The sequence below is a fragment of the Pseudomonas sp. MDT1-17 genome (assembly GCF_054898105.1).
This window is the reverse complement of the sequence record NZ_JBUBVM010000001.1, coordinates 4,915,196-4,971,041: the sequence shown is the minus strand read 5'-3', so window position 1 is coordinate 4,971,041 and position 55,846 is coordinate 4,915,196. Positions and strand designations below refer to the sequence as shown.

General features: G+C 59.2%; 56 protein-coding genes and 4 tRNA genes (1 of these 60 only partly in view). 49 read left to right on the top strand and 11 right to left on the bottom strand.

The window, feature by feature from the left end; genetic code table 11:
• Positions 1–292: 292 nt before the first annotated feature.
• The 4 genes from ACYZTX_RS23025 (at position 293) to ACYZTX_RS23010 (ending at position 706) form a co-directional block, all read left to right on the top strand.
• A tRNA-Glu gene (locus tag ACYZTX_RS23025) sits at positions 293–368 on the top strand.
• 2 nt (positions 369–370) lie between these two features.
• Positions 371–446: transfer RNA gene (locus ACYZTX_RS23020), tRNA-Gly, on the top strand.
• Between the two features lie 105 nt (positions 447–551).
• Positions 552–627: transfer RNA gene (locus ACYZTX_RS23015), tRNA-Glu, on the top strand.
• A 3-nt stretch (positions 628–630) separates the two neighbouring features.
• Positions 631–706 (top strand) — tRNA-Gly (locus ACYZTX_RS23010).
• Between the two features lie 145 nt (positions 707–851).
• On the opposite strand, the gene ACYZTX_RS23005 is transcribed toward ACYZTX_RS23010, so the two are convergent.
• The 4 genes from ACYZTX_RS23005 to ACYZTX_RS22990 all read right to left on the bottom strand — a co-directional run bounded on the left by ACYZTX_RS23005 (position 852) and on the right by ACYZTX_RS22990 (position 4,921).
• Positions 852–2,591 carry a dipeptidase gene (locus ACYZTX_RS23005; RefSeq protein ID WP_462035987.1) on the bottom strand — a complete coding sequence of 580 codons (1,740 nt, stop codon included), beginning with the start codon at positions 2,589–2,591 and terminating at the stop codon, positions 852–854.
• Positions 2,592–2,791: 200 nt separating this feature from the next.
• Entirely contained in the window at positions 2,792–3,430 is a 639-nt protein-coding gene (locus tag ACYZTX_RS23000) for a LysE family translocator (RefSeq protein WP_462035986.1), read from the bottom strand.
• Between the two features lies 1 nt (position 3,431).
• Positions 3,432–4,202, bottom strand: a complete 771-nt coding sequence (locus ACYZTX_RS22995) for a 2OG-Fe(II) oxygenase (RefSeq protein WP_462035985.1) — start codon at positions 4,200–4,202, stop codon at positions 3,432–3,434.
• 92 nt (positions 4,203–4,294) lie between these two features.
• Positions 4,295–4,921, bottom strand: a complete 627-nt coding sequence (locus ACYZTX_RS22990; RefSeq protein ID WP_462035984.1) for an alanyl-tRNA editing protein — start codon at positions 4,919–4,921, stop codon at positions 4,295–4,297.
• Between the two features lie 90 nt (positions 4,922–5,011).
• On the opposite strand from ACYZTX_RS22990, the gene ACYZTX_RS22985 reads away from it, so the two are divergent.
• Positions 5,012–6,010 (top strand): LysR family transcriptional regulator, encoded by a 999-nt coding sequence (locus ACYZTX_RS22985; protein ID WP_462035983.1) that lies wholly within the window; start codon positions 5,012–5,014, stop codon positions 6,008–6,010.
• A 66-nt stretch (positions 6,011–6,076) separates the two neighbouring features.
• On the opposite strand, the gene ACYZTX_RS22980 is transcribed toward ACYZTX_RS22985, so the two are convergent.
• Positions 6,077–6,484, bottom strand: a complete 408-nt coding sequence (locus ACYZTX_RS22980) for a PA2817 family protein (protein ID WP_007905217.1) — start codon at positions 6,482–6,484, stop codon at positions 6,077–6,079.
• Positions 6,485–6,571: 87 nt separating this feature from the next.
• On the bottom strand, positions 6,572–9,019 hold the full coding sequence (locus ACYZTX_RS22975; protein WP_462035982.1) for an acyl-CoA dehydrogenase: 2,448 nt from the start codon (positions 9,017–9,019) through the stop codon (positions 6,572–6,574).
• A 249-nt stretch (positions 9,020–9,268) separates the two neighbouring features.
• Between ACYZTX_RS22975 and ACYZTX_RS22970 the strand changes: the two genes are divergently transcribed.
• The 4 genes from ACYZTX_RS22970 to ACYZTX_RS22955 all read left to right on the top strand — a co-directional run bounded on the left by ACYZTX_RS22970 (position 9,269) and on the right by ACYZTX_RS22955 (position 12,437).
• Positions 9,269–9,928 carry a transglutaminase-like domain-containing protein gene (locus ACYZTX_RS22970; protein WP_462035981.1) on the top strand — a complete coding sequence of 220 codons (660 nt, stop codon included), beginning with the start codon at positions 9,269–9,271 and terminating at the stop codon, positions 9,926–9,928.
• A 43-nt stretch (positions 9,929–9,971) separates the two neighbouring features.
• Positions 9,972–10,595, top strand: a complete 624-nt coding sequence (locus ACYZTX_RS22965; RefSeq protein WP_462035980.1) for a glutathione S-transferase family protein — start codon at positions 9,972–9,974, stop codon at positions 10,593–10,595.
• 133 nt (positions 10,596–10,728) lie between these two features.
• Entirely contained in the window at positions 10,729–11,661 is a 933-nt protein-coding gene (locus tag ACYZTX_RS22960) for an ABC transporter ATP-binding protein (RefSeq protein ID WP_462035979.1), read from the top strand.
• Entirely contained in the window at positions 11,658–12,437 is a 780-nt protein-coding gene (locus ACYZTX_RS22955) for an ABC transporter permease (RefSeq protein WP_462035978.1), read from the top strand. Before ACYZTX_RS22960 ends, ACYZTX_RS22955 begins: the two co-directional genes overlap by 4 nt.
• Positions 12,438–12,573: 136 nt before the next feature.
• Here the strand turns inward: ACYZTX_RS22955 and ACYZTX_RS22950 are convergent, their stop codons facing one another.
• Positions 12,574–13,095, bottom strand: a complete 522-nt coding sequence (locus ACYZTX_RS22950; RefSeq protein WP_462035977.1) for a DUF2062 domain-containing protein — start codon at positions 13,093–13,095, stop codon at positions 12,574–12,576.
• A gap of 135 nt (positions 13,096–13,230) precedes the next feature.
• On the opposite strand from ACYZTX_RS22950, the gene ACYZTX_RS22945 reads away from it, so the two are divergent.
• From ACYZTX_RS22945 to ACYZTX_RS22890, 12 genes are all read left to right on the top strand, one after another.
• Entirely contained in the window at positions 13,231–15,453 is a 2,223-nt protein-coding gene (locus ACYZTX_RS22945; RefSeq protein ID WP_462035976.1) for a DNA internalization-related competence protein ComEC/Rec2, read from the top strand.
• Between the two features lie 98 nt (positions 15,454–15,551).
• Positions 15,552–16,187: a MotA/TolQ/ExbB proton channel family protein gene (locus tag ACYZTX_RS22940; RefSeq protein ID WP_046054381.1), complete on the top strand. Its 636-nt coding sequence runs from the start codon at positions 15,552–15,554 to the stop codon at positions 16,185–16,187.
• Positions 16,184–16,615, top strand: coding sequence for an ExbD/TolR family protein (locus ACYZTX_RS22935; protein WP_008152382.1), 432 nt, complete (start codon positions 16,184–16,186; stop codon positions 16,613–16,615). Before ACYZTX_RS22940 ends, ACYZTX_RS22935 begins: the two co-directional genes overlap by 4 nt.
• Positions 16,615–17,625 carry a tetraacyldisaccharide 4'-kinase gene (gene lpxK, locus ACYZTX_RS22930; RefSeq protein WP_462035975.1) on the top strand — a complete coding sequence of 337 codons (1,011 nt, stop codon included), beginning with the start codon at positions 16,615–16,617 and terminating at the stop codon, positions 17,623–17,625. The genes ACYZTX_RS22935 and lpxK overlap by 1 nt, the downstream gene beginning before the upstream one ends.
• A 24-nt stretch (positions 17,626–17,649) precedes the next feature.
• Complete coding sequence (locus ACYZTX_RS22925; RefSeq protein ID WP_007945752.1) at positions 17,650–17,835, top strand: Trm112 family protein; 186 nt, start codon at positions 17,650–17,652, stop codon at positions 17,833–17,835.
• Positions 17,832–18,596 (top strand): 3-deoxy-manno-octulosonate cytidylyltransferase, encoded by a 765-nt coding sequence (kdsB, locus tag ACYZTX_RS22920; RefSeq protein ID WP_462035974.1) that lies wholly within the window; start codon positions 17,832–17,834, stop codon positions 18,594–18,596. Before ACYZTX_RS22925 ends, kdsB begins: the two co-directional genes overlap by 4 nt.
• Entirely contained in the window at positions 18,596–19,060 is a 465-nt protein-coding gene (locus tag ACYZTX_RS22915) for a low molecular weight protein-tyrosine-phosphatase (RefSeq protein ID WP_462035973.1), read from the top strand. The genes kdsB and ACYZTX_RS22915 overlap by 1 nt, the downstream gene beginning before the upstream one ends.
• The gene (gene murB, locus ACYZTX_RS22910) at positions 19,057–20,076 is read left to right on the top strand and encodes a UDP-N-acetylmuramate dehydrogenase (RefSeq protein WP_462035972.1); all 1,020 of its coding nucleotides are present in this window, start codon (positions 19,057–19,059) and stop codon (positions 20,074–20,076) included. The genes ACYZTX_RS22915 and murB overlap by 4 nt, the downstream gene beginning before the upstream one ends.
• A gap of 244 nt (positions 20,077–20,320) precedes the next feature.
• Positions 20,321–20,791 (top strand): (2Fe-2S)-binding protein, encoded by a 471-nt coding sequence (locus ACYZTX_RS22905; RefSeq protein WP_462035971.1) that lies wholly within the window; start codon positions 20,321–20,323, stop codon positions 20,789–20,791.
• Positions 20,788–23,109 carry a xanthine dehydrogenase family protein molybdopterin-binding subunit gene (locus tag ACYZTX_RS22900; RefSeq protein ID WP_462035970.1) on the top strand — a complete coding sequence of 774 codons (2,322 nt, stop codon included), beginning with the start codon at positions 20,788–20,790 and terminating at the stop codon, positions 23,107–23,109. Before ACYZTX_RS22905 ends, ACYZTX_RS22900 begins: the two co-directional genes overlap by 4 nt.
• Positions 23,109–24,092 (top strand): XdhC family protein, encoded by a 984-nt coding sequence (locus ACYZTX_RS22895; protein ID WP_462035969.1) that lies wholly within the window; start codon positions 23,109–23,111, stop codon positions 24,090–24,092. Before ACYZTX_RS22900 ends, ACYZTX_RS22895 begins: the two co-directional genes overlap by 1 nt.
• Positions 24,089–24,679, top strand: coding sequence for a nucleotidyltransferase family protein (locus ACYZTX_RS22890; RefSeq protein WP_462035967.1), 591 nt, complete (start codon positions 24,089–24,091; stop codon positions 24,677–24,679). Before ACYZTX_RS22895 ends, ACYZTX_RS22890 begins: the two co-directional genes overlap by 4 nt.
• A 183-nt stretch (positions 24,680–24,862) precedes the next feature.
• On the opposite strand, the gene rne is transcribed toward ACYZTX_RS22890, so the two are convergent.
• Positions 24,863–28,057, bottom strand: a complete 3,195-nt coding sequence (gene rne / locus ACYZTX_RS22885) for a ribonuclease E (RefSeq protein WP_462035966.1) — start codon at positions 28,055–28,057, stop codon at positions 24,863–24,865.
• Positions 28,058–28,757: 700 nt separating this feature from the next.
• Between rne and rluC the strand changes: the two genes are divergently transcribed.
• Genes rluC through ACYZTX_RS22870 form a run of 3 tightly spaced genes read left to right on the top strand, consistent with a single transcriptional unit; the run spans position 28,758 to position 31,383 of the window.
• On the top strand, positions 28,758–29,720 hold the full coding sequence (rluC, locus tag ACYZTX_RS22880; RefSeq protein WP_462035965.1) for a 23S rRNA pseudouridine(955/2504/2580) synthase RluC: 963 nt from the start codon (positions 28,758–28,760) through the stop codon (positions 29,718–29,720).
• Entirely contained in the window at positions 29,707–30,369 is a 663-nt protein-coding gene (locus ACYZTX_RS22875; RefSeq protein WP_462035964.1) for an HAD-IA family hydrolase, read from the top strand. The genes rluC and ACYZTX_RS22875 overlap by 14 nt, the downstream gene beginning before the upstream one ends.
• 24 nt (positions 30,370–30,393) lie before the next feature.
• Complete coding sequence (locus tag ACYZTX_RS22870; protein WP_462035963.1) at positions 30,394–31,383, top strand: S49 family peptidase; 990 nt, start codon at positions 30,394–30,396, stop codon at positions 31,381–31,383.
• 127 nt (positions 31,384–31,510) lie between these two features.
• On the opposite strand, the gene ACYZTX_RS22865 is transcribed toward ACYZTX_RS22870, so the two are convergent.
• Both ACYZTX_RS22865 and ACYZTX_RS22860 read right to left on the bottom strand, forming a co-directional pair.
• On the bottom strand, positions 31,511–32,344 hold the full coding sequence (locus tag ACYZTX_RS22865; protein ID WP_462035962.1) for a transposase: 834 nt from the start codon (positions 32,342–32,344) through the stop codon (positions 31,511–31,513).
• A gap of 196 nt (positions 32,345–32,540) precedes the next feature.
• Positions 32,541–33,119 carry a Maf family protein gene (locus ACYZTX_RS22860; RefSeq protein ID WP_462035961.1) on the bottom strand — a complete coding sequence of 193 codons (579 nt, stop codon included), beginning with the start codon at positions 33,117–33,119 and terminating at the stop codon, positions 32,541–32,543.
• A gap of 106 nt (positions 33,120–33,225) precedes the next feature.
• On the opposite strand from ACYZTX_RS22860, the gene ACYZTX_RS22855 reads away from it, so the two are divergent.
• The 17 genes from ACYZTX_RS22855 to ACYZTX_RS22775 all read left to right on the top strand — a co-directional run bounded on the left by ACYZTX_RS22855 (position 33,226) and on the right by ACYZTX_RS22775 (position 46,861).
• Positions 33,226–33,753 (top strand): YceD family protein, encoded by a 528-nt coding sequence (locus ACYZTX_RS22855; RefSeq protein ID WP_004371317.1) that lies wholly within the window; start codon positions 33,226–33,228, stop codon positions 33,751–33,753.
• A gap of 13 nt (positions 33,754–33,766) precedes the next feature.
• Positions 33,767–33,949 (top strand): 50S ribosomal protein L32, encoded by a 183-nt coding sequence (rpmF, locus tag ACYZTX_RS22850; RefSeq protein ID WP_008152339.1) that lies wholly within the window; start codon positions 33,767–33,769, stop codon positions 33,947–33,949.
• Between the two features lie 4 nt (positions 33,950–33,953).
• The gene (gene plsX, locus ACYZTX_RS22845; RefSeq protein WP_462035960.1) at positions 33,954–34,964 is read left to right on the top strand and encodes a phosphate acyltransferase PlsX; all 1,011 of its coding nucleotides are present in this window, start codon (positions 33,954–33,956) and stop codon (positions 34,962–34,964) included.
• A 126-nt stretch (positions 34,965–35,090) separates the two neighbouring features.
• Positions 35,091–36,029, top strand: coding sequence for an ACP S-malonyltransferase (fabD, locus tag ACYZTX_RS22840; RefSeq protein WP_462035959.1), 939 nt, complete (start codon positions 35,091–35,093; stop codon positions 36,027–36,029).
• A 16-nt stretch (positions 36,030–36,045) separates the two neighbouring features.
• A complete protein-coding gene (gene fabG, locus ACYZTX_RS22835; RefSeq protein WP_282375706.1) occupies positions 36,046–36,789 on the top strand; it encodes a 3-oxoacyl-ACP reductase FabG in 744 nt (247 codons plus the stop codon).
• A gap of 191 nt (positions 36,790–36,980) precedes the next feature.
• A complete protein-coding gene (gene acpP / locus ACYZTX_RS22830; protein WP_003442511.1) occupies positions 36,981–37,217 on the top strand; it encodes an acyl carrier protein in 237 nt (78 codons plus the stop codon).
• 108 nt (positions 37,218–37,325) lie between these two features.
• Positions 37,326–38,570 (top strand): beta-ketoacyl-ACP synthase II, encoded by a 1,245-nt coding sequence (gene fabF, locus ACYZTX_RS22825; protein WP_282375707.1) that lies wholly within the window; start codon positions 37,326–37,328, stop codon positions 38,568–38,570.
• A complete protein-coding gene (pabC, locus tag ACYZTX_RS22820) occupies positions 38,570–39,385 on the top strand; it encodes an aminodeoxychorismate lyase (RefSeq protein ID WP_462035958.1) in 816 nt (271 codons plus the stop codon). Before fabF ends, pabC begins: the two co-directional genes overlap by 1 nt.
• 3 nt (positions 39,386–39,388) lie before the next feature.
• Positions 39,389–40,654, top strand: coding sequence for an endolytic transglycosylase MltG (mltG, locus tag ACYZTX_RS22815; protein WP_462035957.1), 1,266 nt, complete (start codon positions 39,389–39,391; stop codon positions 40,652–40,654).
• 19 nt (positions 40,655–40,673) lie between these two features.
• Entirely contained in the window at positions 40,674–41,306 is a 633-nt protein-coding gene (gene tmk / locus ACYZTX_RS22810) for a dTMP kinase (RefSeq protein ID WP_462035956.1), read from the top strand.
• Positions 41,299–42,285: a DNA polymerase III subunit delta' gene (locus ACYZTX_RS22805; protein ID WP_462035955.1), complete on the top strand. Its 987-nt coding sequence runs from the start codon at positions 41,299–41,301 to the stop codon at positions 42,283–42,285. The genes tmk and ACYZTX_RS22805 overlap by 8 nt, the downstream gene beginning before the upstream one ends.
• 42 nt (positions 42,286–42,327) lie before the next feature.
• A complete protein-coding gene (locus ACYZTX_RS22800) occupies positions 42,328–42,684 on the top strand; it encodes a PilZ domain-containing protein (protein ID WP_090186752.1) in 357 nt (118 codons plus the stop codon).
• 14 nt (positions 42,685–42,698) lie between these two features.
• Positions 42,699–43,484, top strand: a complete 786-nt coding sequence (locus tag ACYZTX_RS22795; RefSeq protein ID WP_462035954.1) for a TatD family hydrolase — start codon at positions 42,699–42,701, stop codon at positions 43,482–43,484.
• Positions 43,485–43,827: 343 nt separating this feature from the next.
• Positions 43,828–44,466: a TetR/AcrR family transcriptional regulator gene (locus ACYZTX_RS22790; protein ID WP_462035953.1), complete on the top strand. Its 639-nt coding sequence runs from the start codon at positions 43,828–43,830 to the stop codon at positions 44,464–44,466.
• A 140-nt stretch (positions 44,467–44,606) separates the two neighbouring features.
• A complete protein-coding gene (locus tag ACYZTX_RS22785) occupies positions 44,607–45,575 on the top strand; it encodes a GTP 3',8-cyclase MoaA (RefSeq protein WP_462035952.1) in 969 nt (322 codons plus the stop codon).
• Positions 45,576–45,674: 99 nt separating this feature from the next.
• Positions 45,675–46,283 carry a DUF4823 domain-containing protein gene (locus ACYZTX_RS22780; RefSeq protein ID WP_462035951.1) on the top strand — a complete coding sequence of 203 codons (609 nt, stop codon included), beginning with the start codon at positions 45,675–45,677 and terminating at the stop codon, positions 46,281–46,283.
• 17 nt (positions 46,284–46,300) lie between these two features.
• Positions 46,301–46,861: a DUF1285 domain-containing protein gene (locus ACYZTX_RS22775; RefSeq protein ID WP_462035950.1), complete on the top strand. Its 561-nt coding sequence runs from the start codon at positions 46,301–46,303 to the stop codon at positions 46,859–46,861.
• Between the two features lie 61 nt (positions 46,862–46,922).
• On the opposite strand, the gene ACYZTX_RS22770 is transcribed toward ACYZTX_RS22775, so the two are convergent.
• Entirely contained in the window at positions 46,923–47,795 is an 873-nt protein-coding gene (locus ACYZTX_RS22770; protein WP_462035949.1) for an esterase/lipase family protein, read from the bottom strand.
• Between the two features lie 211 nt (positions 47,796–48,006).
• Here ACYZTX_RS22770 and ACYZTX_RS22765 point away from each other — a divergent pair, with 211 nt between their 5' ends.
• The 8 genes from ACYZTX_RS22765 to ACYZTX_RS22730 form a co-directional block, all read left to right on the top strand.
• On the top strand, positions 48,007–48,723 hold the full coding sequence (locus tag ACYZTX_RS22765) for a FadR/GntR family transcriptional regulator (RefSeq protein WP_462035948.1): 717 nt from the start codon (positions 48,007–48,009) through the stop codon (positions 48,721–48,723).
• Positions 48,724–48,747: 24 nt separating this feature from the next.
• Entirely contained in the window at positions 48,748–49,623 is an 876-nt protein-coding gene (locus tag ACYZTX_RS22760; RefSeq protein WP_462035947.1) for an SMP-30/gluconolactonase/LRE family protein, read from the top strand.
• Positions 49,624–49,819: 196 nt separating this feature from the next.
• On the top strand, positions 49,820–50,638 hold the full coding sequence (locus ACYZTX_RS22755) for an SDR family oxidoreductase (protein ID WP_462035946.1): 819 nt from the start codon (positions 49,820–49,822) through the stop codon (positions 50,636–50,638).
• 114 nt (positions 50,639–50,752) lie between these two features.
• Complete coding sequence (locus tag ACYZTX_RS22750) at positions 50,753–51,757, top strand: substrate-binding domain-containing protein (RefSeq protein ID WP_076028215.1); 1,005 nt, start codon at positions 50,753–50,755, stop codon at positions 51,755–51,757.
• A 65-nt stretch (positions 51,758–51,822) separates the two neighbouring features.
• Complete coding sequence (gene araG / locus ACYZTX_RS22745; protein ID WP_462035945.1) at positions 51,823–53,364, top strand: L-arabinose ABC transporter ATP-binding protein AraG; 1,542 nt, start codon at positions 51,823–51,825, stop codon at positions 53,362–53,364.
• Positions 53,365–53,373: 9 nt separating this feature from the next.
• Complete coding sequence (gene araH, locus ACYZTX_RS22740) at positions 53,374–54,342, top strand: L-arabinose ABC transporter permease AraH (protein ID WP_462035944.1); 969 nt, start codon at positions 53,374–53,376, stop codon at positions 54,340–54,342.
• A 186-nt stretch (positions 54,343–54,528) separates the two neighbouring features.
• Complete coding sequence (locus tag ACYZTX_RS22735) at positions 54,529–55,242, top strand: GntR family transcriptional regulator (RefSeq protein ID WP_462035943.1); 714 nt, start codon at positions 54,529–54,531, stop codon at positions 55,240–55,242.
• On the top strand, positions 55,239–55,846 hold the 5' portion of the coding sequence (locus ACYZTX_RS22730) for an ADP-ribosylglycohydrolase family protein (protein ID WP_462035942.1). 391 nt of this gene lie beyond the right edge of the window; 608 of the gene's 999 nt are visible here — the first part of the coding sequence; it begins with the start codon at positions 55,239–55,241; its stop codon lies beyond the right edge, outside the window. Before ACYZTX_RS22735 ends, ACYZTX_RS22730 begins: the two co-directional genes overlap by 4 nt.

The following is a 55,846-nucleotide window of genomic DNA, read 5'->3' as shown; positions in this document are numbered from 1 at the left end:
GTACTGCCTGTATCGGCCGCGTTCCTGCTTATATAAGTAATAGCGTGCGAGGTGCACATTGCCATCATCTTTGGCGTGGGTGGACTATAACGTCTTGGCGGATGTCAGAATATAGGCGTCAAACGCCGGGCGGCGGAAAAGCCGGATTAGTGTCTCAAAGCAGGGCGAAGTCATTGATTTAAATAAATTTATATCTGGGGGTTGACGACCCCTCAATCCATCCATAGAATGCGCGCCACTTACAGCGTAAAGCACACAGCGAAACGCGGTAGGAAGTGAATGTTGTACGTGTGTCCCCTTCGTCTAGTGGCCTAGGACACCGCCCTTTCACGGCGGTAACAGGGGTTCGAGTCCCCTAGGGGACGCCAATGCGGGAATAGCTCAGTTGGTAGAGCACGACCTTGCCAAGGTCGGGGTCGCGAGTTCGAGTCTCGTTTCCCGCTCCAATTTTAAACAGCGTTGCTTTCGGGCAGGGCTGAGTGAAACCAGAACCGGTATCTTCGGATGCGGATTTGGGCACTGAAATACACACCATGTGTTTCAGTTAGCGTGTCCCCTTCGTCTAGTGGCCTAGGACACCGCCCTTTCACGGCGGTAACAGGGGTTCGAGTCCCCTAGGGGACGCCATTTGCGGGAATAGCTCAGTTGGTAGAGCACGACCTTGCCAAGGTCGGGGTCGCGAGTTCGAGTCTCGTTTCCCGCTCCATATTTAACGAAAACGCCGCTCAGCAATGAGCGGCGTTTTTGTGTGTGCGTCATCCATAAAAAAGGACCTTAAGGTCCTTTTTTTGTTTGTATTGGAAAGACCATCATAGCGTCGAACCCGCCTGAACAGCGGGTCCGAAAGAGCATCAGAGCTTCGGCAACTGCCCAATGCGCCCCATCATCTCAGTCACGATCTGCAGATCCAGCAGGAACTGGTCGACCGTCTTGAACTCGTTGTCGGTGTGGCCGGTGTACTTGACCTCGGGACGCGCCAGGCCGAATTGCACGCCGTTGGGCAGTTCATGCATCGAGGTAGCGCCGGCGGAGGTGCCGAACTCTTGTTTCATACCGAGGTTTTCGCTGGCCACGGCCAGCAGCGCCTTGACCCATTCACCCTCAGGGTTGCGGTACATCGGCTCGGCGATCGAGTAGTCAAAGGTCGCGACAACATGGCTTTTCTTGCTCCAGGCCGCAATTTTCTCGGCGATTTCTGCCTTGAGCGCTTCCGGCGACTTGCCCTTCGGCACGCGCAGGTTGACCGCGAGTTTGAAGGCTTTTTCATCCATCCCGACGTAGGTCAGGGACGTGGTCAGCGGGCCCATGAAGGCATCGGAGAACCCAACGCCCAACTTGCCACCCTTGTAGTCCAGGCCCCAGTTGTCGGCGGCGTAACGGGCCGCGTCAGTGATGTGGTTGTGCTTGAGCGCAACCTTGCCGTCCAGACCGTGGATGAAGTCCAGCATCCGAGCCACCGGGTTGACGCCTGATTCAGGTTCGGACGAGTGGGCGGAAACGCCGGTGACGGTCAGTTTGACGTCTTTGCCGTCGACCTTGGCGCTCACTTCGAAGTCGCCGCCATTGCGCTTGGCATATTCAGTGCCGGCTTTTTGCAGGCTGGCGGCCAGTTCGGCGGGCTTGTCGGTCAACAATATGACGACTGAGGCTGACGGAATCTGGTTGGTGGCCAGGCCGCCGGTCATCGAAATGATTTCCGCGCCCTTGCCCTCGGCTTTGCGTTTGGGGAAGTTCGCCATCACCGTGCCGTAGCCTTTCTCGGCAATCACCACCGGGTAGCCGCCATCCAGGGCCATGTTGTAGTTGGGGGTCGGGTTTTGTTCGAAGTAGTAAGGAATGGCGTCGCCAGTGGTTTCTTCGGTGGTATCCACCAGCAGCTTGAAATTGCGCGCCAGCGGCAGCTTCTCTTCCTTGATCACCTTCATCGCGTACAGCGCCACCACGATGCCGTTTTTGTCATCTTCGGTGCCCCGGCCATACATGCGGTCGCCGATCAGGGTGACTTTGAACGGATCGAGGTGGGTGCCGTCTTTCAATACCCAGTTCTCCGGCGTCACCGGCACCACATCAGCGTGAGCATGGATGCCCACCACTTCATCGCCGCTGCCTTCGAGGGATATTTCATAGACGCGGTTGTCGATGTTGCGGAAGTTCAGATTGAACGATTTCGCCAGGTCTTTGATCTTGTCGGCGATCTTCAGGAATTCCGGATTGTCGTGCTGAGCGACACCTTCCTTGCGGAAGGTCGGGATTTCCACCAGTTCGCGAAGCGTTTCGAGGGCCTGCTTGCCGTACTTCACACGCGTGTACAGGCCAAGCAGGCGATGGATCTCGTTCTGCTGTTCTGGAGAAAGGGTCTTGTTGTCGAGGAAGGTACTGATGGCCGGGCCGAGATCGTCGGTTTTGGCGAGGTCGCTCTTGGCCAGGCTTCCCAGGAACTGTTTGAAATCGGTGACGGATGCATCACTGAAGGTATTGAGGATGATCGCGCTCTGCTGCGGTGTGATGTTGGCTTGCGCTGGCAGGGTGACGGACGAAAGGCTGGCCAGAATCAGGGTCGACGCGGCCAGGTGTTTGAGTGAAAAATCCATTGCGAGGGGCATTCCTTTGCAGGCAGTGAGTAGGAAATGTCTGATCGATAAGTCAGACAGCTTCGCAAACTAACACCACGAGCGAACGAATGGGGAGCCCCTGAAGTGGGATGCGTCGCACAGAAATGCAAAAGCGGCGCACAAACGCAAAAGACCGGATGAGTCGTCGACTGATCCGGCCTTTTGTCTGGGCGTGTTTTTTACATCGACAGTACCAAGCGTCCTGCGAACAGGATCAGAATCACGCCCATGCTGCGCTCAAACCAGTGCCCCAAGCGCATGAACAGCAGGCGGACCTTGCTGCTCGAGAAAAACAGCGCGACGACCACAAACCACAACGCATTCACGCCGCACATCCACAACCCGTACAGGGCCTGAATTTCCAGCGGTGTACTGGCGCTGATTATCGTGGTGAAAATCGCCAGGAAAAACAGCGTCGCCTTGGGGTTGGTCGCGTTGGTGAGAAACCCCGTGGTGAACGCCTTCAGCAGCGTTTGCTCGACGACCGGGTCATCGGCGACTTTGTCACCCTCAAGCGCGGACTTGGGTTTACTGCGCAGCAGACTGACACCCAAGTACAAAATGTAAGCACCGCCCACAACCTTGGCCACCGTCAGCAACCAGGGCGTGGTGTGCATCAGCGCGCCGACGCCGAGCAGGGTGTAAAGCACATGCACCGAAATGCCTGCGCCGATGCCCAGCGCCGTGCAAATCCCGACCAATCGACCGAAGCGTACGCTCTGACGGATGGTCACTGCGAAGTCCGGTCCGGGTGCGACCACGGCCAGAAAGTGGATAGTTGCCAGCGCCAGAAACTCGCCCAGGTAATTCGAAAGCATCTCAACTCCAAAAAGTAAGGGGTGAAGCATTGCCGCGATAGCCGACAAAGAACGAAAGGCTCAAGCGCGGATCGGCCACACCCGGTGTCACTGAGTGCATGTAGCGCGAATTGAACATGATGAAATCACCGGGTTCGGGAAGAATCTCCAGGGTCGGAGTGCCGAGCAGCGCCGGATCGATGCCGTAACTGTCGCCACGCATTTCGTCGAACTGATCCGCAGATATGTCGTGGTCCCACATCTGCAGAGCCCCCCCCTCGGTGGGCATGTTCAGGTAAACATTGCAGGCGAACTGCGCTTCCAGGCTTCTGGCCTGGTAACTGTCTGGCGCGTCCTTGGCGAAAATATCGTGGTGGGCCAGAAAACAGATCCCGGGTTTCACCACCCGGGAAAGCCCGACGTACATCTTGCGACCGTAGAGGTTTTCCAGGTGCGCCCCCGCCGGCCAGGACTCATCGAGCATGCAGCGCAGGGTGTCGACGGGGGACGAATAAGGCGCACACCGGTTGCGCAATTCCGCAATGTTGCGGGTGGCGCGTTCGAAATAATCTTCGATCAGCAGCGGCTGGTTTTCCGCTTCATAAAACGCCATGCCGATGCGGCCGATGCTCGGCGCATTGATATAGCCTTCGAAGCCAGGGGCGAGGATCTTGTCGCCAATCTGAGTCGCCAGCGGTTTGGGCAACAAGCCTTTGACGCGGACGGCGAGGACTTCTTCGTTGGCCAGTTTCTTTATGCACGTCTCATCGAGACGCTCGACGTCAAGCATCATGTTTTAGGTCCATCTATCAGATAGTCAACAGAACCCGCGACCGCAGGTTCCCGCGGCGTCAGGCGATGACGAGAACGGCATCGCCCAAATGCTTAATCCACGCTGTAGTGGACGGACAGCGTGCCTTTCTTCTGTGAAAGGGACGCGATCGTGACCGTGCCCAAATCCTTCAGGCTTCGGACATGGGTGCCACCGCAACCGTAGGCGGGCAGTTCACCGAAACCGATTTCCCGGGCGCCTTCGCGAAGTGACGTCAGACGCGGCAGGTCATGGGCGATCCACTGCTCAATGCCGTGCTGAAGGGTCTGGGCGTCAACGATCTGTGCTGAATCCGTCGGTTTGAACTGCACACGTCCTTCGCCCGGCCAGTGATGAGCCTTGATCGGCATCCAGCCCATGGCCTGGACGAAGTGACCGATCAGATGGCCGGCAGAATGCAGGCGGGTGTTTAACTGGCGGCGTTGTTCGTCGACCCGAATTTGAGTCATGCCGAGTTTTACCGGGTGGTCGACGAAGTGAATGATCCGGTCCGGATCCTGAGCCACGCGCAGCACCCGGCTTTCGCCGATCCAGCCGGTGTCAAACGGCTGTCCACCGCCTTGAGGGTGAAACAACGTGGCGCGCAGCACCACGGCAAATTCGTTCTCGTGGGGCGTGCAATCCAGGACTTCCACACTGGCCTTGAGGTCATCACTATGGAAAAAGAGGCGAAGCGTCATATTCCATGCCCTATTAAGAATTCTATTTTTTATTATATGAAGCGTGGAATTGCGTGATAATCCGTTCAAACATCAAAGGACTGTTGCGTCGTGAGCATAAATCTTCCACTGCCGCTGCTCGGTGAAATGGCGATTTTCGTCAAGGTTGTCGAGACCGGCAGCTTCTCCGAGGCCGCTCGCCAGTTGGGTGCTTCACCCTCGGCGGTCAGTCGCAGCATTTCGCGTCTGGAGAAAGCGCTCGCCACTCGTTTGTTGCAGCGAACCACGCGCAAGTTACGCTTGAGCGACGGTGGCGAAGAGGTGTTCAAGCGTTGCCAGGAGATGGTCAGCGCGGCCAAGTCGGTAATGGAAATCAGCGGTCAGTTCACCCAGGAGGCCGAAGGGCTGGTGCGAGTCAGCGTTCCCAAAGCCGTGGGGCGATTCGTGATTCACCCGCATATGCCGGAATTTCTACGGCGTTATCCCAAAGTGGATGTGGAGTTGTTGCTTGAAGACCGCCAGGTGGATTTGATCGACGACAACGTTGATCTGGCGATTCGTATTACTGATCGGCCCCCCGCTGGACTGGTAGGGCGGCAATTGCTGACCATCGATCATTTACTCTGCGCAACGCCGCAATACCTGGCCGAACACGGCACACCGACTCATCCTCACGACTTGCTCAACCACAGCTGCATCTACCTCGGCGAAACCCCGAGCGATGCGCGCTGGAAATTCAAGAAAGGCACCAAGGCTGTCACCGTTGGTGTACGCGGACGTTATGCGGCCAATCACACCGGCGTGCGATTAGGGGCGGTGTTGCAGCACATCGGGATTGGCAGCCTGCCGTACTTCACCGCGCGTTATGCGCTGGAGCAGGGGCTGATCGTGCAGGTGCTGCCGGACTGGACCTTTCTGGCGTCTTACCACGGCGGTGCCTGGCTGCTGCATTCGCCAACCCGTTATCTGCCACCGAAGTTACGGGTGCTGATCGACTATCTGGTGGAGTGCCTGGAAAAGGAACCGACCCTGAGCAAGCCGGGCAAGTTAAGTGATTCGGGTAAGGTCGCGGCGGCGTATGAGTTGCCGGAGAGTGATGGGTTGCTCTAAAGCGAAGATCAAAAAAAGGCCTGCATGTTCAACCATGCGGGCCTTTTGCATTTTTCTGACCGTGGATCAGTGCTTGCTGTCCTGGTTCGACATCGCCAGCAGCTGTTTTTCCTGGTTCCAGTCGAACGGTTCGTCGTTTTGTTCGGCTTCGAAGCGACGTTCTTCCAGCGCCTGGTACAAGTCGATTTCATCGTCGGGCATGTAATGCAGGCAGTCACCGGCGAAGTACCACAGCAGGTCTCGCGGCACCAGGTGGGCGATTTGCGGATAGCGGGTGATCACCTGGCACAGAATGTCCTGGCCCAGGTATTGGCTTTCGATCGGGTCGACCGGCAGCAACGCACGCAGTTCGTCGAAGCGCTCCAGGAACAAGGCATGGCTTTCTTCGGGAACCTGTTCGGCCTCACCTACGGCGACCAGGATGCTGCGCAGGTGGTCGAGCAATACAAGATGATCGGCAACGACGTTGGACACGAGATAAGTCCTCAAGAGCAAAACGGGCGCAGGAGTATAAAGCCCCTGCGCCCCTTTTTACAGGTAGAAGGCACATGACTTGCTGGATCAGCGGACCTTTCCGTCTGCCAGCGCCAGCTCCTCTTTGTCGAAATCATCGACATCGATCACCTTGCGCCGCGCCGCTTCGGCGTCACGCAGGGTTTGCGCTTCCACTGGCTGCAACACGCCAGCCTCAAGCGCTGCATCGATGGCGTGTTCCCCGGCGACCGGTTTGACCTGACCGCTTTTGAGCGCGACATGCAGCTTTTTCTGCAACGGCTGCGCTGCGTTCAACAGGTTGCAGGCGTGTTGAAGAGCACCGACGGCGTCATCAGCCGATTGCGGACGGTAGCAACCACCGAGCAATTCTTCGAGCGTCGGATCGCCCTTGGCACGGCCAATCACCGCAGCCACTTCGGCGCCCAGTTTGTCCGACGGCCCTTTGTGACGACGGCCGAACGGGAACACGATCACCCGCAGCAGGCAACCCAACACTTTGTTCGGGAAGTTGGTCAGCAGTTCATCCAGCGCACGCTCCGACTGACCAAGGCTTTCTTCCATGGCCCAGGTAAACAGCGGTGCCATGTGTTCCGGTGAATCGAGGTCGTGGTAACGCTTGAGCGCTGCGGAGGCGAGGTACAGGTTGCTGAGCACATCCCCCAAGCGAGCCGACAGACGTTCGCGTCGTTTCAGTTCACCGCCCAGCAGCATCATGCTCAGGTCAGCCAGCATAGCGAACGCGGCAGCCTGCCGATTGAGGGCACGGAAGTAACCCTGGCTGAGCCTGTTGCCTGGCATGTGTTCGAAATGGCCGAAACCTAGGTTCAGCACCAGGGTGCTGGCGGCGTTGCTCACGGCAAAACCGATGTGCTGGAGCAGCAGACCATCAAATTCGGTGAGGGCCTGATCCTTGTCCTCACGACCGGCGAGGGCCATTTCCTTGAGCACGAATGGATGGCAGCGAATCGCACCCTGACCGAAGATCATCAAGTTACGCGAGAGAATGTTCGCGCCTTCTACGGTGATGAAAATCGGCGCGCCATTCCAGTTACGACCGAGGTAGTTGTTCGGTCCCATGATGATTGCCTTGCCGCCATGCACATCCATGGCGTGACTGATGCACTCGCGGCCGCGTTCAGTGAGGTGATACTTGAGAATCGCCGACAGCACCGACGGTTTTTCACCGAGGTCCACCGCGCTGGCGGTGAGCATCCGCGCGGCGTCCATCATCCAGGCGTTGCCGCCGATACGCGCCATCGCTTCCTGAATCCCTTCAAATGCCGACAGAGGAACATTGAATTGCTCACGGATCTGAGCGTACTGGCCGGTCACCAGGCTGGTGAACTTGGCAGCGCCGGTACCGACCGCAGGCAGCGAAATCGAACGCCCGACCGACAGGCAGTTCATCAGCATCATCCAGCCTTTGCCGAGCATTTCCTGGCCGCCAATGAGGAACTCCAGCGGTACGAATACATCTTTGCCGGAGTTCGGGCCATTCATGAAAGCCGCGCCCAACGGCAAGTGACGGCGACCGATTTCAACACCGGCGGTATCGGTCGGGATCAACGCCAGACTGATCCCCAGGTCTTCCTCTTCACCCAGCAGGTGATCCGGGTCGTAGGCCTTGAAGGCCAGGCCGAGGAGGGTGGCGACCGGGCCCAGCGTGATGTAACGCTTTTCCCAGTTCAGGCGCAGGCCCAAGGTTTCCTTGCCTTCCCATTCACCTTTGCAGATCACGCCGGAGTCGGGCATGGAGCCGGCATCTGAACCGGCCAGTGGACCGGTCAGTGCGAAGCACGGGATGTCGTCACCGCGCGCCAGTCGGGGCAGGTAATGGTTGCGCTGTTCGTCGGTGCCGTAATGCAGCAGCAATTCGGCGGGGCCGAGGGAGTTGGGGACCATCACGGTGGACGCGAGGTCGCCGCTGCGGGTCGCCAGTTTCATCGCCACCTGCGAGTGGGCATAGGCGGAGAAACCCTTGCCGCCGAACTCCTTGGGAATGATCAGGGCGAAGAAGCCGTTCTCCTTGATGAAGGTCCAGGCCTCGGGAGGCAGGTCCATGGTTTGACCGATCTGCCAGTCACTGACCATGGCGCAGAGTTCTTCGGTCGGGCCGTCGATAAAGGCCTGTTCCTCTTCACTCATCTGCGCTTTTGGATAGGACAGCAGTGTGTTCCAGTCCGGGCGACCGCTGAACAGTTCGCCGTCCCACCACACGGTGCCGGCATCGATCGCATCGCGTTCGGTTTTCGACATCGGCGGCAGGGTTTTCTGGAACCAGTTGAACAGCGGCGCACTGAAATATTTACGGCGCAGGTCGGGGAGCAACAAGGGCGCTGCGACAGCCGCGATCAACACCCAGAGAACCAGCAGCAACCCGCCTGGCGCGCGGCTGAAAGCGCCCATCGCCACCACGTAAACGGCAACGACGCACAGGGCGGGCAGTGGGGCGATACGACGGTGGGCTAAATACGCAATCCCGACAACCAGAACCAGTATCCACAACAGCAGCATATTTAATCCTCCGTGAAACCAGGGTAAAACCAACCTTCAGAGCTTAGACGGCATCCGCAAAACAGGGTGGTCAGAGCGATGTGATTGAAATCGTGGGAAACCTTCGATGTGTTTTGTAGGACCGGTTGGCACCGGGCCGCGCAAATCGTTCGTTGGGCGGGCGGCAAAGCGTCCATGTTTGGCCGAAACGTCGTTATCTCTGTGCTGAACCTGTCGCTAGACTCGTGGCTTCCCCAGGAGATTGCCCTCATGCACGAGTATCTGAGTCCCGGCCGCTTCATCGATAGTGACCACCCGTCGGTGGTGGAGTTCGCCGAAAAACATCGTGGCAGCCGTCGTGACCCGCTCGAGCAGGCGATCAATCTCTATTACGCCGTGCGCGAAGCCGTACGTTACAACCCTTACACCTTCAGCCGTGACCCGGATACCTTGCGCGGCAGTTATGCGTTGGCAGCGGGGGAGAGTTATTGCGTACCCAAAGCCACGCTCCTGGCCGGATGCGCCCGGCATTGCGCGATCCCTGCGCGTATCGGTCTGGCGGACGTGCGCAATCATTTGTCGACGCCGCGGTTGCTCGAGTTACTCAAGAGCGACGTGTTCGCCATGCACGGCTATACGGAGCTGTACCTGAACGGTCGCTGGGTCAAAGCCACGCCAGCCTTCAACCAAGGCTTGTGCGAACTGTTCAATGTCGCACCACTGGAATTCGACGGCATCAACGACAGCGTATTCCATCCTTTCAATCGCGACGGCGAGCACTTGATGGAGTACCTGGTCGACCACGGCCAGTTCACCGACGTGCCTGAAGCGTTCTTTTTCGAGCACTTGGAAAAGTGCTATCCGCATCTGTTCAGCGACACACTGCCAGTGTTGCTGGGTGACATGCAGAGCGATTTGAGTCGCGCCTGATCCGGCGTATGCTGCCTGCGCATTCATCCATAAAGAGGCGGTCATGCTGAAGATCTGGGGTCGGAAAAACTCGTCGAATGTCAGGAAACCCTTATGGGCCGCCGAGGAGCTGGGCATGGCCTATGAAGCCATCGATGCCGGCGGCGCCTTTGGTGTAGTCGATACGCCGGAGTACCGCGCAATGAACCCCAATGGCCGTGTGCCGGTGATTGAAGACGATGGCTTCGTGCTGTGGGAATCGAACGCCATTGTGCGTTACCTGATGGCTCGTCACGCCAACGGCACAGCCTGGTATCCAGAGGATCAACAGGTTCGGGCCTCTGGCGACAAGTGGATGGACTGGACCACTTCAAGTTTTGCCGGCCCGTTTCGCACGGTGTTCTGGGGCGTGTTGCGCACCCCGGAAGACAAGCAGGACTGGCCGGCCATCAACGCCGCGATCAAAGAATGCAATGACTTGCTGTCGATGGCCGACCAGGCGCTGGCGACCCAACCGTACCTGTCCGGCGATGAAATCGGCATGGGCGACATTCCCCTGGGCAGTTTCATTTATGCCTGGTTCGAGATGCCGATCGAGCGTGCGCCGCAGCCCAATCTTGAAGCCTGGTACGCACGCCTGAAACAGCGTCCGGCGTATCAGAAAGCGGTTATGACCGCGTTGACTTAATACTCACTATCGACACACTTGACTGTACTTGTGTGGCGGCGACAAGCACCATTGCGCTCGTGCGCCGCGGTTGTATCAGTCGCCGCCCGCCCTTATTTTTCCCTTTCTTCCCTTCTTGGTGCGTAAATCCGATATGAGTTCCGCTCTGTCCATCCGGCAGCTAACCAAAACCTACGGCAACGGTTTCCAGGCCCTGAGTGGTATCGATCTGGACGTCGCCGAAGGTGACTTTTTCGCCTTGCTTGGCCCTAACGGCGCCGGCAAATCCACAACCATCGGCATTCTCTCGACCCTGGTGAACAAGACCAGCGGGACGGTGAATATCTTCGGTCACGACCTGGACAAGAATCCTGCGCAGCTCAAGCGCTCCATCGGCGTGGTGCCCCAGGAATTCAACTTCAACCAGTTCGAGAAGACCTTCGATATCGTCGTGACCCAGGCCGGTTACTACGGCATCCCGCCGAAAATCGCCAAGGAACGCGCCGAGCAATACCTGACTCAGTTGGGTCTGTGGGACAAGCGCGATACGCCGTCGCGTTCACTGTCCGGCGGCATGAAACGTCGACTGATGATCGCCCGTGCGCTGGTTCACGAACCGCGCCTGCTGATCCTCGACGAACCGACGGCGGGTGTGGACATCGAACTGCGTCGTTCGATGTGGACCTTCCTCACCGAGCTGAACAAGAAAGGCATCACCATCATCCTCACCACCCACTATCTGGAGGAGGCTGAGCAGCTGTGCCGCAACATCGGCATCATCGACCACGGCACCATCGTCGAGAACACCAGCATGAAACAGTTGCTCGGCCAACTGCATGTGGAAACGTTCCTGCTCGACATCAAAAACACGCTGCAAACCGCGCCGCAGTTGCTCGACTATCCGACCAGGCTGCTCGACAGCCACACCCTGGAAGTTCAGGTCGACAAGGCCATGGGCATCACCGCGCTGTTCACCCAGTTGGCGCAACAGAACATCGAAGTGCTGAGCCTGCGTAACAAAACCAATCGCCTCGAGGAGTTGTTCGTGTCCCTGGTGGAGAAAAATCTGTCGAAGGTGGCGGTATGAGTTCCGAGCTGCAACCCAACCTCGTTGCCCTCAATACCATCGTTTACCGAGAGGTCAAACGCTTTACCCGGATCTGGCCGCAGACGCTGCTGCCGCCGGCCATCACCATGGTTCTGTACTTCGTGATCTTCGGCAACCTGATCGGTCGGCAGATCGGTGACATGGGTGGCTTCACTTATATGGAGTACATCGTGCCGGGGCTGATCATGATGTCGGTGATCACCAACTCTTACGGCAACGTGGTCTCGAGTTTTTTCGGCAGCAAGTTTCAGCGTTCCATCGAAGAATTGATGGTGTCGCCGGTATCGCCGCATACGATTCTGATCGGCTACACTCTGGGCGGCGTGCTGCGCGGCTTGATGGTCGGAGTCATCGTGACGCTGCTGTCGCTGTTCTTCACCGACTTGCAGGTGCATCACCTGGGCGTGACCATTCTGGTGGTGGTGCTGACGGCGACGATTTTCTCGCTGCTGGGCTTTATCAACGCCGTGTTTGCGCGCAACTTCGATGACATCTCGATCATCCCGACGTTTGTGCTGACACCGCTGACGTACCTGGGCGGGGTGTTTTACTCGATCTCCTTGCTGCCGCCGTTCTGGCAGACCGTGTCCCTGGCCAACCCGGTGCTGCATATGGTCAACGCTTTCCGTTACGGCATTCTTGGTGTTTCGGACATCAGGATCAGTGTGGCGATCACCTTCATGCTGGTGGCGACTGTCGTGTTGTATGTCGGTTGCGCACGGCTGCTGGTCAGCGGTCGCGGGATGCGTACGTAGGAGCTGCCGCAGGCTGCGATCTTTTGATCTTGATCTTGAATTGCGCTGCTTGAGCTGACGCTCAAAGATCGCAGGCTTCGCCAGCTCCTACAAAAGTATTCCAAGCCAGAAACGGCGCCTTTCCAGGCGCCGTTTTTCATTCTTGCATCCGGCTGCGCTTGCGCCGCTTCCACTGCCGACTCACCCACCATCGCCAGTACATCATGGTCAGGCAATAAGCGAGGGCACCCAATACCAGCCCCATCACCACTGAACCGAGCAAAAACGGCTGCCACAGGGAGGAGAGTTCGCCGCTGATCCATTCCCAGGTCAGTTCATCCGGCAGATGGCGTGCAGGGACGTCCATCAACCAGGCACCGGTCTGGTAGGTGCAGAAGAACACAGCCGGCATGGTGATCGGGTTGGTCAGCCAGACCAGACTGACGGCAATCGGCATGTTGCCACGCACCATGATTGCCAGTATGGCGGCGACCAGCATCTGCAACGGAATCGGCAGGAATGCCGCGAACAGACCCACAGCCATGGCCCGTGCGACGGAATGGCGGTTGAGGTGCCAGAGGTTCGGGTCATGCAGCAGATTGCCGAGAAAGCGTAAGGATTTGTGTTCCCTGATGCTGGTCGGGTCTGGCATGTAACGTTTGAATAAGCGCCGGGGCATAAGGCATCTCGGTCGGTTAAGGCGGCAAGTATGTCTGGATTCTATGAACCGCCCATTCAGACTTTGTGACAATTAATAACGATGCCCGTGCGATTGGCCGTCTATGCCTAGTAGGGAACTCTCAAGGACGGGCTTATGCGCACAGGGATGATGGCGCTGGCGTTGGGTCTGTTGATCCTGCGTTTTTTACCGATATTACCGCCGGTCTGGTTTTGGATGTTGCTGCCGGTCATAGGTTTGATGGCGCTGCCGTTTCGCAGCTATCCACTGGCATTTTTGTTGTTCGGCTTCAGTTGGGCGTGCGCGCAGGCGCAGTGGGCACTGGATGATCGACTGCTGATGAGCCTCGATGGCGAAACCCGTTGGGTTGAAGGGCAGGTTGTGGGATTGCCCCAGAACAATGAGGCAGTCGTGCGTTTCGAACTGGCGGATGCGCGGTCTCGACACGGTAAGTTGCCGCAACGAATTCGCCTGGCCTGGTATGACGGGCCGCCGGTGCAGAGCGGCGAACGATGGCGACTGGCAATCAAGTTGAAGCGTCCTGCCGGGCTGCTCAATCCCCATGCCTTCGATTATGACGCCTGGCTGCTGGCGCAACGCATCGGTGCGACCGGGACGGTCAAGGATGGCGAGCGGTTGATGGAAACCCGGTGGGCCTGGCGCGACGGCATTCGCCAGCGTTTGCAGTCCGTGGATGCCCAAGGGCGAACGGGTGCGCTGACGGCGTTGGTGCTGGGGGATGGCGCCGGATTGAGTCGCGAAGACTGGCAGGTGCTGCAAGACACCGGCACCGTCCATCTGTTGGTGATTTCCGGACAACACATTGGGTTGTTGGCAGGGCTGGTGTATCTGCTGATCGCCGGGATGGCCCGTTATGGCCTGTGGCCCAGACGCTTGCCTTGGCTGCCGTGGGCCTGTGGACTGGCGTTCGCGGCGGCTCTGGGTTATGGGCTGCTGGCCGGTTTCGAGGTGCCGGTGCGGCGGGCCTGCGTGATGATCGGACTGGTGCTGTTGTGGCGGCTGCGATTTCGCCACCTCGGTGCCTGGTGGCCATTGTTGCTGGCGCTCGACGGCGTTTTGCTGCTCGACCCGCTGGCGAGCCTGCAACCGGGTTTCTGGTTGTCATTCGCGGCGGTGGCGGTGTTGATCTTCACCTTCGGTGGTCGGTTGGGCCCATGGCGTTGGTGGCAAACGTGGACCCGCGCCCAATGGCTGATCGCGATCGGGCTGTGCCCATTGCTGCTGGTGCTCGGGTTGCCGATCAGCCTCAGCGGGCCGGTGGCCAATTTGCTGGCGGTGCCGTGGATCAGTCTGGTCGTGCTGCCTGCGGCGTTGCTGGGTACGTTGTTTTTACCCCTTCCTTATATAGGCGAAGGGCTGCTGTGGTTGGCAGGCGGTTTGATCGACCTTTTGTTCGAGGGCCTGGCACTGATGGCCGGGTACTTGCCCGCGTGGGTGCCGGTGGCGATCCCGTTGTGGGTATGGGCACTCGGCACATTGGGTGCCTTTCTACTATTAATGCCGCGAGGTGTGCCGTTTCGCTCGTTGGGCTGGCCGATGCTGCTGTTGCTGGTTTTTCCGCCCCGGCAAATCTTGCCTGACGGCATTGCCGAAGTCTGGCAGCTGGATGTCGGCCAGGGTCTGGCAATCCTGGTGCGCACCCGTCATCACACGCTGTTGTATGACACCGGGCCACGTTTCGGCGATTTCGACCTGGGCGAACGGGTGGTCCTGCCTTCGTTGCGCAAACTGGGTGTGAACGGAATCGATCTGATGCTGATCAGTCATGCCGACGCCGATCATGCGGGCGGCGCCCGGGCCGTTGCCAATGGCTTGCCGGTGAAGCGAGTCGTCAGTGGTGATCCCCTCGCGCTGCCTGACGAGTTGCAGGCAGAAGGCTGCGAGAGCGGCAAGCAATGGGTCTGGGACGATGTGCGGTTCCAGCTCTGGCAATGGTCTTCAGCCAATGACAGCAATCAAAAATCCTGTGTCCTGCAGATTGAAGCCAGCGGTGAGCGTCTGTTGCTGACCGGTGATATAGACGCCGCCGCCGAGCGAGCCCTGCTCGATAGTCCTCTGGCGGTACCTACAGACTGGCTGCAGGCGCCGCATCACGGCAGCCGCAGTTCATCGTCAATGAAGCTGCTCAACGGGCTGCAACCCAAAGCGGTGTTGATCTCCCGCGGCCAGGGCAATTCATTCGGCCATCCCCATCCAACGGTCATCGCGCGCTATCAAAAGCGCGGCATGTCGATCTATGACAGCGCCGAACAGGGCGCCATCCGTCTGCAACTGGGACGCTTCAAGCCGCCGTGGACGATGCGTCAAGAACAGCGTTTCTGGCGCTCTTCGCAATAACCCAGAGTTATTAAAGCCCGACCGGATGCGACATCACGGTCTTCGGTGCGCTCACCCCCTATGTTAGAGTGGCGCACTTTTTCGAGGGGACTGTCACTGTGTGGGAATTGGTCAAATCCGGCGGCTGGATGATGCTGCCGATCATTCTGAGTTCCATCGCGGCCATGGCAATCGTCGCCGAGCGTCTCTGGACCCTGCGAGCCAGCCGTGTGACACCGGAGCATTTGCTCGGGCAAGTCTGGGTATGGATCAAGGACAAACAACTCAATAAAGAAAAACTCAAGGAGCTGCGCGCCAACTCGCCGTTGGGCGAGATCCTGGCGGCTGGCCTGGCCAACTCAAAACATGGTCGCGAGATCATGAAAGAGTGCATTGAAGAAGCTGCTGCGCGGGTCATCCACGAGCTCGAACGCTACATCAACGCGTTGGGCACCATCGCCGCCATGGCCCCGTTGCTGGGTCTGTTGGGTACGGTGCTCGGCATGATCGATATTTTCAGCGCGTTCATGGGCACGGGCATGGGCACCAATGCTGCGGTGCTGGCTGGCGGTATTTCCAAAGCGCTGATCACCACGGCCGCGGGCCTGATGGTCGGTATCCCGGCAGTGTTCTTCCACCGATTCCTGCAACGCCGGATCGATGAGCTGGTGGTGGGCATGGAGCAGGAAGCGATCAAACTGGTTGAGGTGGTACAGGGTGATCGTGATGTTGACCTGAATGGGGGCAAAGCGTGAAATTCCGCCGCAAACCGCGGGAAACGGTAGACATCAACCTCGCGTCGCTGATCGACGTGGTGTTTATCCTGCTGCTGTTTTTCGTCGTGACCACCACGTTTACCCGTGAAACCCAGTTGCGCGTTGATCTGCCGGAAGCGGTCAGCGGTTCGCCTGCCGAAGACCAGCAGGTCAAACACCTGGACGTTGCCATCAGTGCCGAAGGCGCGTTCTCGGTGAATAATCAGGTATTGCCCAAGAACGACCTGGCGACCCTGATGGACGCGTTGCAGAAAGAATCCAGTGGCGACACCAACCTGCCGCTGTCCATCAGCGCTGATGGCAAGACTCAGCATCAGTCCGTCATCACCGCCATGGACGCCGCCGGCAAGCTTGGTTTCAGCCACTTGCGCATGACCACTGTCGAGGCGGCGCCGCCCGCGCCCTGATGGCCATGTCCGATCGCTTGCTCGCAGCGTGGTACGAAGGTCATCCGGGCCTGAAGTTGTTACAGCCGCTGGAGTGGCTGTATCGGCGCGTGGTCATGAATAAGCGCAAGCGTTTTCTGGCGGGTGAGGGCGAGATCTATCAGCCACCGGTGCCGCTGATCGTAGTGGGTAACATCACCGTTGGCGGCACCGGCAAGACGCCGCTGATTCTGTGGATGATCCAGCACTGCCAGCGCAGCGGTTTGCGGGTCGGCGTGGTCAGCCGGGGGTACGGCGCCAAACCGCCGCAACTGCCGTGGCGGGTTGAGGCTGATCAAAGCGCCGAAATCGCGGGAGACGAGCCGCTGTTGATCGTTCAGCGCACCGGCGTCCCGCTGATGATCGACCCGGACCGCAGCCGTGCCGTCAAAGCGCTGCTGGCGAGTGAACCGCTGGACCTGATCCTCTCCGACGACGGTATGCAGCATTACCGGCTGGCCCGCGACCTGGAACTGGTACTGATCGACGCCGCCCGCGGCCTGGGCAACCAGCGTTGCCTGCCCGCCGGGCCATTGCGCGAACCGGTCGAGCGCCTGCAAAGCGTCGACGCGGTGCTCTACAACGGCGCAACTGGCGATCGCGACGGCGGTTTTGCTTTCCAGCTTCGGCCCACCGAACTGGTCAATCTGAAAACCGGCGAACGGCGGTCCCTCGAGCACTTTCCCGCTGGCCAGGCGCTGCACGCCGTGGCCGGGATCGGCAATCCGCAGCGTTTCTTCAAGACCCTCGAAACGCTACACTGGCAGCCAGTCCCGCATGCGTTTGCCGACCACGCCGAATACAGCGTGCAGGCCTTGAATTTCACACCGTCATTGCCGTTGGTGATGACCGAAAAGGACGCGGTGAAGTGCCGTACCTTCGCCGCCGCCGATTGGTGGTACCTGGCGGTCGATGCTGCGCCATCGCCGGCCTTCGTGGCCTGGTTCGATACGCAGCTGATGCGCCTGTTGCCGGCTCGTCTTTTGCCTTAATCCGTTTTTATCCAGGGAATGCTCATGGACACCAAATTGCTCGATATCCTCGCTTGCCCGGTCTGCAAAGGCCCGCTCAAGCTCAGTGCCGACAAAACCGAGCTGATCAGCAAGGGCGCAGGTCTCGCTTACCCGATTCGCGACGGCATCCCGGTGATGCTCGAAACCGAAGCCCGTACCCTGACCACCGACGAGCGTCTGGATAAATGACCACAGCCTTTACCGTTGTCATTCCGTCGCGTTACGCCTCCACCCGCTTGCCGGGCAAGCCGCTGCTGCTGATCGCCGGCAAGCCGATGATCCAGCATGTCTGGGAACAGGCGAGCAAAAGCAGTGCCGAGCGCGTGGTGGTCGCCACTGACGATGCGCGTATCGTTGAGGCCTGCAAAGGGTTTGGCGCCGAAGTGGTGCTGACCCGCGAAGATCACAATTCCGGTACCGATCGCCTGGCCGAAGTCGCCACGAAACTGGGCCTGGCGCCGGACGCCATTGTGGTCAACGTTCAGGGCGACGAACCGTTGATCCCGCCGAGCGTGATCGATCAGGTGGCTGCCAACCTGGCCGCCCACACCGAAGCGCGCATGGCCACGTTGGCCGAGCCGATCGAAGACGTGGAAACCCTGTTCAACCCCAATGTGGTCAAGGTCGTCAGCGACCTCAATGGCCTGGCACTGACGTTCAGTCGTGCCACATTGCCGTGGGCCCGGGACGCGTTTGCCAAAAGCCGCGAGCAATTGCCGGAAGGCGTGCCGTATCGTCGGCACATCGGCATTTATGCCTACCGCGCCGGTTTCCTGAATGACTTCGTCAGCTGGGGCCCGTGCTGGCTGGAAAACACCGAATCGCTGGAACAGCTGCGCGCCCTGTGGCACGGCGTGCGAATTCATGTCGCCGACGCGCTGATCGCACCGCCCACCGGCGTCGACACCGTTGAAGACCTCGAGCGCGTTCGTCGCCTGCTGGAGGCCTGATGCGGGTTTTGTTCGTCTGCCTGGGCAACATCTGCCGTTCGCCCACGGCCGAAGGTGTGTTGCGGCACAAACTGCGCGAAGCGGGGCTGGCCGATCGAATCGAAGTCGCCTCCGCCGGCACCGGTGACTGGCACGTCGGCAAGGCCCCGGACACGCGCAGCCAGGCTGCGGCGAAACTGCGCGGTTACGACCTGTCCGCTCAGCGCGCCCAGCAAGTGTCCCGTGCAGATTTCGCCGCCTACGACCTGATTCTGGCGATGGACAACAGCAATCTGCGCAACCTCAAGGCCCTGCAACCGGCCAAGGGCAAGGCCGAGCTGGATCTGTTCCTGCGCCGCTACCAGTCGCAAATCGATGAAGTGCCGGATCCGTATTACGACGGCGACCAAGGCTTTGAGCAGGTGCTGGACCTGATCGAGCGCGCCAGTGATTTGCTGGTGATCGAATTGAAGGGACGGTTATGAGTTTGCAGGTACAAGCCCGGATTTCGCTCAAACCGTTCAACAGTTTCGGTGTCGACGTTCAGGCCCGGTTATTTGCCCAAGCCCATAGCGATACCGACGTGCGTGAAGCCTTGGCCTATGCAGTGGAACATGATGTGCCGCTGCTGGTGATTGGCGGGGGCAGCAACCTGCTGCTGACGGACGATATCCAGTCGCTGGTGCTGCGCATGGCCACGCGCGGAATTCGCATCCTGAGTGATGACGGCAGCAAGGTCGTTATAGAAGCCGAGGCGGGCGAGCCTTGGCATCCGTTCGTGCAACACACGCTGGTGCAGGGTTTGTCCGGACTGGAAAACCTCAGTCTGATCCCCGGCACCGTCGGCGCAGCACCGATGCAGAACATCGGCGCCTATGGTGTGGAGATCAAGGACGTTTTCGCCGGGCTGACCGCTTTGGATCGCAAGAGCGGCAAACTGCGGGACTTCACCCTGGAAGAATGCAACTTCGCCTACCGCGACAGCCTGTTCAAACAGGAACCGGGGCGCTGGTTGATCCTGCGGGTACGATTCATCCTGGACCGCGCCGCGCACCTGCATCTGGAGTACGGCCCGGTTCGTCAGCGCCTGACCGAGCAAGGCATCGATCACCCCACCGCCACCGATGTCAGCCAGGCGATTTGCAGTATCCGCAATGAAAAGCTCCCGGATCCGGCGGTGCTGGGCAATGCCGGCAGCTTCTTCAAAAATCCGTTGGTGCCCGCCGCGCTAGTCGCACAACTCAAGGCGCACTACCCGGACCTGGTAGCCTATGCGCAACCTGACGGACAAATGAAACTGGCAGCGGGCTGGCTGATCGAGCGGGCCGGCTGGAAAGGTTTCCGTGACGCCGATGCCGGCGTGCATAAACTGCAGGCATTGGTGCTGGTCAACTACGGCAACGCGACCGGTCTGCAATTGCTGAACCTGGCGCAACGCATCCAGAAAGACATTTCAGAACGGTTTCATGTCGACCTGGAAATGGAGCCCAATCGGTATTGAGGCTATGCTTTCAAGACTGATTTCAAAGCCCTGCACACCTTCAACTGTGCGGGGCTTTTTTGTTAATGCTGAGTTAACTTAGCCACCTAACGATGCAAACGTTTGCTCCACCAAAGGCCCGATGCAGACGCTATCGTCCGCATAAGAGAGCCTCATTAGCCTGAGCCGATCTGCGCAATACCCACCGCTAACCCCTGGCGGCAGATTGCTCGACCCCATAACCAATAACTATGCGGGCGTGCCCATGATTACCCTGAAGCTCAATGGTCAAGACCATCAACTCGATGTCACCGAGGACATGCCGCTGCTCTGGGCGATCCGCGACGAGGCCGGTTACAACGGCACCAAATTTGGCTGCGGCATGGGCCTGTGCGGCGCCTGCACCATTCATATCGAAGGCGCTCCGGCGCGCAGTTGCATCACGCCGATTGGTTCGGTAGTGGGCCAGAACGTCACCACTATCGATAACCTGCACGCCGACCCGGTCGGGCAAGTCGTTCAACAAGCCTGGCTCGACACTGCCGTGGCCCAGTGCGGTTTCTGCCAGGGTGGGCAGATCATGTCCGCCACGGCGCTACTCAAGACCAACCCCAACCCCAGCGACGAACAGATCGAAGAGGCGATGGTCGGCAATATTTGCCGCTGCGGCACTTACAACCGCATCAAGACCGCCATCCGCCAGGCATCCACTCACCTGAAGGAGGCCAAGGCATGAACCAGTTACCGAATGATTTCGTGCTGAACAACCTCAGTCGCCGTGGCTTCCTCAAAGGCGTCGGTGCGACCAGTGCATTGGTTCTGGTTGCGAGCTGGGGCTGGCAAGACGCGTTTGCCGAAGAGAAAGAGAAGAAGTTCGGCGCCGACGGCATGCCCCATGGCTGGATCGATGATCCGAAGGTTTACGTCAGCATTGCCGCTGACGGCATAGTGACCGTGGTCTGCAACCGTTCGGAAATGGGCCAGGGTGTGCGCACCAGCCTGACGATGGTGGTGGCCGATGAGCTGGACGCGGACTGGGCGATGATGAAGGTGCAGCAGGCGCCGGGCGACGAAGTGCGCTTCGGTAACCAGGACACCGACGGTTCGCGCAGCATGCGCCACTGGTACGAGCCGATGCGTCGCTGTGGTGCTGCCGCGCGGACCATGCTCGAACAAGCGGCTGCCGAACAGTGGAAAGTGCCGGTCAGCGAATGCCATGCACAGCTGCATAAAGTCATCCATAAACCGACCGGTCGTGAGCTGGGTTACGGTGCCCTGGCCGCCGCGGCCGGTGCGCTTGCAGTGCCGGCGCGTGACAGCCTGCGGCTCAAGCAGCCGTCGGAATTTCGCTACATCGGCAAGGAAGGGACCAAGGCAATCGACGGTGCCGACATCGTCAATGGCCGCGCCATTTACGGTGCAGACGTACATTTCGACGGCATGCTCTACGCCACCATTGCGCGCCCAGCGGTGTACGGCGGCAAGGTCAAGTCCGTCGACTCCAGCGCCGCGATGAAAGTCCCGGGCGTGATCAAAGTCATCCAGATCGAAGATCGTCCGCTGCCGTTGGAGTTTCAACCGCTCGGCGGCGTGGCCGTGGTGGCCAGCAACACCTGGGCCGCGATCAAAGGCCGCGAGGCGCTGAAAATCGAGTGGGATGACGGCCCTCATGCCAGTTACGACTCGATTGCCTACCGCAAGGAACTGGAAGCCGCGTCCCTGAAACCCGGCAAAGTGGTGCGCAATACCGGCAGCATCGACGAGGCCATGGGCAGCGCCGACAGCACGCTCGAAGCGTCCTATTACCTGCCGCACCTGACGCAGGCGCCAATGGAGCCGATGGTCGCCATCGCGCGCTTCAAGGACGGTGTGTGCGAGGCCTGGGCCCCAAGCCAGGCACCCCAAGTCACCCGCGAACGCATTGGCGAACGCCTCGGCATTCCGTTCGATAACGTCAGTTTTAACGTCACCCTGCTGGGTGGCGGCTTCGGTCGTAAATCCAAACCGGACTTCATCATCGAAGCCGCGATCCTTGCCAAGGAATTCCCCGGCAAGGCGGTGCGGGTGCAATGGACGCGTGAAGACGACATCCACTGTTCCTATTTCCACACGGTGTCGGCCGAGTATCTGAAAGCCAGTCTGAACAAGGACGGTCTGCCGTCCGGCTGGTTGCACCGCACCGTGGCGCCGAGCATCACCGCGCTGTTTGCGCCGGGCATGAACCACGAGGCGGCCTTCGAGCTGGGCATGGGCTTTACCAACATGGCTTACGCGATCCCCAACGTGCGCCTGGAAAACCCGGAAGCGGCTATTCACACGCGGGTTGGCTGGTATCGCTCGGTGTCGAACATTCCTCACGGTTTTGCGATTCAGAGCTTTGTCGATGAACTGGCGCACAAGGCCGGCCAGGATCCGCTCAAGTACCAGATCAAATTGCTCGGCCCCGACCGGCAGATCGATCCGCGCACCTTGAGTGAAGAGTGGAACTACGGCGAATCGCCCGAGCGGTATCCGATCGACACCGGACGGATGCGCACGGTGCTGGAAACCGCCGCCAAAGCCGCAGGCTGGGGGCGTGAAATGCCCAAGGGCCGAGGCCTGGGCCTGGCGGTGCATTACAGTTTCGTCACCTATGTGGCGGCGGTGCTCGAGGTTGAAGTCAAAGACGACGGCACGCTGATCGTGCACAAGGCCGATATCGCCGTGGATTGCGGTCCGCAGATCAACCCCGAGCGCATTCGTGCGCAGTTCGAAGGCGCCTGCGTCATGGGCCTGGGCAACGCGGTGCTGGGGGAAATCAGTTTCAAGGACGGCAAGGTTCAGCAGGACAACTTCCACATGTACGAAGTGGCGCGCATGTCCCTGGCACCGAAGGAAGTCGCGATTCATCTGGTCACCCCACCGGGTGTAGTGCCATTGGGCGGTGTCGGTGAACCGGGCGTGCCACCGATTGCGCCCGCGCTGTGCAACGCAATCTTTGCCGCCACCGGCAAGCGCATCCGCGACCTGCCTGTTCGTTATCAGCTGCAAGGTTGGCAGAAGGCGCAGGCCTGATGGACAGCGTCGATCTGAATGTTCTGCGCAGCGTGCTGGAATGGCGCCGCGCCGGTCAGCGAGTAGTGTTGTACAGCGTGGTCCAGACCTGGGGCACCGCGCCTCGGGCGCCTGGTGCCATGCTGGCCTTGCGTGAAGATGGCGTGGTGATTGGCTCGGTGTCCGGCGGATGTGTCGAAGACGATTTGATTGCCCGGCTGCACGACGGTCGAATTCCAGCCGATGACCCGCCGGTGCAGTTGATCGCTTACGGCGTTACCCGTGAGGAGGCGGCACGCTTCGGTTTGCCGTGTGGCGGCACCTTGCGCCTGACCGAGGAGCGGGTCGGCGACCCGGCTTGGGTTGCCGAGTTGCTGGCGCGCTGCGAGGCGCATGAAATCGTTGCGCGGGCGCTGAATATCGAGAGCGGTGAAGTGGTTTTGCAAGCGGCCAACAAGACGGATGTGCTGACGTTTGACGGGCAGACCTTGCGCGCCATTTACGGCCCGCGTTGGCGCTTGTTGCTGATCGGCGCCGGGCAGCTGTCACGTTATGTCGCCGAGATGGCGCGGCTGCTGGATTTTGAAGTGCTGATCTGCGACCCACGCACCGAGTTCGTTTACGGCTGGGAAGAGCAACACGGGCGGTTTGTCGCGGGCATGCCCGATGAAGCGGTGCTCACCATTCAAACCGACGAGCGTACGGCCATCGTCGCACTGACCCACGATCCTCGACTGGATGACATGGCATTGCTCACGGCCCTGGACTCCAAGGCGTTTTATGTCGGTGCGCTGGGCTCGCGGGTCAACAGCTTGAAGCGCCGGGAGAACCTGGCTCAGCTAGGCTTGTCTCAGCAGGCCATCGAGCGGCTGCATGGCCCGATCGGTTTGCACATTGGCAGCCACACACCGGCGGAAATAGCCTTGTCGCTACTGGCCGAAATCGTCGCGATCAAGAACGGCGTCGAACTGAAGCAGAAGAAGCTGTTGCAGGAGGTCGTATGAGTGAACCTATCGGCGTCATCGTGTTGGCGGCGGGGCAGGGCAGTCGGTTTCGACAGGCGGCGGGTGCCGAGAAGGACAAGCTGCTGGCGGATTGTACGGGGCGCGATGGGACTGTTCGTTCGGTGATCGAGCAAGTGCTGGTGAATCTGCCGGCCTCCCTTGAGACGCGCGTCCTGGTCACCACTGAGGATCGCCCGCAAGTGATCCGCATGGCCAAGGCCTATGGCTGCGAGATTGTGCTGATCGAATCGACCGGCATGGGTGACAGCATCGCGGCCGGGGTGGCAGCGTGTCCACAGCTCAGTGGCTGGCTGATTGTGCTGGGGGATATGCCGTTCATCCTTGCGTCGAGTATTGAGCGTGTGGTGGCGGGGATTGCTGATGACGCCATCAGTGTGCCGGTGCATCAAGGCGAGTATGGGCATCCGGTGGGGTTCGGCCGAACGTTTGGTCCGGGGCTGATGGCGTTATCGGGTGATCATGGCGCCAAGGCGTTGTTTGCATCGGCGAGGGTAGTTGAAGTGGCGGTGGAGGATGCCGGGGTGTTGTGGGATGTGGATACACCTGAGAAGTTGGTTTTCGCCTGAGTTACCGTCATCGCGAGCAGGCTCGCTCCCACATCGTATCTGCGGTGTGATCACTGTTATGTAATCACCGCCGAACCCTGTGGGAGCGAGCCTGCTCGCGAATGCAGGCGACTCGGTCTTTCAGACGAAATAAAAAAAGCCCCGCCTGGATCACCAGGCGGGGCTTTTTAGTGGCCGATGGAATCAGACGAGAGGTTTAGGCTCGTGTTCTTTTTCCAGGGCTTGTTCGTGTTGCTCTACCGCTTCCTGAACGGAGCGCGGTGCTTCGTCGATTACCGATGCAGCCGGTTCAGCCGGAGCAGGAACTGCCTCGACTTCTTCAGCGACAACCGGTGCAGGCTCAGCAGCCACGAACGCTTCAACCGGAGCAGCAGCGGCAGCCAGTTCGGCTTCCTTCTGCAGACGCTCTTCTTCACGCTTGCGGCGACGCACTTCACGTGGGTCGTTCGGCGCACGGCCATTTTCGGTCAAGGCGCTGACTGGGGCCGCTTCAACCACCGATGCAGCTACTTCGGCAACAACCGGAACCGGCGCTTCAACGACTGGAGCCGGCTCGGCAGCCACAACCACTGGCTCGGAAACGATGGCTTCAGCAACCGGTGCAGGAGCTTCAACAGCTACCGGCTCGGCTACCCAGTTGAACGCGGTTTGCTCTTCGCGAACTTCACGGACAGCTTCGGTCACTGTTTCGGTTGCTGTTTCAACAATCGGCTCTGCGGCAACCACTGGCTCAGCGGCAGCTTCAAATACAGGCTGTGCTTCACGAACCGGGGCCACTTCGATTTCCGGAGCTGCGGTGGCTTCGACCGGAGTCGTTGCTTCAACCACTGGCGCTTCCACTGGAGCAGTTTCCAGAGTGGCAGCAGTAGCGCGTTCGGCTTGCTCGTTAGCCTGTGCTTCGGCTGGAGCACTGATCACGGTGCTGGCAACGGCTGCGGTAACAGCCAGGCCGGCGGCCAGATCGGCAGCGCTTGGCGCTTCGCTGGTTTCAGCAGCTTCGCCTTCGGCGGACTCGGACTCTTCAGAACCTTCGATCACGTTGCCGTTGGCATCGCGCTGACGCTCACGACGGTTGCTGCGACGACGCTGGCCACGGGAGCGGCGGCGTGGACGATCGCCTTCGGCGCCTTCCTGACCGTCTTCCTGCAGTTGCTCTTCGTTAGTGATCAGCTCTTCTTCAGCGACTGCAGCAGCGGCTTGTTCGGCACGTGGCTGACGTTCTTCACGCGGTGGGCGTGGAGCGCGTTCTTCACGTGGCTGGCGAGCTGGACGCTCTTCAGCGGTAACAGCTGCGGCCGGAGCGCCATCCAGAGGCTCACGCAGTTCACGAACCGGACGCTCTTCACGATCGCCACGTGGCTTGCGATCTTCGCGAGGAGCGCGCGGTGCACGTTCTTCGCGAGGGGCGCGTGGTGCGCGCTCTTCACGTGGAGCGCGTTCTTCGCGGGCTACTGCTGGAACTGCTGGCGTTTCTTCGCGGGCTTCGCGTGGTGCGCGTTCTTCACGCGGTGCACGTTCCTCACGAGGCTTGCGTTCTTCATCGCGGCGACCGTTACGGTTGCGGCTCTGCTGTCGACCGTTGCGACGCTCTTCGTTACGGGCCGGACGCTCGGTGGTCGCTGGTTTTTCAACCACAACCGGAGCGGCTGGCTCTTCCTTGGTGGCGAACAGGCTGACCAGCGACTTCACCAGGCCTTTGAACAGGCTTGGCTCTGGCACGGCAACCGGTGCTGCAACAGGTGCGGCAGCGACGACTTCGGTCGGAACCGGAGCGTTGGCGCGGGCCGGTGCAGTCTTGACCGCGGCTTCCTGGCGTACCAGGGTGCGGGTTGCAGCGGCAGGCTGGACTTCTTCGACGTCGGCAGCGGCAGCAGCGATTTCGTAGCTGGATTGATTGATGCTGGCTTCCGGGCTGTCATCGCGCAGACGCTGAACTTCGAAGTGCGGCGTTTCGAGGTGATCGTTCGGCAGAATGACGATGCGGGCACGGGTGCGCAGTTCGATCTTGGTGATCGAGTTGCGTTTTTCGTTGAGCAGGAACGCAGCCACCGGGATCGGCACTTGGGCGCGAACTTCGGCGGTACGGTCTTTCAGGGCTTCTTCTTCGATCAGGCGCAGGATCGCCAGCGACAGCGATTCAACGTCACGAATGATGCCGGTGCCGTTGCAACGCGGGCACACGATGCCGCTGCTTTCGCCCAGCGATGGACGCAGGCGCTGACGGGACATTTCCAGCAGGCCGAAGCGCGAGATGCGACCGACTTGCACGCGAGCGCGGTCGGCTTCCAGGCATTCGCGGACTTTCTCTTCCACGGCGCGCTGGTTCTTGGCAGGGGTCATGTCGATGAAGTCGATGACGATCAGGCCGCCGATGTCGCGCAAGCGCAACTGACGGGCGATTTCTTCGGCGGCTTCAAGGTTGGTCTGCAGGGCGGTTTCTTCGATGTCGCTGCCTTTGGTGGCGCGCGCCGAGTTGATGTCGATGGACACCAGGGCTTCGGTCGGATCGATAACGATGGAACCACCGGAAGGCAGTTCAACGACGCGCTGGAAAGCGGTCTCGATCTGGCTTTCGATCTGGAAACGGTTGAACAGCGGAACGCTGTCTTCGTACAGCTTGATCTTGCTGGCGTACTGCGGCATTACCTGGCGAATGAAGGTCAGGGCTTCGTCCTGGGCTTCAACGCTGTCGATCAGCACTTCGCCGATGTCCTGGCGCAGGTAATCGCGGATGGCGCGGATGATCACATTGCTTTCCTGGTAGATCAGGAAAGGCGCGGAACGATCCAGCGAGGCTTCTTTGATGGCGGTCCAGAGTTGCAGCAGGTAATCGAGGTCCCACTGCATTTCTTCGCTGCTGCGGCCCAGGCCGGCAGTGCGAACGATCAGACCCATGTCGGCTGGCGCAACCAGGCCGTTCAGGGCTTCACGCAGTTCGTTGCGCTCTTCACCTTCGATGCGACGGGAGATACCACCGGCACGCGGGTTGTTCGGCATCAGCACCAGGTAACGACCGGCCAGGCTGATGAAGGTGGTCAGGGCGGCGCCCTTGTTGCCACGTTCTTCTTTTTCGACCTGAACGATGACTTCCTGGCCTTCGCTCAGGACGTCCTTGATGTTGACGCGGCCTTCGGGGGCTTTCTTGAAGTATTCGCGGGAGATTTCTTTGAGGGGCAGGAAGCCGTGGCGCTCGGAGCCGAAATCGACAAAGGCAGCCTCAAGGCTTGGTTCGATGCGAGTAATCCGGCCTTTATAGATGTTGGCCTTTTTCTGCTCGCGTGCACCGGATTCGATGTCCAGGTCGTAGAGGCGCTGGCCATCTACCAGTGCAACACGCAACTCTTCGGGTTGAGTTGCGTTAATCAGCATTCTTTTCATGTAGTACCGTCGGTTTCCGGGCTGCCGGAAACGGCGTTCGGCACACACGACTTCTCATGGTCGGTGTCAGGTGCGTCAGGAGTGGTTGGACACTCCAGTGTCTAGCGAACCCCGGCCAATTGGGCCGGCGTCGCGACGTACGCGTCCTGCTTGCTGTGGCTACTTAAGCACTCAGTCAGGAGGAGGAATCAAACAGCGGCTGTGGACGAGATGAAGCGTCTTGATAAAGCCTATTGCTACACAGTCCGGCGGTTGTGCATCTCCACCCTACACGTATCCCTGATAATTCGGGTGCTGCCGCGCGCAGAATCCGCAGCGGGTTGGCATTTACCGTGAGCTCCGAAAGGGGAGGTCACGCATCATGGCTAATTTAGGCGTTGTTTCCGAAGCGTTCGCTCGGGGTTGTTCGTAGCTGACTGCACTTTGTGAACTGGCCGTGAATATTTGCTCGCAAGGCGAGTGAAAACTCTGCTTTGCGGCATGCTTCAGGCCTCATGTCACCTGCGCTCGTTACAACTGCAAACTCTACCGTTTCGTAGCGAAAGCCCCGTAGGACGGCCTCTCGTCCTCGTGAATTGCGTTGGTCAGGGCCGGTTTTTGACCGTTAGTCCGCTGTCCAGGCCACTTTTGGCGGCGTTCGCGACTATAGCAGCAATGATTAAGTGCTTCAATTCCATAAAAAATTGTTATCATCCGCGCCATGACGACTACTGCCCCTTCGACCCCAGCCGTACAACTGCTGGAGGTCTCGCCGGAATATGCCGGCCAACGTATTGATAACTTCCTTCTCGCTCGGCTCAAAGGCGTGCCCAAGACCTTGATTTACCGCATTTTGCGCAAGGGCGAAGTGCGAGTGAACAAAGGTCGGATCAAGCCCGAATACAAGCTGCAGGCGGGCGATATCGTGCGCGTGCCGCCGGTTCGCGTGCCTGAGCGCGACGAACCGGTACCGCTGGCCCAAGGCCTGTTGCAGCGACTCGAAGCCTCGATTGTCTTCGAAGACAAGGCGCTGATTGTGATCAACAAGCCTTGCGGTATTGCGGTTCACGGCGGCAGCGGCTTGACTTACGGGGTGATCGAAGCCTTTCGTCAGTTGCGTCCCGATTGCAAAGAGCTCGAACTGGTTCACCGTCTCGATCGTGACACCTCCGGCCTGCTGATGATCGCCAAGAAACGCAGCATGCTGCGTCACTTGCACACGGCCTTGCGCGGCGATGGCGTCGATAAGCGCTACATGGCGCTGGTCCGCGGTAACTGGGCGGCCTCGATCAAGCAGGTTCGTGCGTCGCTCGGGAAGAGCAATCTGCGCTCCGGCGAGCGTATGGTCGAGGTCGACGAAGAGGAGGGCAAGGAGTCTGTGACCGTGTTCAAGGTCCTGCGTCGATTCGGCGACTTTGCCACCCTGATCGAAGCCAAGCCGATCACCGGCCGAACTCACCAGATCCGCGTCCATACCTTGCACGCCGGGCACTGCATCGCCGGCGACACCAAGTATGGCGATGACGATTTCAGTAAAGAAATTCGCGACCTGGGCGGCAAGCGCCTGTTCCTCCACGCCTACATGCTGACTGTGCCGCTGCCCGATGGCGGTGAGCTGAAATTGCAGGCGCCCGTGGATGAGATGTGGGCCAAAACCGTGGAGCGCCTGAGTGCACCCATCTGATTACAAACTGCTGATTTTCGACTGGGACGGTACACTGGCTGATTCCATTGGTCGGATTGTCGAGGCGATGCATGTCGCGTCCGAGCGCTCCGGATTTAAGTTGTGTGATGATTTTGCCGTCAAGGGCATCATCGGTCTGGGCTTACCGGAAGCGATTCGTACCTTGTATCCGGACATTGGCGATGCCGAGCTGATCGCCTTTCGCGAGCACTACGCCGATCACTACATTGCGTCAGAAGCCGTGCCTTCGCCGTTGTTCGAAGGCGTTGTCGAGTCGATGGAAGCGTTTCGTGCCGAGGGTTATCACTTGGCGGTCGCGACCGGCAAGGCTCGTCGCGGGCTGGACCGGGTGCTGAAGGCGCATGGCTGGGAGGATTATTTCGATATCACCCGTGCGGCCGACGAAACCGCCAGCAAACCCCATCCGCTGATGCTTGAGCAGATCCTCGCGCACTGCGTAGTTCGCCCGGAGCAGGCGCTGATGGTGGGTGATTCGTCCTTTGACCTGCAGATGGCGCGCAACGCCGGCATGGACTCCGTGGCCGTCAGCTATGGCGCACAATCGATCGAGGCGTTGAAGCTGTTCGAGCCGCGACTTGCCATTGATCGTTTTTCAGAATTGCATGCCTGGCTGAGTCAGCGGGCTTAATACGTTTTTGCTGGGGTAGAAGTCATGACCGACGAATGGAAAGCGCCCGCCAAGGCGGGCGCAGAGAGCGGTGACGAGAAAAGCTGGAAGCTGCTGGAAAAGACCCTGCTGGCCAGCGTGCAGGAGCAGCGCCGGTCCCGTCGCTGGGGGATTTTCTTCAAGTTGCTGACCTTTGTGTACCTGTTGGGTGCGCTGGTCCTGTTCACGCCGCTGATGGACATGGAAAAAGCCGCGACCCGCAGTGGCAACTACACCGCGCTGATCAACGTGACCGGCATGATTGCTGACAAGGAGCCTGCCAGCGCTGACAACATCGTCGGCAGCCTGCGTGCGGCTTTCGAGGACGAGAAGGTCAAGGGTGTGATCCTGCGGATCAACAGCCCGGGCGGCAGTCCGGTGCAGTCGGGTTATGTGTATGACGAAATTGTCCGTCTGCGCGGTTTGCACCCAGCTACCAAGGTGTATGCGGTGATCTCGGACCTTGGGGCTTCTGGTGCTTACTACATTGCCAGCGCGGCCGATCAGATTTACGCCGACAAGGCGAGTCTGGTCGGTTCCATTGGTGTAACGGCAGCCGGGTACGGCTTTGTCGGCACCATGGAGAAGCTCGGCGTCGAGCGTCGGACTTACACGTCGGGCGAGCACAAGTCGTTCCTCGACCCGTTCCAGCCGCAGAAGCCTGAGGAGACTCGGTTCTGGCAGGGCGTGCTGGATACGACACACCAGCAATTCATCAATAGCGTGAAAAAGGGCCGAGGCGACCGTCTCAAGGACAAAGAGCATCCGGAGCTGTTCTCCGGGTTGGTCTGGAACGGGGAGCAGGCACTGCCGCTGGGTCTGATCGATGGTCTGGGGAATGCCAGTTCGGTGGCGCGTGATGTGATCGGCGAGAAAGAGCTGGTGGACTTCACCGTTCAGGAATCGCCGTTCGATCGCTTCTCGAAAAAGCTCGGTGCCAGCGTGGCTGAGCATCTGGCGATGTGGATGGGCTTCCAGGGGCCTTCGTTGCGCTGACCTTCTTGCTGCATAAAAAAACCGGCTTTTTCAGACTGTGTGAAAACGCAGTTCGCAGCGGCTTAAAGCAAATGCCCCGACTTGTCGGGGCATTTGCTTTTCTGGAATGTAAAAAACAAAGGGCCTCTCAGCCCATCAGCGCTATCAGCTTCCGTGCTCCCAGCACCTGGATAGCCCTTCTCAAGTTGTAGGCCTGTACCGCCAGCGCCATTTCTGCGCGAGTCCCCTTCAGCTGGCGCAGCAAAAACCGGCCGTTGCCGAAGATCCAGTGCTTCAGGTTGCCGAAGGGGTGTTCAACGATGGATCGGCGATAGACCATCATCTCGGGATGGGCCTTCATCCGCTGTTCCATTCGCTCAAACGCCGCTTCATGGGCATGGCGCATCAGATAGCGACGCTTAGCCTTGGTGCAGCGGCTTTTCAGCGGGCATTTCCCGCAGTCGCTGATGGTCGCTTGGTAGATTCGATCCCCTTTGTTCAGTTGTTTCAGTGTCAGGTGTTTGCGGCTGGAAGCGACCGCCTGAAACTTGCTGCCGTCGATGGCCACCAACTCTCCGGCAATCAGACCAGCCTGGCGGCAGAATCGAACGAAGGCACGACAGGTTGCGGTGAACGCGGCACTGTTGTCGCGCCGAAAATCAGCAATGGTTTTGAAGTCAGGTGCCAGTCGGCCCAACAACCACATGACCTCCACATTGCGCCGACACTCGGCCTCAAGTCGCCGCGAAGAACGAATGCGCTGAAAATAGCCGTACAGATAGAGTTTGAGCAGATCGGCGGGATCGTACGAGGGGCGCCCAGTGGCCTTGGGTCTGGCTTTATCAAAGCCCAACTGCTCAAAGTCCAGAAGAGCAATGTAGGCTTCGATCACCCGTACCAGATGATCGTCGGGAATGAGCTCGTCCAGCGAGAGTGGAAAAAGCGCGCTCTGGGAGCGGTTTTCACCTTGGATATAGCGCATAAAAAAATGCCCGTATCTTGCGATACGGGCATTTTCTCAACCGGTGAGCAGATTGCTAGGTTTTCACACAGTCTGTTTTTGCCGGTTTTTTTTAAGTCAAAAGATCGCAGCCTCGTTTCACTCGACAGCTCCTGCAAGGGGTACGCATTTCAATGTAGGAGCTGTCGAGTGAAACGAGGCTGCGATCTTTTGATCTTTAGGGGATTTGCACACCTTCGGCCAGCAGCATGTCGACCAGGCGAATCAATGGCAGGCCTATCAGGCTGGTGGCGTCAGGGCCTTCGGTGCTTTGAAACAGGCTCACCCCTAGGCCTTCGGCTTTGAAGCTGCCAGCGCAGTCGTAGGGCTGCTCGGCGCGCAGGTAGCGTTCGATGCGCGATGGGGCGAGTGTGCGCATGTGTACGGTGAAGGGCACGCAGTCCACCTGGCAGACGCCGGTCTGGCTATTCAGCAGCGCCAGGCCGGTCAAGAAGGTGACACGGGCACCGCTTGAGGCCAATAGCTGCTCGCGGGCCTTTTCGAAAGTATGCGGTTTGCCGATGATCCGATCACCCAGTACCGCGACCTGGTCGGAGCCGATGATCAGATGAGCGGGGTGGCTGCCGGCCAATGCGCGTGCTTTTTCCTCGGCGAGGCGCTTTACCAGCTCGATGGCGGACTCGTCCGGGCGATGGCTTTCGTCGATATCCGGCGAGCTGCAAGTAAACGGCAGCTGCAAGCGGGCCAGCAATTCCCGGCGATAAACCGAGCTTGAAGCGAGTAATAAAGGCAGCATGCGCATCTCCAGAAGACAGGCGCGAATTCTAGCGGAGGCTTGCAAGTGACGGACAGGGCTGAATTTCCTTTGACATGGCTGGGTGCATCCCTATAATGCTGCGCCTATGTTGAATGACCCGATTCCACCTCACGTTGACCCGCGCAAATTGGCTGATCGTGGCACCACCCTTCAAGGTGAACTGCTGCTGGCCGATTTGGAGAGACTCTGCGACCCGCTTTCCGACACTGTCGGTACGGTGCAGGCTAAATTCGTTTTTGAACGAGATGAACGTAAGTCTGTGGTAATCCACAGCTTTATCGACACCGAAGTCAAAATGGTTTGCCAGCGTTGTCTTGAGCTGGTCACCCTGCCGATCCATAGCGAATGCAGTTATGCTGTGGTGAAGGAGGGTGCGAATACCCAGTCGTTGCCGAAAGGTTATGACGTGCTGGAACTGGGCGAAGATCCATTGGATCTGCAGTCACTGATCGAGGAGGAGCTTCTGCTCGCCTTGCCCATTGTGCCTGCTCATCATCCGGAAGAATGCCAGCAGCCGGCGGGTCTCGATGAGCCCGAACCGAGCGAGGACGAGGTAACGCGGTCCAACCCGTTCAGTGTATTGGCGCAGTTAAAGCGTGACCCAAACGTTTAGGAGTTAATCAATTATGGCTGTTCAGCAGAACAAAAAATCCCGCTCTGCCCGTGACATGCGTCGTTCGCACGACGCCCTGACGGCAAGCACTCTGTCTGTAGAAAAAACCACCGGTGAAATTCACCTGCGTCACCACGTATCGCCAGAAGGCGTATACCGTGGCCGTAAAGTGATCGACAAGGGCGCTGACGAGTAATCACTTGTCTGCTCAAGTCATCGCGATTGACGCAATGGGCGGGGACTTCGGTCCCCGCAGCATTGTTCAGGCCAGCCTTGCTTGTCTGTCTGCTACGCCCTCGCTGTACCTGACCCTCGTCGGTCAACCCTCTCTTCTTGAAGAATTGCTCTCTGGCCAATCGGCTGTGGATCGCTCGCGCCTGTCGGTTGTACCGGCGTCCGAAGTCATCGCCATGGACGAAAAACCTGCCCAGGCCTTGCGCGGCAAGCCCGATTCGTCGATGCGTGTGGCGCTGGAGTTGCTGCGAGACGGCAAGGTCCAGGCCTGTGTCAGCGCCGGCAATACCGGCGCGCTGATGGCGCTGTCGCGGTTCGTGCTCAAGACCTTGCCGGGCATTGATCGGCCAGCGATGGTTGCGGCGATTCCGACGCAGAAGGGGTATTGCCAGTTGCTCGACCTGGGCGCCAATGTCGATTGCAGCGCCGAGCATCTGTTGCAGTTTGCGGTGATGGGGTCGGTGGCGGCGGAAACCCTCGGCATCGTTCGTCCGCGCGTGGCGCTGCTGAACATCGGTACTGAAGACATCAAGGGCAATCAGCAGGTCAAGCTGGCGGCCACGTTGTTGCAGAGCGCTCGCGGCATCAATTACATCGGTTTTGTCGAAGGTGACGGTGTGTACCGTGGCGAGGCCGATGTGGTGGTGTGTGACGGTTTTGTCGGCAATATCCTGCTCAAATCCAGCGAAGGCCTGGCGACGATGATTGCCGGGCGCATCGAAGCCTTGTTCAAGAAAAACCTCGCGTCGAAAGTGGTCGGTGCTCTGGCATTGCCGCTGATGAGGCGTTTGCAAGCCGATCTGGCGCCTGCGCGACATAACGGCGCGAGTTTCCTTGGATTGCAGGGGATTGTGGTCAAAAGCCATGGTTCCGCGGGGGTTCAGGGCTTCCAGAGTGCGATTCAGCGCGCCTTGATCGAGATCCAGGAAAACCTGCCGGAACGCATTCATGGTCGTCTGGAGGATTTGTTGCTTTAGGCGTTTTCGTCGGACAATGCTTAAATGTGACCGCTCAGTTCAATTTGCCATCCAACTGTCAGTTTCTTGCGTTCCTCCAAGCGGGACGTCAATTCTCCGACGACAAGATCATTAGGGGCTTGTTACATGTCTGCTTCCCTCGCATTCGTCTTTCCGGGACAGGGTTCGCAGTCCCTCGGCATGCTGGCCGAGTTGGGCGCGCAACATCCGGTTGTCCTCGATACTTTCAAAGAAGCTTCCGATGCTCTGGGTTACGACCTGTGGGCACTGACCCAGCAAGGGCCGGAAGAGCAACTCAATCAAACCGATAAAACCCAACCGGCCATTCTGACCGCCTCGATTGCCCTGTGGCGTCTGTGGCTGGCTGAAGGCGGCGCGCGTCCGGCGTATGTTGCCGGTCACAGTCTGGGCGAATACAGCGCTTTGGTCGCCGCAGGCAGTCTGAGCCTGGGCGACGCGGTAAAGCTGGTTGAACGCCGTGGTCAGTTGATGCAGGAAGCCGTTCCGGCCGGGCAGGGCGGCATGGCCGCGATCCTCGGTCTGGACGACGCTGACGTGTTGGCAGCCTGTGCCGAAGCGGCGCAAGGCGAGGTGGTCAGCGCGGTCAACTTCAACTCCCCTGGTCAAGTGGTCATCGCCGGAGCCAAGGCAGCGGTCGAGCGCGCCATCGAAGGCTGCAAGGCTCGTGGTGCCAAGCGTGCCATGCCGTTGCCGGTCAGCGTGCCGTCCCATTGCGAGCTGATGCGTCCGGCGGCCGAGCGTTTCGCCGAGTCGATCGCAGCGATCGACTGGCAGGTGCCGCAGATCCCGGTGGTTCAGAACGTCAGCGCCAGCGTGCCAGCGGATCTGGAAACCCTCAAGCGCGATCTGCTTGAGCAGCTTTACAAGCCTGTACGCTGGGTCGAATCGGTTCAGGTACTGGCCGCCAAGGGTGCTACCCAGTTGGTCGAATGCGGCCCTGGCAAAGTGCTGGCTGGTCTGAACAAGCGTTGCGCCGAAGGCGTGTCGACATCCAACCTCAATACCCCCGATGCCTTCGCTGCCGCCCGTGCAGCGCTGGCCTGAATCAGGAGAAGCCTGCATGAGTCTGCAAGGTAAAGTTGCATTGGTCACCGGCGCGAGCCGCGGTATCGGCCAGGCTATCGCCCTGGAATTGGGTCGTCAGGGTGCCATCGTTATCGGCACCGCGACGTCTGCCTCGGGTGCCGAGCGCATTGCCGCTACCCTGAAGGAAAACGGTATTCAAGGCACTGGCCTGGAGCTCAACGTCACCAGCGACGAGTCCGTTGCTGCAGTACTGGCGAGCATCACTTCGCAGTTCGGTGCGCCGGCGATCCTGGTCAATAATGCCGGTATCACCCGCGATAATCTGATGATGCGCATGAAAGATGACGAATGGCATGATGTCGTCGATACCAACCTGAACAGTCTGTTCCGCCTGTCCAAGGGCGTTTTGCGCGGCATGACCAAAGCCCGTTGGGGACGAATTATCAGTATTGGCTCGGTTGTGGGTGCCATGGGCAACGCAGGCCAAGTAAACTACGCAGCCGCCAAGGCCGGTCTGGAAGGTTTCAGCCGTGCACTGGCGCGTGAAGTCGGTTCGCGTTCGATTACGGTAAACTCGGTGGCTCCTGGGTTCATCGACACCGATATGACCCGCGAATTGCCCGAGGCACAGCGTGAAGCCTTGCAGACGCAGATTCCGCTGGGTCGTCTGGGACAAGCTCAAGAGATCGCGTCTGTGGTCGCTTTTCTTGCATCCGACGGTGCGGCTTACGTTACTGGGGCTACAATCCCGGTGAACGGCGGGATGTACATGAGTTAAATGTGACGGGTTGCTTCAAAAAAATGTCATACGAGCTGTCTAAAATCCGTTATAAAGCTGCAATCTATTTATAGGCAGAGGGCCACCGGGTTTGAGGAGTGAAGCTTTCAGTTGAAAAACTGAAAAGTCTTTCTATACACTTACCCACTGGCCAGCTGCCTGAATTTGTCCATTAGGAGTGAAAACAAGGTATGAGCACCATCGAAGAGCGCGTCAAGAAAATCGTTGCTGAGCAACTGGGCGTTAAAGAAGAAGAAGTGGTCAACACTGCTTCCTTCGTTGAAGACCTGGGTGCCGACTCCCTTGACACCGTTGAGCTGGTGATGGCTCTGGAAGAGGAATTCGAGACCGAAATCCCTGACGAAGAAGCTGAGAAGATCACTACTGTACAAGCTGCAATCGATTACGTTACTAACCACCAGGCTTAATAGCTTGTAATCGTTGCTTGCTGTCATGGAAAAACCGCACTGCCATCACGGCGTGCGGTTTTTTCTTTAGGCCTGATGCAAAGTCGTCATTTGAAAAAGGAGAGTGCTGTGTCGCGTAGACGCGTCGTAGTCACCGGTATGGGTATGTTGTCGCCACTGGGCACGGATGTGCCGAGCAGTTGGCAGGGCATTCTGGCTGGCCGCAGTGGCATCGGTCTGATCGAACACACCGACCTTTCTGCCTATTCCACCCGTTTTGGCGGCTCGGTAAAGGGCTTCAATGTCGAGGAATACCTGTCGGTCAAGGAAGCACGCAAGCTCGACCTGTTTATTCAATACGGTCTGGCCGCAGGTTTTCAGGCAGTTCGTAACGCCGGTCTGGAAGTCACCGACGCCAACCGTGAGCGCATTGGCGTAGCCATGGGGTCGGGTATTGGCGGTCTGACCAATATCGAAGAAACCAGCCGCACGCTGCATGATTCCGGCCCACGACGGATTTCTCCGTTTTTCGTGCCTGGCTCGATCATCAATATGATTTCCGGTTTCCTGTCCATCCACCTGGGTGCACAGGGACCTAACTACGCCATCGCCACCGCGTGTACCACCGGTACGCACTGCATTGGCATGGCGGCCCGCAACATCATGTACGACGAAGCCGACGTGATGATTGCCGGCGGCGCCGAGATGGCGGCTTGCGGTCTGGGCATGGGCGGCTTCGGCGCCTCCCGCGCACTGTCGACCCGCAATGACGAACCGACCCGCGCCAGCCGACCATGGGACAAGGGCCGTGATGGCTTTGTACTGTCCGACGGTGCCGGCGCTCTGGTTCTGGAAGAACTGGAACACGCCAAGGCCCGCGGCGCGACGATCTACGCCGAGCTGATCGGCTTTGGCACCAGTGGCGATGCCTACCACATGACTTCGCCTCCGGCCGATGGCGCCGGTGCTGCCCGTTGCATCACCAATGCGCTGCGCGATGCCAAGATCAATGGCGATCAGGTTCAGTACGTCAACGCTCACGGCACCTCGACGTCGGCGGGCGACCTTGCCGAAGCCTGTGCGATCAAGTCGGTGTTCGGCGATCACGCTTACAAGCTGGCGGTCAGTTCGACCAAGTCCATGACCGGTCACCTGTTGGGTGCGGCGGGCGCGGTCGAGGCGATCTTCAGTGTGCTGGCGATCAACAGTCAGGTAGCGCCGCCGACCATCAACCTTGATGAGCCGGACGAAGGTTGCGACCTCGATTTCGTACCGCATACCGCACGCAATATGAATATCGATGTGGTGCTGTCCAACTCCTTCGGGTTTGGCGGTACCAACGGCTCACTGGTGTTCCGCCGGTTTGCTGACTGATGGACAGCTGGGTCGACGGTCAGCCGGCTGACGCTTTGTCGCTGAAGGATCGCGGCCTGGCTTATGGCGATGGTCTGTTCGAGACCCTCTTGGTCAAGGACGGGCAGCCGTTGTTGCTGGATCGACATCTGTCGCGTCTGGCGGACGGCTGTTCGCGCCTGGCGATCGCTGCCGATCATGAGTTGATCCGCAGTGAGCTGCTGGCCTTTGCCAGCGCATTGGGTGAGGGCGTGCTCAAGCTCATCCTCACTCGCGGTGACGGCTTGCGTGGTTACGCGCCCGATCCCTCGGCTCATGCCCGACGTATTCTGCAAGGCAATCCTCCCGCTGCTTATCCTGCCGTTCATGGAGAGCAGGGCGTTCGCCTGTTCCCCTGTGCGACGCGGCTGTCCAAACAGCCTCTGCTCGCCGGACTCAAACACCTGAACCGTCTTGAGCAGGTCATCGCCCGTTCCGAATGGCAAGACGCCGATCATGCCGAAGGCTTGATGCTCGATCAGACCGGGCGTGTCATCGAAGGCGTGTTCAGCAATCTGTTCCTGGTGCGCGATGGAGTACTGATCACGGCTGACCTCAAACGCTGTGGCGTGGCCGGCGTGATGCGTGCCGAATTATTGTTTCAAGCCGAGTCATTGGGGATCCCCACCCAAATCACCGACATCACTCTCGATCAGCTGCAATGGGCTGATGAAGTCTTTGTCTGCAACAGCGTGTATGGCGTTTGGCCTGTGTGCGCCTATGCAGCACTGAGCTGGCCGGTTGGTCCGCTCACCCGTAAACTCCAAACCATTGCCCGCGCGCTACTGGATGCTTGATACGTGAGACGTAAATTCTTGCTGCTGCTGGAAACCGGATTGGTTCTGGCGGGGCTGTGTTTGGGGGCTTCGGCCTGGAAAATCCATTCGGCGCTGGAACAACCGCTGAACATCACCCAGGAAGAACTGCTGGAAGTGCCAAAAGGCACGACACCCACCCGTACCTTCTATCGACTCGAAGCCGATGGCGTCATCAAGGATGCGTTTTGGCTTCGCGTGTATTGGCGCTTCAATCTCGCCAAACAACCGTTGCACAAGGGCGAATACCGCATGCAGCCCGGCATGACTGTCGAGGGCTTGATCGACCTGTGGAAACGCGGGGAAATGGTTCAGTACAGCCTGACCCTGGTCGAAGGCTGGAATTTCCATCAGGTCCGTGCCGCGCTGGCCAAGGATGAAAAACTCGAAAAGACTCTCGACGGTTTGAGTGATAGCGAGGTGATGGACAAGCTCGGACACACCGGGATCTTTCCCGAAGGTCGATTCTTCCCCGACACCTACCGCTTCGTGCGTGGCATGACCGATGTTGAGCTGCTGAAGAAAGCCTACGATCGCCTCGACGAAGTCCTCGCCAAGGAGTGGAGCCAGCGCTCGGCTGACGTGCCGTACACCGAACCCTATCAGGCGCTGATCATGGCATCGCTGGTGGAAAAGGAAACCGGTGTGCCACAGGAGCGCGGACAAATCGCTGGCGTGTTTGTGCGGCGCATGGAAATAGGCATGTTGTTGCAGACCGATCCGACCGTGATCTACGGCCTCGGTGATCGTTATAACGGCAAATTGACTCGCGCCCATCTCAAGGAAGCGACCCCGTACAACACCTACATGATTTCAGGCCTGCCGCCGACTCCGATCGCCATGGTCGGCCGCGAAGCGATTCATGCAGCACTGAATCCGGTGGCTGGCAATAGCCTCTATTTCGTGGCTCGTGGTGATGGCAGCCACGTGTTCTCCGATGATCTGGACGCGCACAATAACGCTGTGCGTGAGTTCCAGATCAGGCGCCGCGCCGACTACCGCTCCAGCCCCGCGCCGGCCACGGCGCCAGAGGCGACGGAGGAGCAGGCACCGATTCCGGCCGCATCGCCCGACACCGCCCCCGAGGCTTTGCCGCAAATGCCGCCGCAAGAGCCTGCTCCAGCGGCGCCACCCGAGCCGCAAGCGCCTGCCCAGGAGTCGTCACAGGAACCGGCGCAAGAACCCGTTCAAGAACCCGCTGCTGCACCTGTGCCCGAACCGGATGCAACCGCGCCGCAAAGCCCGCAATGACTCTGACTAAGGACTGCCTGTGACTGGCTTGTTTATTACTCTGGAAGGCCCGGAAGGCGCCGGCAAGAGCACTAATCGCGAATACCTGGCCGAGCGCCTGCGCACCGCTGGGATAGAGGTTGTGCTGACCCGCGAACCCGGCGGCACGCCGTTGGCCGAGCGGATCCGCGAAGTGCTGCTGGCGCCGGTTGATGAAGTCATGAACCCGGACACTGAGTTGCTGTTGGTGTTCGCCGCGCGAGCCCAGCATCTGGCCGAGGTGATTCGCCCGGCGCTGGCCCGCGGCGCAGTCGTCTTGTGTGACCGCTTCACCGATTCGACCTACGCCTATCAGGGCGGTGGTCGCGGCCTGTCGCTGGAGCGCATTGCGACCCTGGAAACCTTCGTCCAGGGCGATCTGCACCCGGACCTGACGTTGATTTTCGATCTGCCGGTGGAAGTGGGCCTGGCCCGCGCCAGCGCTCGCGGTCGTCTGGATCGTTTCGAACTCGAAGGCCGAACCTTTTTTGATGCGGTGCGCAGTGCTTTCCTCAAGCGTGCCGAAGCCGATCCTGCGCGTTATGTCCTGGTCGATGCCGCCCAGCCGCTGGCGCAGGTTCAGCAGTCACTGGATGCCTTGCTGCCGCGTCTGCTGGAGTTGACTCGTGGCTGAAGCCTATCCGTGGCAGGACAATCTCTGGCAGCAGTTGGCCGGCCGCAAGCAACATGCTCACGCCTATCTGCTGCATGGCCCGGCCGGGATCGGCAAGCGTGCGCTGGCCGAGCGCTTGATGGCCAGTTTGCTGTGCCAGCGACCATCCGCCCAGAATGCTTGCGGCGAATGCAAATCCTGTCTGTTGCTGAAGGCCGGCAGTCACCCCGACAACTACATTCTGGAACCGGAAGAAGCCGATAAGGCGATCAAGGTCGATCAGGTGCGTGATCTGGTCAGTTTCGTGGTCCAGACCGCACAAATGGGCGGCCGCAAAGTGGTGCTGGTCGAGCCGGCCGAGTCGATGAACATCAACGCCGCCAACGCCTTGCTCAAGAGCCTTGAAGAACCCTCCGGCGATACCGTTTTGCTGTTGGTCAGCCACCAGACCAGTCGTCTGTTGCCGACTATCAAAAGCCGCTGCGTGCAGCAGGCCTGTCCACTGCCGAGCGAAGCCATGAGTCTTGCATGGCTGGCGAAGGCTTTGCCGGACTGCTCGGAAGAAGAGCGCATCGAGTTGCTGATTCTGGCCGCCGGTTCGCCACTGGCCGCCGTCAAGTTGCAGGCCCAGGGCGTGCGCGAGCAGCGCGCGCTGGTGGTCGATGGCGTGAAGAAGTTGCTCAAGCAGCAACAGTCGCCAACACAATTGGCCGAAGGCTGGAATGCAATTCCGCTGTTGCTGCTGTTCGACTGGTTCTGCGATTGGTCGAGCCTGATCCTGCGCTATCAGCTGACTCAGGATGAGGACGGGCTGGGACTGACGGACATGCGCAAGGTGATTCAGTATCTCGCGCAGAAAGCCGGCCAGGACAAAGTCCTGACTATCCAGGACTGGATCCTCGCCCAGCGCCAGAAAGTGATGAGCAAAGCCAACCTCAATCGCGTGTTGCTACTCGAGGCACTGCTGGTGCAATGGGCGTCCTTGCCTATCCAGAAGTGACCGTCTGAGCCTAGACTCTGAGCATCAGCAACGGAGGTCAGCATGAATGAAGCCGTCAATCCGGGGCCGCGCAACGGCATTTTGTCCCTGACCATCAAGGACAAGTCCGTGCTGTACGCAGCCTACATGCCGTTCATCAAGAACGGTGGCCTGTTTATCCCGACCAACAAGAGCTACAAGTTGGGCGATGAGGTATTCATGCTGCTGAACCTGATGGATGAACCGGAAAAGATTCCGGTCGCCGGCAAGGTCGCCTGGATCACTCCGAAAGGTGCGCAGGGCAACCGGGCAGCGGGAGTCGGCGTGCAATTCAACGACGGCGACAACACGGCGCGCAGTCGAATCGAAACCCATCTGGCCGGAGCCCTCAAGTCCGACCGTCCCACTCATACGATGTAAGTTGCAGCCCTTTTATGCTCGTAGATTCCCATTGCCACCTTGATCGTCTTGACCTCGCCGCCCACAACGGCTCGCTGGATGCCGCACTCGATGCGGCCCGCCAGCGCGGGGTAGGGCATTTTCTGTGTATCGGCGTCAGCGTCGAGAACGCCGCGGACGTCAAAGCCCTGGCTGAACGTTACGACGACGTCGACTGTTCGGTCGGCGTGCATCCGCTGGATGTGCAACCGAATGCCGCGCCGGCGCTGGATTGGCTGTTGCGCGAGCTCAACCACCCGCGTGTGGTGGCGATTGGTGAAACCGGTCTGGATTATCACTACGAGCCAGAAGCGGCAGAGTTGCAGCAGGCGTCATTTCGACTGCACCTGCAAGCGGCGCAGCAGACCGGCAAGCCGGTGATCATCCACACCCGTGGCGCCCGCGCCGATACGTTGAATCTGCTGCGCGAAGCCGCGCTGCCCCAGGCGGGCGTTCTGCATTGCTTCACCGAAGACTGGGAGATGGCCAAAGCTGCGCTCGACATGGGCTATTACATTTCCTTGTCCGGGATTGTCACTTTCCGCAATGCCGACGCTCTGCGTGACGTGGCCAGTAAAGTGCCGGCTGACCGACTGCTGGTGGAAACCGACTCGCCCTACCTGGCGCCGATTCATCATCGTGGCAAACCGAACCTGCCGCAGTACGTGCGCGACGTAGCGGAATTTCTGGCAATGTTGCGTGGTGAGCCCTACGAGCGGTTTGCCGAGCAAACCACCGAGAACTTCAAGCGACTTTTTCCGCTGGCGCATGTGAAAGGTTAAATCGCAGGCAAAAAAAACCCGGGTTCTGGGGGGTGAATCCGGGTTAAGACCATTAGGAGTAAAACAAAGGCACGCGGTCCGTTGGTACCTATATCGGCGCGACACTTGGGGGAGATGCCCCGCCGACATTTGAAGTATTGATCAGTATTGCGCCGAGTCCAGTTTACCGGCCCCGGTTTTTTAAACAAATTTGGAATACGGGCGCTTCGGTTAAGTTCTCATCAATCTGCGAAGCTACCGGAATTCATCAAGAAACACATATATGGTCGGATGATCCGTGCATTTTTGCGCAAGTTAGGCATAATACGCGGCTTCGAATTTTGACCCCTACAGACCTTTTCTTATGCATAAAGAACCTCGTAAGGTCCGTGAGTTTCGTCGCCGCGAGCAAGAAATTCTCGATACCGCGCTCAAGCTGTTCCTCGATCAAGGTGAAGACAGTGTCACCGTCGAGATGATTGCTGATGCCGTCGGTATCGGCAAAGGCACGATCTACAAGCACTTCAAATCCAAGGCCGAAATCTATCTGCGCCTGATGCTCGATTACGAGCGCGATTTGAACGAGCTGTTGCATTCGGCCGATGTCGACAAGGACAAGGAAGCCCTGTCCCGTGCCTACTTCGAATTCCGCATGCGCGATCCTCAACGCTATCGGTTGTTCGATCGTCTGGAAGAAAAGGTGGTCAAGGGCAATCAGGTGCCGGAGCTGGTCGAGGAACTGCACAAAATCCGCGCCTCGAACTTCGAACGCCTGACTCTGCTGATCAAGGGGCGGATCAGCGAAGGCAAGCTCGAAGACGTGCCGCCCTACTTCCACTACTGCGCGTCCTGGGCACTGGTGCACGGCGCTGTGGCGCTGTATCACTCGCCGTTCTGGAGCAATGTGCTGGAAGATCAGGAAGGCTTCTTCCAGTTCCTGATGGATATCGGCGTGCGCATGGGCAACAAGCGCAAGCGCGATACCGACACACCGAGCAGCTGAACCATTCAGTTGCCTTATTGCGCCATGATATTCACACCATGACGCAGTACCGCAGGAATATACTCAGGCATAGGTATTGCTAAAACTTGATTTGTGAGTCAAGTTTTAGCGGTCCGAATATTCTTCCGCCGGAGTGATCCATGATCGTTGACCGTCAAGGCAGGCGTTTTCGCAATTTGCGAATCAGTCTGACTTCAGCCTGTAATTACGCTTGTACCTACTGCGTGCCCAACGGCAAGCGGTTAGTGGCTGCGCAGGATGAATTGTCGGCCGAGGCCATGGCGCGTGGCGTGGCGTATCTGATCGAGGCCGCAGGCATCGAGCGTTTGCGCATCACCGGTGGCGAACCGCTGGTCAGCCCCAAACTCGAAACCTTCATGACCGCCGTCGGGCAGATGGGCCTGGCGGACATCAGCCTGACTACCAACGGTCAGTTGCTGGCGAAAAAACTGCCACTGCTGGTCGACGCCGGCATTCGTCGCATTAACGTTTCCCTCGATACCCTGGATGCCAGCGCGTTTCGCAGCATTGCCCGTGGCGGCGATCTGGCGACTGTGCTCGACGGTATGGATCAGGCCAGCGCAGCCGGCCTGAAGATCAAGGTCAATATGGTGCCACTGCGTGGGCAAAACCTCGATCAAGTGATGCCACTACTCGATTACTGTCTGGAGCGCGGCTATGAGCTTCGCTTCATCGAGCTAATGCGCATGGGCCATCTGGCCAGCGACTCCAATGCTTTCCTGCAGCAGTTTGTCAGCCTTCAGCAGTTGCTGAGCCTGATCGGTGAGCACTACGAATACCTTCAGGCCGATGCGCCAGTCGATGCCACAGCCGTGCGATACGAGATTCCGGGCCAAGGGCACTTCGGTGTGATCGCCAACGAAAGCGTTCCGTTCTGTCGCACCTGCTCGCGTCTGCGTCTGTCGTCGACTGGCTGGCTGCATGGCTGCCTGTCGTCGAGCAACCGCCACTATGTCGGCGATCTGCTGGACAAACCCCGTCATCAAGCGTTGCCCGCCTTGCAGAGACTCTTGGTGAAAGCCTTGGGTGATAAACAGGAAGTGGCATTTTCTGGTGGCGCGACCGTGATGAAAATCATCGGCGGTTGATCCTCCCTCATCGCGAGGCGCTGATGTTCCCGAGCTGGCGCGGAAGCTGCATCCCATGGCCATTCGCCGGTTTTCCGTCACCGGCCTCTGGAGGGTAGGATGCGTAGCCTGGTTTTGCTGCTGGCCGTTTTGGCGTTTGGTGGCTGCATGAATGTCAGCGATCTGGCTGAAGGGACTCGCTACCACATGAGCGATGCGGGGCTGCTCGACCATAGCGACAGTCGTCGTGTGAATAACCTGCGCATTCAACCGGACTCTTTCGTGTATATCGCCCAAGGCGCCTTTGTGCCACCAGGCAGTGCTGTCTACCCACGACCTAACGTGATAGCCGAAGTCGCCTTCAATGGTTTTGTCGAATACTTCCCTATGGTTCGCCGCGCCCGTGCCCCGCAAGGCCTTGATCAAGCCATGGGCGAAGCCCGTGCCGCCGGTGCCCATTACCTGCTCTATACCCGGTTCGCCAGGTCCGACGACCGTATTGGCAACTCGGATGAGTGGCTGGATCAGGAGGCCCTGGATCGCCTCGGTATCGACGGCGGCGTGATTCAGATCATGTTGATCGAGACCAGCACCCAGTATTTGATTGATACTGCACGCATCAAGAGTCGTGGCGGTTTACTGACGTTCCACGACAAAAAGCCAGAGGACCTGATGGGCCCGCCGCTGGAACAATACGCGCGCAGCCTGCTGGGGCTCAGCGACCAGTAATTGAAAAGGAGAACGCCATGAGTGGCCCGCAAAAAGCCAACGATCTGTTGGGGCAAATCCCCAAAACCAAAGGCTTGCCGCCAGTCCACCTGTGGAACCCCGATTTTTGCGGCGACATCGACATGCGTATCGCCCGTGACGGCACCTGGTATTACCTGGGCACGCCGATCGGGCGAAAGCCGATGGTCAAGCTGTTCTCCACCATCATTCGCCGCGATGGTGACGATTACTTCCTCATTACCCCGGTCGAGAAAGTTGGCATCAAGGTCGACGATGCGCCCTTCGTGGCGATTGCCGTGGACGTGGAGGGCGAGGGCGAAGCCCAAGTCTTGCGCTTCACCACCAATGTTGATGAGACCGCCGAGGCCGGTGCCGAACACCCCATGCGCGTGGTGATCGACCCGGTAACGCAGGAGCCTGCACCCTACGTGCATGTTCGCACCAACTTAGAAGCCTTGATCCACCGCAACGTGTTTTACCAATTGGTGGAGCTGGCCGTCACACGCGAGATCGACGGGCAACGCTGGCTAGGCGTGTGGAGCGGCGGCGAGTTCTTCCCCATCGGGCTTGAGCCGTAACTCGCTGAGTTGCTGTGTTCTGGAAAACGGCCCGCTATTAAGCGGGCCGCTGTCATTGGGCTTACAAACCCTTGCTCTTGAGCCGAGCGGCATGGTCAAGGTAGAGCTTCACCGGGTTGACATTCCAGCTGTCGACCCCTGCAATCTGATTGACTGCGTCAAAATGGTCCATCGGGTAATCCGAGCGAATCACTTTCCCCAGGTGCGAACTGTATTGACCGACCAGCCCGTCGTTGGCGTTTTTCTCTTTGTAAAATAGCTTCGACAGCACGATACAGTTCAAGTGGGACGGATCGAGGGGTTGCAGGCTTTGAAAGTTTTGTACGATCCCGCTCCAAGAGTAGTAATACACGCCGTTTTCAATTTCGTTGCCTTCCCCACCCCAATGTTCCGGTATCCCTTGCGGGTACTTGAGATTGAAAGCGGCCAATCCTGCGCTGGTCAGGGATTCGAAAGCCGCTTGAGCGTCCTGAGGGTTTTGCGGATGACCGCTGATCAACGAAATGAAGGAGCCAACTGCTTTGAACAGGGCTAAAACGAGCGCTTCAGGCAACTCTCCAGGCGTCAGCGCCTTATGCAATTGGTCGGCAATCTCGGAGCCATGATTGGGGCAGCTGACGGAAGTGACTGATGCGACCTTTTCCGGGTGTAGCGCCGCTACGTAGCGTGCGGCCAGTGGACCTTGGCTGTGCCCGATCAGATTGACCTTGGCGGCTCCCGTTTCCTGCAAAATACGGTTGACGTGTTCGAGCAGTTTTTTACCGCGCTCCTCGTTACCGTTAACGGCTGGAATGTTGACGGCAAACACTTTGGCGCCTGCATGTTCCAAGGCTTCTTTGATCTCGAAGAAGTAGGGATAGCCGGCAATTTTATCGAAGCCAAAAAGGCCGTGGACTAAAACAATCGGGTATTGCGTAGACGCATCCATGTTCATGCTTATACCTGTCGATAGCTGACTTTAGTGGTACAGATGCTATTGACTGCTTGATCTGTCGTGGCTAACCGTAGGTCACAATAGGGATTCGTTCAAATTGATCGCCTGGACGCCGTCAAACAGAAAAATTCAAATTGACAGCCAATCGTATGATGATTAGCGTGGACACCCATCGCGAACGGCTTTGTGCCGTCCCTGAATCGAGGTGTCCATGTCCAGCAGTTTTCATTCGTCGACGGTCGATTGGCTGGGTTGCTGGATCGCCACGGGGCAGGTCAAACCAGGTGAGACCCTCAAGGTCGAAGCCGACCTGGGCGAGCAACTCGGTGTCAGCCGCACTGTAATCCGCGAAGCCATCAAAACCCTGGTCGCCAAAGGCATGCTCGAAGTCGGGCCAAAAGTCGGTACGCGGGTGTTGCCGGTGCGGCGCTGGAACCTCTTCGATCCGCAAGTCGTAGGCTGGCTGTCGCGCAGCGGCTTGCCGGAAAACTTCGTCGACGACTTGCTCGACCTGCGCCGCACCATCGAACCGATGGCCGTACGCTGGGCGTGCGAGCGCGCTACCGTCGAGCAGGTTCAAGCCATCCTTCAGGCTTACAACGCATTGGAGCGGGCAGTGGACAGCGGCGTCGATTACAACCGTGCCGACCAGTTCTTCCACGAGTGCATCCTCGCCGCCAGCCACAACCAATTCATCGAACAAATGGTTCCGGCCCTCGGCGCACTGCTGGCGGTGTCTTTCGAAGTGTCCGCCGCCGACCCGGACGAACTGCGCCGCACGCTGCCGATCCACAAAGACATGGCCGAGGCCATTGCCGCCCGGGATACCGCGCGGGGTGTCTGGGCCTGCATGACCCTGATCGATAACGCCGACCTGGCCATCAAGCGTTTTTACCCGCAAGTCATGGCCGACAAGAAGGCCAGCTGACAACCATAAAAAGCAGGAGGTTTCATGACGTGGACTGCCGTTACCGAACACCGCGCGCAGCTCGGCGAAGGCCCGTTCTGGGACACACCGACCCAGGCGCTGTACTGGGTTGATATCGCCGGTCAACAGGCGCTGCGGCTGATTGGCGCCAACGTGCAGATCTGGCAGATGCCCGAGCACGTGTCTGCCTTCATCCCTTGCGAAAGCGGCGATGCATTGGTGACGTTGAACAGCGGCGTGTATCGACTCGATCTTGATTCTCCCGGCCTGGAACCACGACTGACCTTGTTTTGCGTCGCCGACCCGCAACCCGGCAATCGTGCCAATGAAGCCCGCTGCGATGCGCAGGGCCGGCTCTGGCTCGGCACCATGCAGAACAACATCGGCGAGCAGGGCGAAGATTTGCCCATCGTGCGGCGTTCCGGTGGCCTGTTTCGCATCGATCGCGATGCACGGGTCACGCCGTTGCTTCGAGGGCTGGGCATCCCTAACACGTTGCTGTGGAGCGCAGACGCAACCACCGTGTATTTCGCCGACAGCCTCGACAGCACGCTCTACCAGTATTTCATCCGCACCGACGGCAACCTCGACCCGGCCCAGGTCTGGTTCGGGCCCCATGAACGCGGCGGCCCTGATGGCTCGGCAATGGATGCCGAGGGGTATATCTGGAACGCGCGCTGGGACGGCAGTTGCCTACTCAGGCTGACCCCGGACGGGCAGGTTGATCGCGTAATCGAACTGCCGGTCAGCCGCCCCACCAGTTGCGTATTCGGTGGCGAAGACCTGAAAACCCTCTACATCACCAGTGCCGCGAGCCCGCTCAACCATCCATTGGACGGCGCGTTGCTGTCGATTCGAGTCGATGTGCCCGGAAAAGCTTGTCAGAGATTTGCCGGTTAAATCCCAAAATATGGGATGTAAAATTATATATTGAGATTATGAGAGAGTCGGGTTTATAGTCCGGCATCAGTTACACGCACTCACACTTAAAAAAACAAAACAGGTGAAGTGATGCAGCGATTTTCCAAAAAGCCTTTTGACCGGACATCGACCGATGCCCGGTTTTTGCCATGCCTTCAAAAAGGGGTTTTGACCCATGGCTGAACCTCTTTCCTTGCCACCGGTGCCCGAGCCGCCGAAGGGTGAGCGACTGAAAAACAAGGTCGTACTGCTGACCGGTGCCGCTCAGGGTATCGGCGAGGCGATTGTCGCGACGTTCGCTTCCCAGCAGGCCACGCTGATCATCAGCGATATCCAGGGTGAGAAAGTCGAGAAAGTCGCGGCTCACTGGCGGGACAAAGGCTTTGATGTTCAGGCGATCACGGCCGACGTATCCCGGCAACAAGACCTGCACGCAATGGCTAAATTGGCGATCGAGCTTCACGGCCGGATAGACGTGCTGGTCAACTGCGCCGGGGTCAATGTGTTCCGCGATCCGCTGGAAATGACCGAGGAAGACTGGCGCCGCTGCTTCGCCATCGACCTGGACGGCGCCTGGTATGGCTGCAAAGCGGTGCTGCCGCAGATGATCGAACAGGGCATCGGCAGCATCATCAACATCGCCTCGACCCATTCCACTCACATCATTCCCGGCTGCTTTCCGTACCCGGTGGCCAAACATGGCTTGCTCGGCCTGACCCGCGCCCTGGGCATCGAATATGCGCCGAAGGGCATTCGCGTCAACGCCATCGCGCCGGGCTACATCGAAACCCAACTGAACGTCGATTACTGGAACGCCTTTGCCGACCCGCATGCCGAGCGTCAGCGCGCCTTCGATCTGCATCCGCCACGTCGCATCGGGCAGCCGATCGAAGTCGCCATGACGGCCGTTTTCCTGGCCAGCGATGAAGCGCCGTTTATCAATGCCTCGTGCATCACCATCGACGGTGGTCGCTCGGTCATGTACCACGACTGAATCAATCGGGTTTCAGGCGCGGAACTACGTCTGAAATCCAATCATCATACGATATGACTATTTGCTGCACCGGCTTTCAAATCACGCTCAAAAAAAATAACAAGGAGTCAGCTTATGAATCGTCGTCGTGGGATCCGTTCCCTGTGCTGTGCCGCTTTGGCGGTCACCGCGGTCAGCCTGAGCAGTTCGTTGCTGGCGGCCGAGGAAGTGAAGATCGGTTTTCTGGTCAAGCAGGCGGAAGAGCCCTGGTTCCAGACCGAATGGGCGTTCGCCGAAAAGGCCGGGAAAGAGAAGGGCTTCACCGTCATCAAGATCGCTGTGCCGGACGGTGAGAAAACCCTCTCGGCCATCGACAGCCTCGCCGCCAACGGTGCCAAGGGCTTCGTGATCTGCCCGCCAGACGTGTCCCTGGGACCTGCGATCATGGCCAAGGCCAAGCTCAACGGTTTGAAAGTCATCGCCGTCGATGACCGTTTCGTCGATGCCAGCGGCAAGTTCATGGAAGATGTTCCGTACCTCGGCATGGCAGCGTTCGAAGTCGGCCAGAAGCAGGGCAGCGCCATGGCCACCGAAGCGAAGAAACGTGGCTGGGACTGGAAAGACACTTACGCGGTGATCAACACCTTCAACGAACTCGACACCGGCAAGAAACGCACCGACGGTTCAGTCAAAGCGCTGGAAGACGCCGGCATGCCGAAAGACCACATTCTGTTCTCGGCCCTGAAAACCCTCGACGTACCCGGCAGCATGGACGCCACCAACTCGGCGCTGGTGAAACTGCCGAGCGCAGCGAAAAACCTGATCATCGGCGGCATGAACGACAACACCGTGCTGGGCGGTGTGCGCGCCACCGAAAGCGCCGGTTTTGCCGCGGCCAATGTGATCGGCATCGGCATCAACGGCACCGACGCCATCGGCGAATTGAAGAAGGCCAACAGCGGCTTCTTCGGATCGATGCTGCCGAGCCCGCACATCGAGGGCTACAACACCGCCAGCATGATGTACGAGTGGGTCACCACCGGCAAAGAACCGCCGAAGTACACCGCGATGGACGACGTGACGCTGATCACTCGCGAGAACTTCAAGCAGGAACTGGAAAAGATCGGCCTCTGGAACTGAGGGCCGGTTGATTTCATCAGTGGCCCTGGCGACGGGGCCGCCTGATCTGTGTGAAGAGGTGGGTTATGCACGCGCAATCAAAAACACAACAACACAATGCCGGCGGCTTGCGCTTCAACGGGATCGGCAAGACCTTTCCCGGGGTGAAGGCGCTGGATGGCATCAGCTTCGTCGCCCACCCGGGACAGGTTCACGCCTTGATGGGCGAGAACGGTGCCGGTAAATCGACCCTGCTGAAAATCCTCGGCGGTGCTTACACCCCGAGCAGCGGCGACCTGCAGATCGGCGAGCAGACGATGGCTTTCAAGTCCACCGCCGACAGCATCGGCAGTGGCGTCGCGGTGATCCATCAAGAGCTGCACCTGGTCCCGGAAATGACCGTGGCAGAGAACCTGTTTCTCGGTCATCTGCCGGCCAGTTTCGGCCTGATCAATCGCGGCGTATTGCGGCAACAGGCATTGGCCTGCCTCAAAGGCCTGGCCGATGAAATCGATCCGCAAGAGAAAGTAGGGCGCCTGTCCCTCGGTCAGCGGCAACTGGTGGAAATCGCCAAGGCTTTGTCCCGTGGTGCGCATGTGATTGCGTTTGACGAACCGACCAGCAGCCTGTCGGCACGGGAAATCGATCGGTTGATGGCAATCATCGGTCGCCTGCGCGATGAAGGCAAAGTGGTGCTTTACGTCTCCCATCGCATGGAAGAAGTGTTCCGCATCTGCAACGCGGTGACGGTGTTCAAGGACGGTCGCTTTGTGCGCACGTTCGAGGACATGAGCGAACTGACTCACGATCAGTTGGTGACCTGCATGGTCGGTCGCGACATTCAGGACATCTACGATTACCGCCACCGTCAACGTGGCGCGGTGGCGCTCAAGGTCGACGGTTTGTTGGGGCCGGGTTTGCGTGAGCCGGTGAGTTTCGAGGTGCACAAAGGCGAGATTCTCGGGTTGTTCGGCTTGGTCGGCGCCGGTCGCACCGAGCTGTTCCGCATGCTCAGCGGCCTTGAGCGCAACACCGCCGGCCGCCTGGAGTTGCGCGGTCATGAACTGAAGTTGCGTTCACCCCGCGATGCGATTGCCGCCGGGATTCTGCTGTGCCCCGAGGACCGCAAGAAGGAGGGCATCCTGCCGCTCGCCAGCGTCGCCGAGAACATCAACATCAGTGCCCGCGGCGCCCACTCCACCTTCGGCTGCCTGTTGCGTGGCCTGTGGGAAAAGGACAACGCCGACAAGCAGATCAAAGCGCTGAAAGTGAAGACCCCCAACGCGGCGCAGAAAATCATGTACCTGTCGGGCGGCAATCAACAGAAGGCCATTCTCGGTCGCTGGCTGTCGATGCCGATGAAAGTCCTGCTGCTCGACGAACCGACGCGCGGCATCGACATCGGCGCCAAAGCCGAGATCTACCAGATCATCCACAACTTGGCCGCTAGCGGCATCGCGGTGATTGTGGTGTCCAGCGACCTGATGGAAGTGATGGGTATTTCCGACCGCATCCTGGTGCTCTGCGAAGGCGCGATGCGCGGCGAGTTGTCTCGCGCAGAGGCCAATGAATCCAACCTGCTGCAACTGGCTTTGCCGCGCCAACGCGCTGACGGCGTGGCGAACTGAGAGGTGACTATGACAATCCAAAACAACGCTTTGCCCACCCAGCGCAAACCTCTGGACCTGCGGCGCTTTCTCGATGATTGGGTGATGCTGCTGGCGGCTGTCGGCATCTTCGTGCTCTGCACCTTGATGATCGACAACTTCCTTTCACCGCTGAACATGCGCGGCCTGGGCCTGGCGATTTCGACGACGGGGATTGCCGCTTGCACCATGTTGTATTGCCTGGCGTCCGGGCACTTCGATTTGTCGGTGGGTTCGGTGATTGCCTGTGCCGGCGTGGTCGCCGCGGTGGTGATGCGCGACACCGACAGCGTGTTTCTCGGTGTGGTTGCGGCGCTGTGCATGGGGCTGATTGTCGGGTTGATCAACGGCATCGTGATCGCCAAGCTGCGGGTCAATGCGTTGATTACCACGCTGGCGACCATGCAGATCGTCCGCGGCCTGGCTTACATCTTCGCCAACGGCAAAGCGGTGGGCGTGTCGCAAGAGCAGTTCTTCGTCTTCGGTAACGGCCAGTTGTTGGGTGTGCCGGTGCCGATTCTGATCACCATCGTCTGCTTCCTGTTTTTCGGCTGGCTGCTGAACTACACCACCTACGGGCGCAACACCATGGCCATTGGCGGCAACCAGGAAGCGGCGCTGTTGGCCGGGGTGAACGTTGACCGAACCAAGATCATCATTTTCGCCGTGCACGGGGTGATCGGGGCGTTGGCCGGGGTGATTCTGGCGTCGCGCATGACCTCCGGCCAGCCGATGATTGGCCAGGGTTTTGAGCTGACGGTGATTTCTGCCTGCGTGTTGGGCGGGGTGTCGTTGAGTGGCGGGATCGGCATGATTCGGCATGTGATTGCCGGGGTGTTGATTCTGGCGATTATTGAGAACGCGATGAACCTGAAGAACATCGATACGTTTTACCAGTATGTGATTCGGGGTTCGATCTTGCTGTTGGCTGTCGTGATTGACCGCCTAAAACAACGCTAACCCCCATTACCTGTGGGAGCGAGCCTGCTCGCGAAAGCGGTCTGTCTGATACATAGATGTTGGATGTACCGGCGCTTTCGCGAGCAGGCTCGCTCCCACAGGGGGATCTTTTGGTCCCGATCCCTTTTGTCACCTCCCTTAAATATTCCTTGCTCGCTGTGACCCGTTTCGGTTATCACGTTGTACATGATTAGACAGGTACGATTTGACAAGAAACAACGGGTGGTCGACGAACTCATCCGGCGCATCGAAAGCGGCCTCATGGAGGACGGCTTTCTGTTGCCGGGCGAGCATCAGTTGGCTCAAGAATTCAAAGTCAGCCGCGGCACGCTGCGCGAAGCCCTGGCTGAGTTGAAACGGCGCAACTACATCGCGACGCAAAGCGGAGTGGGATCCATCGTCACCTTCGACGGTGTAGTACTCGATCAGCGCAGCGGCTGGGCCCAGGCCCTGGCCGACAGCGGGGCGCTGATCAATACCGAAGTGCTGCGGCTGGAGGCGGTCACCCGTCCTGACCTGATGCCGCGTTTCGGCACCGACCAATTCATCACCCTCGACCGTCGCCGCCGTTCCAACGAAGGCAAGCTGGTCTCCCTTGAACGCTCATTGATGCCCGCCACCGGGGGCCTGGAAAGCCTGCCGCGGGTCGGCCTGATCGATAACTCCCTGACCATCACCCTGGCCGCCTATGGCTACATCGGCGAGCGCGGCGATCAATGGATCGGTGCCGAACCCTTGAACGCCGAAGACGCCGAACTGCTCGGTCGTCCTGTCGGCACGGTTTTCCTCAAGGCCTTGCGCACCACGTACGACCGTCAAAACCGCTTCATGGAACAGGTCGAAAGCTTGCTCGACCCGGTGCACTTCCGCCTGCATCTGCAGTTTGGAGAATCAAAATGACCGCGCTCAACCGTGCCTTGGGGGCGTTCTATGGACTGGCCCTGGGCGATGCGCTGGGCATGCCGACTCAATCCCTGAGCCGCGCCGAGATCAAGGCGCGCTTCGGTGAAATCACTGCCCTGGAAGACGCAGGCCCGGATCAACCGATTGCAGCCAACATGCCCAAAGGCTCAATCACCGATGACACCGAACAGGCGATTCTGGTCGGCCATTTGCTGGTTGAAGGCGGGGGCCGGATCGAACCGTCCGTGCTTGCGCAACGGTTGATCAAATGGGAAGCCGGGATGCAGGCCAAGGGCTCGCAAGACTTGCTCGGGCCTTCGACCAAACGTGCCATCGAGATGATCCTTGCCGGCCAATCACCGGAGGAGGCGGGACGCTACGGCACTACCAATGGCGCAGCAATGCGCATCACGCCGGTGGGGATCGCGGCGGATGTCGCCGATCCGGAACGTTTCATCAACGCTGTCGTGCAGGCTTGCCAGGTCACCCATAACACCACGCTAGGCATTTCCAGCGCGGCAGCGGTGGCGGCGGTGGTCTCGGCCGGGATCAACGGCATGGACCTGGGCGAAGCCTTGAACCTCGGCCAGCAAATCGCCCA

Excerpts from the sequence above, each read along its gene's own strand:
- ACYZTX_RS22895 (WP_462035969.1), top strand. The coding sequence starts at position 23,109 with ATGGACAGCGTCGATCTGAATGTTCTGCGCAGCGTGCTGGAATGGCGC.
- araH (WP_462035944.1), top strand. The coding sequence starts at position 53,374 with ATGACAATCCAAAACAACGCTTTGCCCACCCAGCGCAAACCTCTGGAC.
- ACYZTX_RS22765 (WP_462035948.1), top strand. The coding sequence starts at position 48,007 with ATGTCCAGCAGTTTTCATTCGTCGACGGTCGATTGGCTGGGTTGCTGG.
- ACYZTX_RS22785 (WP_462035952.1), top strand. The coding sequence starts at position 44,607 with ATGATCGTTGACCGTCAAGGCAGGCGTTTTCGCAATTTGCGAATCAGT.
- ACYZTX_RS22790 (WP_462035953.1), top strand. The coding sequence starts at position 43,828 with ATGCATAAAGAACCTCGTAAGGTCCGTGAGTTTCGTCGCCGCGAGCAA.
- ACYZTX_RS22750 (WP_076028215.1), top strand. The coding sequence starts at position 50,753 with ATGAATCGTCGTCGTGGGATCCGTTCCCTGTGCTGTGCCGCTTTGGCG.
- ACYZTX_RS22960 (WP_462035979.1), top strand. The coding sequence starts at position 10,729 with ATGAGTTCCGCTCTGTCCATCCGGCAGCTAACCAAAACCTACGGCAAC.
- lpxK (WP_462035975.1), top strand. The coding sequence starts at position 16,615 with ATGGCCATGTCCGATCGCTTGCTCGCAGCGTGGTACGAAGGTCATCCG.
- rne (WP_462035966.1), bottom strand. The coding sequence starts at position 28,057 with ATGAAAAGAATGCTGATTAACGCAACTCAACCCGAAGAGTTGCGTGTT.
- acpP (WP_003442511.1), top strand. The coding sequence starts at position 36,981 with ATGAGCACCATCGAAGAGCGCGTCAAGAAAATCGTTGCTGAGCAACTG.
- ACYZTX_RS22970 (WP_462035981.1), top strand. The coding sequence starts at position 9,269 with ATGCACGAGTATCTGAGTCCCGGCCGCTTCATCGATAGTGACCACCCG.
- ACYZTX_RS22735 (WP_462035943.1), top strand. The coding sequence starts at position 54,529 with ATGATTAGACAGGTACGATTTGACAAGAAACAACGGGTGGTCGACGAA.
- ACYZTX_RS23000 (WP_462035986.1), bottom strand. The coding sequence starts at position 3,430 with ATGCTTTCGAATTACCTGGGCGAGTTTCTGGCGCTGGCAACTATCCAC.
- pabC (WP_462035958.1), top strand. The coding sequence starts at position 38,570 with ATGGACAGCTGGGTCGACGGTCAGCCGGCTGACGCTTTGTCGCTGAAG.
- ACYZTX_RS22915 (WP_462035973.1), top strand. The coding sequence starts at position 18,596 with ATGCGGGTTTTGTTCGTCTGCCTGGGCAACATCTGCCGTTCGCCCACG.
- ACYZTX_RS22945 (WP_462035976.1), top strand. The coding sequence starts at position 13,231 with ATGCGCACAGGGATGATGGCGCTGGCGTTGGGTCTGTTGATCCTGCGT.
- ACYZTX_RS22900 (WP_462035970.1), top strand. The coding sequence starts at position 20,788 with ATGAACCAGTTACCGAATGATTTCGTGCTGAACAACCTCAGTCGCCGT.
- ACYZTX_RS22860 (WP_462035961.1), bottom strand. The coding sequence starts at position 33,119 with ATGCTGCCTTTATTACTCGCTTCAAGCTCGGTTTATCGCCGGGAATTG.
- ACYZTX_RS22975 (WP_462035982.1), bottom strand. The coding sequence starts at position 9,019 with ATGCTGCTGTTGTGGATACTGGTTCTGGTTGTCGGGATTGCGTATTTA.
- ACYZTX_RS22990 (WP_462035984.1), bottom strand. The coding sequence starts at position 4,921 with ATGACGCTTCGCCTCTTTTTCCATAGTGATGACCTCAAGGCCAGTGTG.
- ACYZTX_RS22995 (WP_462035985.1), bottom strand. The coding sequence starts at position 4,202 with ATGATGCTTGACGTCGAGCGTCTCGATGAGACGTGCATAAAGAAACTG.
- ACYZTX_RS22795 (WP_462035954.1), top strand. The coding sequence starts at position 42,699 with ATGCTCGTAGATTCCCATTGCCACCTTGATCGTCTTGACCTCGCCGCC.
- rpmF (WP_008152339.1), top strand. The coding sequence starts at position 33,767 with ATGGCTGTTCAGCAGAACAAAAAATCCCGCTCTGCCCGTGACATGCGT.
- ACYZTX_RS22955 (WP_462035978.1), top strand. The coding sequence starts at position 11,658 with ATGAGTTCCGAGCTGCAACCCAACCTCGTTGCCCTCAATACCATCGTT.
- ACYZTX_RS22865 (WP_462035962.1), bottom strand. The coding sequence starts at position 32,344 with ATGCGCTATATCCAAGGTGAAAACCGCTCCCAGAGCGCGCTTTTTCCA.
- ACYZTX_RS22755 (WP_462035946.1), top strand. The coding sequence starts at position 49,820 with ATGGCTGAACCTCTTTCCTTGCCACCGGTGCCCGAGCCGCCGAAGGGT.
- ACYZTX_RS22760 (WP_462035947.1), top strand. The coding sequence starts at position 48,748 with ATGACGTGGACTGCCGTTACCGAACACCGCGCGCAGCTCGGCGAAGGC.
- ACYZTX_RS23005 (WP_462035987.1), bottom strand. The coding sequence starts at position 2,591 with ATGGATTTTTCACTCAAACACCTGGCCGCGTCGACCCTGATTCTGGCC.
- kdsB (WP_462035974.1), top strand. The coding sequence starts at position 17,832 with ATGACCACAGCCTTTACCGTTGTCATTCCGTCGCGTTACGCCTCCACC.
- ACYZTX_RS22950 (WP_462035977.1), bottom strand. The coding sequence starts at position 13,095 with ATGCCCCGGCGCTTATTCAAACGTTACATGCCAGACCCGACCAGCATC.
- ACYZTX_RS22965 (WP_462035980.1), top strand. The coding sequence starts at position 9,972 with ATGCTGAAGATCTGGGGTCGGAAAAACTCGTCGAATGTCAGGAAACCC.
- murB (WP_462035972.1), top strand. The coding sequence starts at position 19,057 with ATGAGTTTGCAGGTACAAGCCCGGATTTCGCTCAAACCGTTCAACAGT.
- ACYZTX_RS22905 (WP_462035971.1), top strand. The coding sequence starts at position 20,321 with ATGATTACCCTGAAGCTCAATGGTCAAGACCATCAACTCGATGTCACC.
- araG (WP_462035945.1), top strand. The coding sequence starts at position 51,823 with ATGCACGCGCAATCAAAAACACAACAACACAATGCCGGCGGCTTGCGC.
- fabG (WP_282375706.1), top strand. The coding sequence starts at position 36,046 with ATGAGTCTGCAAGGTAAAGTTGCATTGGTCACCGGCGCGAGCCGCGGT.
- ACYZTX_RS22870 (WP_462035963.1), top strand. The coding sequence starts at position 30,394 with ATGACCGACGAATGGAAAGCGCCCGCCAAGGCGGGCGCAGAGAGCGGT.
- fabD (WP_462035959.1), top strand. The coding sequence starts at position 35,091 with ATGTCTGCTTCCCTCGCATTCGTCTTTCCGGGACAGGGTTCGCAGTCC.
- ACYZTX_RS22770 (WP_462035949.1), bottom strand. The coding sequence starts at position 47,795 with ATGAACATGGATGCGTCTACGCAATACCCGATTGTTTTAGTCCACGGC.
- ACYZTX_RS22925 (WP_007945752.1), top strand. The coding sequence starts at position 17,650 with ATGGACACCAAATTGCTCGATATCCTCGCTTGCCCGGTCTGCAAAGGC.
- rluC (WP_462035965.1), top strand. The coding sequence starts at position 28,758 with ATGACGACTACTGCCCCTTCGACCCCAGCCGTACAACTGCTGGAGGTC.
- ACYZTX_RS22890 (WP_462035967.1), top strand. The coding sequence starts at position 24,089 with ATGAGTGAACCTATCGGCGTCATCGTGTTGGCGGCGGGGCAGGGCAGT.
- ACYZTX_RS22855 (WP_004371317.1), top strand. The coding sequence starts at position 33,226 with ATGTTGAATGACCCGATTCCACCTCACGTTGACCCGCGCAAATTGGCT.
- ACYZTX_RS22780 (WP_462035951.1), top strand. The coding sequence starts at position 45,675 with ATGCGTAGCCTGGTTTTGCTGCTGGCCGTTTTGGCGTTTGGTGGCTGC.
- ACYZTX_RS22775 (WP_462035950.1), top strand. The coding sequence starts at position 46,301 with ATGAGTGGCCCGCAAAAAGCCAACGATCTGTTGGGGCAAATCCCCAAA.
- ACYZTX_RS22800 (WP_090186752.1), top strand. The coding sequence starts at position 42,328 with ATGAATGAAGCCGTCAATCCGGGGCCGCGCAACGGCATTTTGTCCCTG.